This window comes from Burkholderia sp. YHN3-13, assembly GCF_055810675.1.
This window is the reverse complement of sequence record NZ_JBVVNQ010000017.1, coordinates 112028-167401: the sequence shown is the minus strand read 5'-3', so window position 1 is coordinate 167401 and position 55374 is coordinate 112028. Positions and strand designations below refer to the sequence as shown.

Annotated in this window: 57 protein-coding genes, 1 tRNA gene and 1 pseudogene (1 of these 59 running past the window's edge); 22 read left to right on the top strand and 37 right to left on the bottom strand. The window is 65.3% G+C overall.

Annotated elements, in window-relative coordinates; all coding sequences use genetic code 11:
• From AC0KUR_RS29825 to AC0KUR_RS29805, 5 genes and pseudogenes are all read left to right on the top strand, one after another.
• Nucleotides 1-210, top strand: a pseudogene (locus AC0KUR_RS29825) (hypothetical protein); the annotation flags it as partial.
• Nucleotides 211-388: 178 nt separating this feature from the next.
• Nucleotides 389-1606: a DUF2863 family protein gene (locus tag AC0KUR_RS29820; protein ID WP_034190826.1), complete on the top strand. Its 1218-nt coding sequence runs from the start codon at nucleotides 389-391 to the stop codon at nucleotides 1604-1606.
• A gap of 211 nt (nucleotides 1607-1817) precedes the next feature.
• Nucleotides 1818-2654 carry a response regulator transcription factor gene (locus AC0KUR_RS29815; RefSeq protein WP_034190825.1) on the top strand — a complete coding sequence of 279 codons (837 nt, stop codon included), beginning with the start codon at nucleotides 1818-1820 and terminating at the stop codon, nucleotides 2652-2654.
• Nucleotides 2655-2729: 75 nt separating this feature from the next.
• Nucleotides 2730-3404: an energy-coupling factor ABC transporter permease gene (locus AC0KUR_RS29810; RefSeq protein WP_034190824.1), complete on the top strand. Its 675-nt coding sequence runs from the start codon at nucleotides 2730-2732 to the stop codon at nucleotides 3402-3404.
• Nucleotides 3405-3543: 139 nt separating this feature from the next.
• On the top strand, nucleotides 3544-4194 hold the full coding sequence (locus AC0KUR_RS29805; RefSeq protein ID WP_049028785.1) for a BspC domain-containing protein: 651 nt from the start codon (nucleotides 3544-3546) through the stop codon (nucleotides 4192-4194).
• Between the two features lie 82 nt (nucleotides 4195-4276).
• Here the strand turns inward: AC0KUR_RS29805 and AC0KUR_RS29800 are convergent, their stop codons facing one another.
• Complete coding sequence (locus AC0KUR_RS29800) at nucleotides 4277-5431, bottom strand: M14 family metallopeptidase (RefSeq protein ID WP_069705544.1); 1155 nt, start codon at nucleotides 5429-5431, stop codon at nucleotides 4277-4279.
• Between the two features lie 136 nt (nucleotides 5432-5567).
• Complete coding sequence (gene yaaA / locus AC0KUR_RS29795) at nucleotides 5568-6350, bottom strand: peroxide stress protein YaaA (protein ID WP_034190821.1); 783 nt, start codon at nucleotides 6348-6350, stop codon at nucleotides 5568-5570.
• A 57-nt stretch (nucleotides 6351-6407) separates the two neighbouring features.
• On the opposite strand from yaaA, the gene AC0KUR_RS29790 reads away from it, so the two are divergent.
• Both AC0KUR_RS29790 and AC0KUR_RS29785 read left to right on the top strand, forming a co-directional pair.
• Nucleotides 6408-6905 (top strand): putative toxin-antitoxin system toxin component, PIN family, encoded by a 498-nt coding sequence (locus AC0KUR_RS29790; protein WP_034190820.1) that lies wholly within the window; start codon nucleotides 6408-6410, stop codon nucleotides 6903-6905.
• A 33-nt stretch (nucleotides 6906-6938) separates the two neighbouring features.
• Nucleotides 6939-8111, top strand: a complete 1173-nt coding sequence (locus tag AC0KUR_RS29785) for a pyridoxal phosphate-dependent aminotransferase (protein ID WP_034190819.1) — start codon at nucleotides 6939-6941, stop codon at nucleotides 8109-8111.
• 41 nt (nucleotides 8112-8152) lie between these two features.
• Here the strand turns inward: AC0KUR_RS29785 and AC0KUR_RS29780 are convergent, their stop codons facing one another.
• Nucleotides 8153-8809: a glutathione S-transferase family protein gene (locus AC0KUR_RS29780; RefSeq protein ID WP_059558091.1), complete on the bottom strand. Its 657-nt coding sequence runs from the start codon at nucleotides 8807-8809 to the stop codon at nucleotides 8153-8155.
• A 202-nt stretch (nucleotides 8810-9011) separates the two neighbouring features.
• Here AC0KUR_RS29780 and AC0KUR_RS29775 point away from each other — a divergent pair, with 202 nt between their 5' ends.
• Both AC0KUR_RS29775 and AC0KUR_RS29770 read left to right on the top strand, forming a co-directional pair.
• Nucleotides 9012-9803 carry an oxepin-CoA hydrolase, alternative type gene (locus AC0KUR_RS29775; protein ID WP_034190817.1) on the top strand — a complete coding sequence of 264 codons (792 nt, stop codon included), beginning with the start codon at nucleotides 9012-9014 and terminating at the stop codon, nucleotides 9801-9803.
• Between the two features lie 240 nt (nucleotides 9804-10043).
• Nucleotides 10044-10736, top strand: coding sequence for a glutathione binding-like protein (locus AC0KUR_RS29770; protein ID WP_034190816.1), 693 nt, complete (start codon nucleotides 10044-10046; stop codon nucleotides 10734-10736).
• A gap of 46 nt (nucleotides 10737-10782) precedes the next feature.
• On the opposite strand, the gene AC0KUR_RS29765 is transcribed toward AC0KUR_RS29770, so the two are convergent.
• The 28 genes from AC0KUR_RS29765 to AC0KUR_RS29630 all read right to left on the bottom strand — a co-directional run bounded on the left by AC0KUR_RS29765 (nucleotide 10783) and on the right by AC0KUR_RS29630 (nucleotide 37525).
• On the bottom strand, nucleotides 10783-11259 hold the full coding sequence (locus AC0KUR_RS29765; RefSeq protein WP_049028277.1) for a MaoC family dehydratase: 477 nt from the start codon (nucleotides 11257-11259) through the stop codon (nucleotides 10783-10785).
• Nucleotides 11256-11717, bottom strand: a complete 462-nt coding sequence (locus AC0KUR_RS29760; RefSeq protein WP_034190838.1) for a MaoC family dehydratase — start codon at nucleotides 11715-11717, stop codon at nucleotides 11256-11258. Before AC0KUR_RS29760 ends, AC0KUR_RS29765 begins: the two co-directional genes overlap by 4 nt.
• A 38-nt stretch (nucleotides 11718-11755) precedes the next feature.
• Complete coding sequence (locus AC0KUR_RS29755) at nucleotides 11756-12889, bottom strand: acyl-CoA dehydrogenase family protein (RefSeq protein ID WP_473376769.1); 1134 nt, start codon at nucleotides 12887-12889, stop codon at nucleotides 11756-11758.
• A gap of 19 nt (nucleotides 12890-12908) precedes the next feature.
• Nucleotides 12909-14105: an acyl-CoA dehydrogenase family protein gene (locus tag AC0KUR_RS29750; RefSeq protein WP_059558095.1), complete on the bottom strand. Its 1197-nt coding sequence runs from the start codon at nucleotides 14103-14105 to the stop codon at nucleotides 12909-12911.
• 104 nt (nucleotides 14106-14209) lie between these two features.
• Nucleotides 14210-14632: a DUF1178 family protein gene (locus AC0KUR_RS29745; protein ID WP_473376768.1), complete on the bottom strand. Its 423-nt coding sequence runs from the start codon at nucleotides 14630-14632 to the stop codon at nucleotides 14210-14212.
• Nucleotides 14633-14768: 136 nt separating this feature from the next.
• Nucleotides 14769-15359 (bottom strand): NUDIX domain-containing protein, encoded by a 591-nt coding sequence (locus AC0KUR_RS29740; protein ID WP_034190811.1) that lies wholly within the window; start codon nucleotides 15357-15359, stop codon nucleotides 14769-14771.
• A gap of 40 nt (nucleotides 15360-15399) precedes the next feature.
• Nucleotides 15400-15696, bottom strand: coding sequence for a DUF2818 family protein (locus tag AC0KUR_RS29735; RefSeq protein WP_034190810.1), 297 nt, complete (start codon nucleotides 15694-15696; stop codon nucleotides 15400-15402).
• Nucleotides 15696-17150 (bottom strand): NADH-quinone oxidoreductase subunit NuoN, encoded by a 1455-nt coding sequence (gene nuoN, locus AC0KUR_RS29730; RefSeq protein ID WP_175028768.1) that lies wholly within the window; start codon nucleotides 17148-17150, stop codon nucleotides 15696-15698. Before nuoN ends, AC0KUR_RS29735 begins: the two co-directional genes overlap by 1 nt.
• A gap of 36 nt (nucleotides 17151-17186) precedes the next feature.
• Nucleotides 17187-18677, bottom strand: coding sequence for an NADH-quinone oxidoreductase subunit M (locus AC0KUR_RS29725; protein ID WP_021162817.1), 1491 nt, complete (start codon nucleotides 18675-18677; stop codon nucleotides 17187-17189).
• An 18-nt stretch (nucleotides 18678-18695) separates the two neighbouring features.
• The gene (gene nuoL, locus AC0KUR_RS29720; protein ID WP_034190808.1) at nucleotides 18696-20750 is read right to left on the bottom strand and encodes an NADH-quinone oxidoreductase subunit L; all 2055 of its coding nucleotides are present in this window, start codon (nucleotides 20748-20750) and stop codon (nucleotides 18696-18698) included.
• Between the two features lie 17 nt (nucleotides 20751-20767).
• Entirely contained in the window at nucleotides 20768-21073 is a 306-nt protein-coding gene (nuoK, locus tag AC0KUR_RS29715; protein ID WP_006478272.1) for an NADH-quinone oxidoreductase subunit NuoK, read from the bottom strand.
• A gap of 18 nt (nucleotides 21074-21091) precedes the next feature.
• Nucleotides 21092-21742 (bottom strand): NADH-quinone oxidoreductase subunit J, encoded by a 651-nt coding sequence (locus tag AC0KUR_RS29710; protein ID WP_011545812.1) that lies wholly within the window; start codon nucleotides 21740-21742, stop codon nucleotides 21092-21094.
• Nucleotides 21743-21854: 112 nt separating this feature from the next.
• The gene (gene nuoI / locus AC0KUR_RS29705) at nucleotides 21855-22343 is read right to left on the bottom strand and encodes an NADH-quinone oxidoreductase subunit NuoI (RefSeq protein ID WP_009691265.1); all 489 of its coding nucleotides are present in this window, start codon (nucleotides 22341-22343) and stop codon (nucleotides 21855-21857) included.
• Between the two features lie 10 nt (nucleotides 22344-22353).
• The gene (gene nuoH, locus AC0KUR_RS29700; protein ID WP_034190807.1) at nucleotides 22354-23421 is read right to left on the bottom strand and encodes an NADH-quinone oxidoreductase subunit NuoH; all 1068 of its coding nucleotides are present in this window, start codon (nucleotides 23419-23421) and stop codon (nucleotides 22354-22356) included.
• Nucleotides 23422-25752 (bottom strand): NADH-quinone oxidoreductase subunit NuoG, encoded by a 2331-nt coding sequence (gene nuoG / locus AC0KUR_RS29695; protein ID WP_034190806.1) that lies wholly within the window; start codon nucleotides 25750-25752, stop codon nucleotides 23422-23424.
• Between the two features lie 82 nt (nucleotides 25753-25834).
• Complete coding sequence (gene nuoF, locus AC0KUR_RS29690; RefSeq protein WP_006478267.1) at nucleotides 25835-27145, bottom strand: NADH-quinone oxidoreductase subunit NuoF; 1311 nt, start codon at nucleotides 27143-27145, stop codon at nucleotides 25835-25837.
• The gene (nuoE, locus tag AC0KUR_RS29685) at nucleotides 27142-27627 is read right to left on the bottom strand and encodes an NADH-quinone oxidoreductase subunit NuoE (RefSeq protein ID WP_006756903.1); all 486 of its coding nucleotides are present in this window, start codon (nucleotides 27625-27627) and stop codon (nucleotides 27142-27144) included. Before nuoE ends, nuoF begins: the two co-directional genes overlap by 4 nt.
• A 173-nt stretch (nucleotides 27628-27800) precedes the next feature.
• Nucleotides 27801-29054 carry an NADH-quinone oxidoreductase subunit D gene (locus tag AC0KUR_RS29680; protein WP_034190805.1) on the bottom strand — a complete coding sequence of 418 codons (1254 nt, stop codon included), beginning with the start codon at nucleotides 29052-29054 and terminating at the stop codon, nucleotides 27801-27803.
• Between the two features lie 9 nt (nucleotides 29055-29063).
• Complete coding sequence (locus tag AC0KUR_RS29675) at nucleotides 29064-29666, bottom strand: NADH-quinone oxidoreductase subunit C (RefSeq protein ID WP_034190804.1); 603 nt, start codon at nucleotides 29664-29666, stop codon at nucleotides 29064-29066.
• Nucleotides 29667-29687: 21 nt separating this feature from the next.
• Complete coding sequence (locus tag AC0KUR_RS29670) at nucleotides 29688-30167, bottom strand: NuoB/complex I 20 kDa subunit family protein (RefSeq protein WP_006398799.1); 480 nt, start codon at nucleotides 30165-30167, stop codon at nucleotides 29688-29690.
• A 62-nt stretch (nucleotides 30168-30229) separates the two neighbouring features.
• Nucleotides 30230-30589 carry an NADH-quinone oxidoreductase subunit A gene (locus AC0KUR_RS29665; RefSeq protein ID WP_006398798.1) on the bottom strand — a complete coding sequence of 120 codons (360 nt, stop codon included), beginning with the start codon at nucleotides 30587-30589 and terminating at the stop codon, nucleotides 30230-30232.
• Nucleotides 30590-30742: 153 nt separating this feature from the next.
• Nucleotides 30743-30827: transfer RNA gene (locus AC0KUR_RS29660), tRNA-Leu, on the bottom strand.
• Nucleotides 30828-30938: 111 nt separating this feature from the next.
• Complete coding sequence (gene secG / locus AC0KUR_RS29655; RefSeq protein ID WP_034190803.1) at nucleotides 30939-31313, bottom strand: preprotein translocase subunit SecG; 375 nt, start codon at nucleotides 31311-31313, stop codon at nucleotides 30939-30941.
• A gap of 72 nt (nucleotides 31314-31385) precedes the next feature.
• Nucleotides 31386-32141: a triose-phosphate isomerase gene (tpiA, locus tag AC0KUR_RS29650; RefSeq protein WP_473376767.1), complete on the bottom strand. Its 756-nt coding sequence runs from the start codon at nucleotides 32139-32141 to the stop codon at nucleotides 31386-31388.
• A 141-nt stretch (nucleotides 32142-32282) separates the two neighbouring features.
• Nucleotides 32283-33302 carry an NAD(P)H-quinone oxidoreductase gene (locus tag AC0KUR_RS29645; protein WP_473376766.1) on the bottom strand — a complete coding sequence of 340 codons (1020 nt, stop codon included), beginning with the start codon at nucleotides 33300-33302 and terminating at the stop codon, nucleotides 32283-32285.
• Nucleotides 33303-33450: 148 nt separating this feature from the next.
• The gene (pnp, locus tag AC0KUR_RS29640; protein ID WP_059558205.1) at nucleotides 33451-35598 is read right to left on the bottom strand and encodes a polyribonucleotide nucleotidyltransferase; all 2148 of its coding nucleotides are present in this window, start codon (nucleotides 35596-35598) and stop codon (nucleotides 33451-33453) included.
• Nucleotides 35599-35888: 290 nt separating this feature from the next.
• Nucleotides 35889-36158 (bottom strand): 30S ribosomal protein S15, encoded by a 270-nt coding sequence (gene rpsO, locus AC0KUR_RS29635; protein WP_006398792.1) that lies wholly within the window; start codon nucleotides 36156-36158, stop codon nucleotides 35889-35891.
• A gap of 107 nt (nucleotides 36159-36265) precedes the next feature.
• Nucleotides 36266-37525 carry a branched-chain amino acid ABC transporter substrate-binding protein gene (locus AC0KUR_RS29630; protein WP_473376765.1) on the bottom strand — a complete coding sequence of 420 codons (1260 nt, stop codon included), beginning with the start codon at nucleotides 37523-37525 and terminating at the stop codon, nucleotides 36266-36268.
• Nucleotides 37526-37693: 168 nt separating this feature from the next.
• Here AC0KUR_RS29630 and AC0KUR_RS29625 point away from each other — a divergent pair, with 168 nt between their 5' ends.
• The 3 genes from AC0KUR_RS29625 to AC0KUR_RS29615 all read left to right on the top strand — a co-directional run bounded on the left by AC0KUR_RS29625 (nucleotide 37694) and on the right by AC0KUR_RS29615 (nucleotide 40821).
• Entirely contained in the window at nucleotides 37694-38206 is a 513-nt protein-coding gene (locus AC0KUR_RS29625; RefSeq protein WP_034190799.1) for a hypothetical protein, read from the top strand.
• 383 nt (nucleotides 38207-38589) lie between these two features.
• Entirely contained in the window at nucleotides 38590-39231 is a 642-nt protein-coding gene (locus tag AC0KUR_RS29620) for a carbonic anhydrase (protein WP_034190798.1), read from the top strand.
• Nucleotides 39232-39270: 39 nt separating this feature from the next.
• The gene (locus AC0KUR_RS29615) at nucleotides 39271-40821 is read left to right on the top strand and encodes a SulP family inorganic anion transporter (RefSeq protein ID WP_034190797.1); all 1551 of its coding nucleotides are present in this window, start codon (nucleotides 39271-39273) and stop codon (nucleotides 40819-40821) included.
• Nucleotides 40822-40893: 72 nt separating this feature from the next.
• Here AC0KUR_RS29615 and AC0KUR_RS29610 read toward each other — a convergent pair whose 3' ends face one another.
• From AC0KUR_RS29610 to AC0KUR_RS29585, 6 genes are all read right to left on the bottom strand, one after another.
• Complete coding sequence (locus AC0KUR_RS29610) at nucleotides 40894-42438, bottom strand: 2-isopropylmalate synthase (RefSeq protein ID WP_034190796.1); 1545 nt, start codon at nucleotides 42436-42438, stop codon at nucleotides 40894-40896.
• 312 nt (nucleotides 42439-42750) lie between these two features.
• Nucleotides 42751-43623, bottom strand: coding sequence for a CDP-diacylglycerol--serine O-phosphatidyltransferase (gene pssA, locus AC0KUR_RS29605; protein WP_034190795.1), 873 nt, complete (start codon nucleotides 43621-43623; stop codon nucleotides 42751-42753).
• Between the two features lie 15 nt (nucleotides 43624-43638).
• On the bottom strand, nucleotides 43639-44283 hold the full coding sequence (locus tag AC0KUR_RS29600; RefSeq protein WP_031401923.1) for a phosphatidylserine decarboxylase: 645 nt from the start codon (nucleotides 44281-44283) through the stop codon (nucleotides 43639-43641).
• A 127-nt stretch (nucleotides 44284-44410) separates the two neighbouring features.
• Nucleotides 44411-45427, bottom strand: coding sequence for a ketol-acid reductoisomerase (ilvC, locus tag AC0KUR_RS29595; RefSeq protein WP_034190794.1), 1017 nt, complete (start codon nucleotides 45425-45427; stop codon nucleotides 44411-44413).
• Between the two features lie 104 nt (nucleotides 45428-45531).
• Entirely contained in the window at nucleotides 45532-46023 is a 492-nt protein-coding gene (gene ilvN, locus AC0KUR_RS29590; RefSeq protein WP_006750445.1) for an acetolactate synthase small subunit, read from the bottom strand.
• A gap of 111 nt (nucleotides 46024-46134) precedes the next feature.
• Nucleotides 46135-47898, bottom strand: a complete 1764-nt coding sequence (locus AC0KUR_RS29585; RefSeq protein WP_034190793.1) for an acetolactate synthase 3 catalytic subunit — start codon at nucleotides 47896-47898, stop codon at nucleotides 46135-46137.
• 355 nt (nucleotides 47899-48253) lie between these two features.
• On the opposite strand from AC0KUR_RS29585, the gene AC0KUR_RS29580 reads away from it, so the two are divergent.
• The 10 genes from AC0KUR_RS29580 to AC0KUR_RS29535 form a co-directional block, all read left to right on the top strand.
• Nucleotides 48254-48817, top strand: a complete 564-nt coding sequence (locus AC0KUR_RS29580; protein WP_034190792.1) for an RNA polymerase sigma factor — start codon at nucleotides 48254-48256, stop codon at nucleotides 48815-48817.
• A complete protein-coding gene (locus AC0KUR_RS29575; RefSeq protein ID WP_059558108.1) occupies nucleotides 48814-49239 on the top strand; it encodes a DUF3619 family protein in 426 nt (141 codons plus the stop codon). Before AC0KUR_RS29580 ends, AC0KUR_RS29575 begins: the two co-directional genes overlap by 4 nt.
• A 26-nt stretch (nucleotides 49240-49265) precedes the next feature.
• A complete protein-coding gene (locus tag AC0KUR_RS29570; RefSeq protein ID WP_473376764.1) occupies nucleotides 49266-50027 on the top strand; it encodes a DUF3106 domain-containing protein in 762 nt (253 codons plus the stop codon).
• 6 nt (nucleotides 50028-50033) lie between these two features.
• On the top strand, nucleotides 50034-50540 hold the full coding sequence (locus AC0KUR_RS29565) for an RDD family protein (protein ID WP_034190789.1): 507 nt from the start codon (nucleotides 50034-50036) through the stop codon (nucleotides 50538-50540).
• A gap of 223 nt (nucleotides 50541-50763) precedes the next feature.
• A complete protein-coding gene (locus tag AC0KUR_RS29560) occupies nucleotides 50764-51702 on the top strand; it encodes a UDP-2,3-diacylglucosamine diphosphatase (RefSeq protein WP_473376763.1) in 939 nt (312 codons plus the stop codon).
• A 29-nt stretch (nucleotides 51703-51731) separates the two neighbouring features.
• On the top strand, nucleotides 51732-52766 hold the full coding sequence (locus AC0KUR_RS29555; protein WP_034190787.1) for a glycosyltransferase family 4 protein: 1035 nt from the start codon (nucleotides 51732-51734) through the stop codon (nucleotides 52764-52766).
• A complete protein-coding gene (locus tag AC0KUR_RS29550; RefSeq protein WP_069705560.1) occupies nucleotides 52763-53299 on the top strand; it encodes a diacylglycerol kinase in 537 nt (178 codons plus the stop codon). The genes AC0KUR_RS29555 and AC0KUR_RS29550 overlap by 4 nt, the downstream gene beginning before the upstream one ends.
• A 206-nt stretch (nucleotides 53300-53505) precedes the next feature.
• Nucleotides 53506-54264 carry a TetR/AcrR family transcriptional regulator gene (locus AC0KUR_RS29545; RefSeq protein ID WP_034190785.1) on the top strand — a complete coding sequence of 253 codons (759 nt, stop codon included), beginning with the start codon at nucleotides 53506-53508 and terminating at the stop codon, nucleotides 54262-54264.
• Nucleotides 54261-54842: an LOG family protein gene (locus AC0KUR_RS29540; protein WP_049031317.1), complete on the top strand. Its 582-nt coding sequence runs from the start codon at nucleotides 54261-54263 to the stop codon at nucleotides 54840-54842. The genes AC0KUR_RS29545 and AC0KUR_RS29540 overlap by 4 nt, the downstream gene beginning before the upstream one ends.
• Nucleotides 54843-54864: 22 nt before the next feature.
• A protein-coding gene (locus AC0KUR_RS29535) for an SDR family oxidoreductase (protein ID WP_034190783.1) crosses the window boundary here: on the top strand, nucleotides 54865-55374 show its 5' portion. Its footprint extends 252 nt past the window's final position; only the first 510 of its 762 coding nucleotides appear in the window; it begins with the start codon at nucleotides 54865-54867; its stop codon lies off the right edge, out of view.

Here is a 55374-nt window from a genome sequence, read left to right as displayed (position 1 = left end):
AAGAGCAATCTGCGAGGAACATCGTGTTTCCCGGCAGCGCTGCGTTTTCAGCAGCAGAGAAGCGAGATTATGAACCGTGTTTCGCAGCTCGTCAACAACTTTTTGCACTACGTTGTTGCGACCGCGGGGCTCAACTTCCATACCGCCGAGGCCGTTCCTGCCAAGCCTCAACCGCACTGCTTCCCTTCCTCCCGCGCCGCGTTTCCGTGAGCGCGAAAGAGGCGTGATTCTATGCACCCGTCGGCAATCGCGCAAGGGGCTCGACGCAACTTTTTCTACGAAAGCCGCATTTCGGCCCGCCACGCATGTCCCGGCACGAGACCGCTTATGGTGCACAGAACGGACTAGAATGTGAGGTTCTTCGCCTCTTTCTATATACGTCTTTAATATGCGCCAGCGAATCGCCAAACGCCTCCCCCCCGATGCCGACAAACTGGTCGGTCTGTCGCTTGCGCTCTTCGCCTCGGGCAGCCGCATCGAGGATCGCTTCTGGGAAGCGAAGCTCGATGCGCTGCTCGCCAAGATCGTCCGCAACGGCAACCAGACCACGCTCGACGCAGCACTCGATCATCTTCAGCAGAATCACCCCGATGCGTACGGTGCACTGGCCGACATGGCCGAGACGCACAGCGAGTCGATGGTGATCGAGCACGACGGCCAGCCGTACGATGCGCTGCTGGTCGCGGTTCCAGTGCTCGCGTGGACGCGCTACATGATTCCGTCGGGTCCGCTCAAGGGCGACGTTACCGACGCGCTGCGAACGCACCTGCAGGCACACGTCCTCGCGAACGGCACGCTCGTCGGGCTGGCGCCGTTCCTCTACAGCATCGACCAGCTGCCACGGCACCACGTCGAGACCTACCGCCTTGCGCAGCAGCTCGCGCATGCGGCGATCGGCCAGCACACGCCCAAACTGGGCTTCGGCGACCTGCCCGAAACGTCGCCGATCCTCGCCGATCCCCGCTTCCTCCTTGCGGTCGTCGCCGCGCCTGCCGGCGCGCCGCTGTTCCGCTGGCAGGAAGAGGAGAACGGCAGCCGGATCGAACGCGGCCAGTGTCTCGAGCAGTGGACGGCCCAGGGCGGCCCGAACCTGTCGATCGCCCTGCCCGGCTGCGAATTCGAATGCCTGCTTCCGGACGCGTACTACTCGGCCTGCCGCGATGCGGACGAGCGTATCCGTCCGCACACGGTACGAACGGCCATTCGTTATCTGTTTGACACACTTGGTGCGGCGCCGCAGGAGTTGCGCGCGGTGGTCGCCGGCTTCGGCGAACGCCGCATCGACGAGTATCGCGTCGGCTTCACGCGGCGCGCCAGCAACGACGTGATCTACGGCGTCGTCTGGCCGCTGTACGGCCGCGAAAACGGCGACGTGTCGATCGACAACGCGACGCTCGAAGACGAAGCGCCGATGGAAGGACCGCTCGAGGAAATCGTGAGCCTGCTGAAGGAATGCGGCGTAACCGACGTCCGCAGGCACGCGGGCCGCTTCGAACCGGAATACTGCGACGACTGCGGCGTGCCGCTCTACGCGGATCCGCTCGGCGAAATCGTCCATGCGGAAATGCCGGAAGACGCATCGCCCGCCCAGCCGCACTTCCACTGATCCGACGCCGCAGGCCGCCACGGCCTGTCGGTCCGAAGCCGCTCCCGGTTCCCGCCGGAGCGGCTTTTTTCTTGTCCGATCCTTTTCCGCCCGAAATTTCGGACAACTCCTAAGCCTTTCAGCCTAGCAGACATCGTGTAAGGTCTTTGTCATGATCGGAATCAACGCATGCCCGACAGCAATCAATGACTCAACCTAACGGAGATTGAATATGCGGTTCCTGATGCTCAATTCAGACGCCGAGCGGCGTGATGGACTGAAGGCCCTGCTGCGGCAGATCGACCGTCACGCCAGCATCAACGATGCGCCCGACAGTTTCCAGGCGCGCCGCCTGCTGCGTGCCCAGCGCTTCGACCTCGTCGCGATCGACTGGCTCGACGTAGGCCGGCTCGGCGAGCTTCAGGCGATCTGCAGCGCGTGCTCGCCGACACCGGCCGCCGTGCTGGTCGACGAAGCGCCACCCGATGCCGTCCAGCGCTTCTTCAACCATGGTGTCGCGGGCGTGATCCCGCACTCCACGCGGCCGCACCTGATCGTGCGGGCGCTCGAGATCGTGCTGCTGGGCGGGCACTACATTCCGCCGAGCGCGCTAAGTCTGCTGCCCTCCGTGGCCGCGGCACGCCACGATGCCCATTTTCAGACGCTTGCCGGATCGCTTCCCCGCCGCCCGCCCAGCGGCCTCCTGTCGCCGCGGCAAGCGCAGATCATGCGCTTCGTCCACATGGGCAGCACGAACAAGATGATCGCCCGGACGCTCGGCATCAGCGAAGGCACTGTGAAGATCCACCTCGCCAGCATCTTCCAGCAGCTCGGTGCCGCAAACCGCGCCGCCGCGGTCGCGATCTACAACGGCTGGCTCTCGCCGCACCTCGAGGTGCTGCTGGCGAACCGCAACCGCGCACGCAAACCGAACATTGGCGAACGCGGTCCGGTTCCGCTGCGTGCACAACGGAACGACCATCCGTACCCATTGCCGGCCGTGAACGCCGGCACGCAAGACCTGCCACTCGCCGCCGAGCCACCGGCACGGTTCCGGCGCGGGCGCTAGGCAAACAGTCTCGATATTGCGACGGTCGGTATGTGTGGATTCCCACCTTTGATGCTCAACGAGTAATATGAACGCATGGGTTTTCTTTTCACACCGCTTCCGCTCTGGGTTGGCATCGGTGGCTGGATCGCCGCCGCGGCCCTGCTCGCGCTCGCGATCTGGAATCGCCCGTTCGTACGCCTGCAGGATGCCACGCTGCAGCACGTGTGGCTCGCGCTCGTCACCGCAATTTCGGTCCTCTGGGCATCGAATGCCTGGCTCGAAGACGGCATCGTCATGCATCTGCTTGGCGCCACGCTGCTCGTCACACTGTTCGACTGGACACTCGCGCTGATCGCGATGGGCGCCGTCACGGCGGTTGCCGCGATCATCTTCGACGCGCCGTGGCAGGGCATTGGCCTGACCTATCTGATCTACGGGGCGCTCCCTGTCGCCGTGTCGGCGTTGCTGCAGCGCGCCGCGCTCGCGTGGTTGCCGCACAACCTCGCATCGTTCATCACCGGGCAGGGGTTCCTGTCGCCGGCCATCGCGATCGTCGCGGTCGCCGCAGCGGCGGCCGGTGTCCAGCTCGCGCTCGCGGACGGCGTGCCCGTCGTCATTCCGGCCGGCTATCTGCTGAACACCGCGCTGCTCGCGCTCGGCGAGGCGTGGTTCACCGGCATGGCGACGGCACTCATCGCCGTCTACCGCCCTGCGTGGGTCACGACCTTCGACGTCCGGCGCTATCGCCTCGGCGGCCCGCGCGCCTGAATTTCCTCCGGATTCACACACCGTCCACGCATGCCGCACGCCTCTTCCGCGGCGCGGCAGAACAGGCCGTCTACTGCCGCACAACTTTTTTACGCTAAGATTGAACTCCTGTTCTTCATCGGGCATCTATAGGAGCCCGATGTCTCATTCGCTCCTCACCAATAACCAGATGGACAGCTCACCTGCCTCGCTCCGGATTTTCCGGGCGCTCGGCAAGCTGGCAGCCTGTATCGCGGGCCTGTCGCTTGCGCTTCCCACACCGGCATTCGCCGACCTGCTCGACCAGCGCTCCGAACTGATCAACAAATTCGTCAACGAGATGCATGCCGATCCGCTCGCCGCCGATTGTGCGGCGCACGGCAGCTTCATCGCCAGTACCTCGACAGCGTTCGACCGCGTCGACTTCGCGCCGAACGCATTCGACAGCGGCAACGCGACGATCACGCCGTGGAACGACTCGTTCGACCAAGGCAAGCAGCGCGTGAAGGTCGACAACATCGTCACGGTCGACGGGCAAGGCATTCACAGCGACGGCAGCGACCCGACGCCGCTGAAATTCCGTTGCGGTTATGTCGGCCAGCAAATGCTCGCGTTCAGCTGGAACGACCCCGTCCCACCGCTGAAGCCGCGCGTGGAACGCTCGTCGTCGACGAAGAAGTTCAAGGGCAAGTCGCACCGCGGCAAGGCCAAGGCGAAGGCATCGGGCCGCACCGGCAAGAAGGCCGTGACCACGAAGAAATCGAGCGGCCAGAAGAAAGCCGTCAAGAAAAAAACCGCGAAGAAGTCCTGATACGACCGAGCGGCAACGACAGACGCAAAAAAGCCGGGGCATCCTGTGATGCCCCGGCTTTTTTCATATGGCGACGATACGCTTACGCGAACGTGTCGACGTGCACCAGGATCGCGGCCAGCATCGCCGCGCCAAGCGCCGCGCTGCGCTCGCCGTTCCAGCCGACGCGCTCGTCGGGCAGGTTCGCGTTGTCCTTGAACGGCATCTCGAGCGTCAGCGACAGGCAACCGAACTGGTGGCCGATGTATTTCGACGCCAGCTTGAGCGCATCTTCCTTGTACTTGCTTGCCGCATAGCCGTGCTCGGTCTGGAAGTCGGGACTCGCGACCTTGAACGCGTCGATGAACGCGGCCTGTTCCTTGCCCTGCTGCGCGGTAAAGCTCGGCAGCATCTCCGAACCGGCGACGAACACGTACGGCAGATCCTCATCGCCGTGAATGTCGAAGAACATGTCGCAGCCGATCGCATGGATCGCGTCACGCACGGCCAGCACTTCGGGGCTGCGCTCGGCATCCGGCGCCATCCACTCGCGATTCAGGTTCGCGCCTGCCGCATTGGTGCGCAGGTTGCCATGCACGCTGCCGTCCGGGTTCATGTTCGGGACGATGTGGAACGTCACGCGATCGTAGAGCTTGCGCGCGACCGGATCGCCAGCCCAGTCGCCCCATCCCGCCAGCCGCTTGACGAGGCCCTCGACGAACCACTCGGCCATCGACTCGCCCGGATGCTGGCGCGCGATGATCCATACCTTCTTCTTCGGCGCGTCGCCGGTTTCCGGCGTGCCGAGCGTCAGCAGCGACATCGGACGGCCTTCGACCGTACGGCCAAGTTCGACGACGCTCGCCTGCGGCAGCTGCTGGACCGCGCCGAGAAACGCCGCATGACGCTCTTCCGAATACGGCTCGAAATACGCGTAGTAGATGCTGTCGAACTCCGGCGTATGGTCGATGGTCATCGTCTTGCCGTCGAACGTCGTCGGCACGCGAAACCAGTCGACCCGATCGTAGCTCGCCACCGCCTGGTAGTTGCGCCAGCCCGACGGATACGCGCATTCGGCCGCGTTCTCGAACGTCATCACGCACCGCTCGCCGCGCGCGCCCGTCAGCCGGTAGTAAAACCATTGCGCGAATTCCGAGCGATTGTCGCCGCGCACGCGCAGCCGGATCGCGTCGGGGCTGTCGCACGACACGACGTCGATCGCGCCTGCGTCGAAATTGCTGGTGATCGAAAGGGCCATCTGTCTCTCCTTTGTCGATCGGCGTGAGCGCTTTGACGCTCGCACCGGTCCCATGTAAAGCGGGCGGCCGAACGCACGGTATGCCGCGCGCCGGGCCTCATGCATGTGCCGGCCGTCTCGTGAACGGCCGGCCGGGTCACTCGCCGACTCGCCGGCGATATACGTACGTCGAATCGTTCGACGCAGCCGCGTCGAACGCATAGCCTTCCGTCGCAAAATCCTTCAGTGCCTTCGGGTCGGCAATCCGGTTCTCGACGACAAAACGCGCCATCAGCCCGCGCGCGCGCTTCGCATGGAAGCTGATGATCTTGTAGCGGCCGCCCTTCCAGTCCTCGAACACCGGCGTGACGACCGGCGCGGCCAGCAGCTTCGGCTTGACCGACTTGAAGTATTCGGTCGACGCGCAGTTGACCAGCACACGCGCCGCGCCGCTGCGCGTCTCGAGCTGCTCGTTCAGCGCCCGTGTGATGCGGTCGCCCCAGAACGCGTACAGATCCTTGCCGCGCGCGTTCGCGAAGCGCGTGCCCATCTCGAGCCGGTACGGCTGCAGCAGGTCGAGCGGACGCAGCAATCCGTACAGGCCCGACAGCACGCGCACGTGCTGCTGCGCATAGTCGAGATCGGCCGACGACAGCGATTTCGCGTCGAAACCTTCATAGACGTCGCCGTTGAACGCGAGCACGGCCTGCTTCGCATTGGCCGGCGTGAAGGACCGCGACCAGTCGGCATAGCGCTGGAAATTCAGGCGCGCAAGCGGATCGGAGATATCCATCAGCGTCGCGATGTCCTGCGGCGACAGCTTGCGCAGGCCGTCGATCAGCTCGGACGCGTCGTCGACGAATGCAGGCTTCGTGTAAGACTGGACGTGCGCGGGCGTATCGTAGTCGAGGGATTTGGCTGGAGAGAGAACGATTATCATAGAGGCTCGCTGGCACGCCGTGCCTTGCGGTCAGACGAAAACCACCGATTGTAACGAATGACCCGCTCTCTCGCCCCGCACGCCGCGCACCGCGTCGTGCTCGACTCGAACGTCTGGATCGACATCCTCGTATTCGACGACCCCGCTACGCGCCCGATCCGGGCCGCGCTGGAAAGCGGCGCGCTTGCCGCCGTGATCGACGGCCGCTGCCTGACCGAGCTCGAATACGTGCTCGACTATCCGCAGTTCCAGTCGCGCGCGATCGACAAGGCGGCCGCACTCGCGACCGTCGCCCGCCTCGCGAGCCTCGTCGAGCCGCCGCCTGTCGACGCCGACGCGCCGCCGCTGCCGAAGTGCAAGGACCGCGACGACCAGAAGTTTCTCGAACTTGCCCGCGCCGCGCAGGCCGAGTGGCTCGTATCGAAAGACCGCGCGCTGCTGAAACTCGCGAAGCGCACCGCACGCGACTTCGGCTTCCGGATCGCGCAGCCCGCGCCGTTTGCCGAGGCCTGCGCGCTCGACGCCGCACCGGACACGACGACCACGCCGGCCTGACCTGCGCCGCACCACCCGAATCCGACCGTATCGATGAACGCTCCTTCAGACATGCCAACGACTCCCGTTTTCCCCTCGCGCCTGCCGAACGTCGGCACGACGATCTTCACGGTCATGAGCGCGCTTGCCGCCGAAAAAGGCGCGGTAAACCTCGGCCAGGGCTTCCCGGATTTCGATTGCGATCCGCGCATCGTCGATGCGGTCGCGACCGCGATGCGCAACGGGCACAACCAGTATCCGCCGATGGCCGGCGTCGCACCGCTGCGCGACGCGATCGCCGACAAGATCGCGCAGGTCTATGGCCGGCGCTACGATCCGGCCACCGAGATCACGGTGACGGCCGGCGCGACGCAGGCGCTGCTGACGGCGATCCTGTGCGCGGTGCATCCGGGCGATGAAGTGATCGTCGTCGAACCGACCTACGACAGCTACCTGCCGTCGATCGAGCTCGCGGGCGGCAAGCCCGTGTTCGTCACGCTCGAGGCGCCCGATTATGCGATCCCGTTCGACCGCCTCGCGGCCGCGATCACGCCGAAAACGCGAATGATCCTGATCAATACGCCGCACAACCCGACGGGTACCGTGTGGCGCGAGGCGGACATGCGCAAGCTCGCGGACATCGTGCGCGGCACCAACGTGCTGATCCTGTCCGACGAAGTGTACGAGCACATGGTCTACGACGGTGCACGCCACGAAAGCGTTGCGCGCTACCCGGAACTCGCCGCACGCAGCTTCATCGTGTCGAGCTTCGGCAAGACCTATCACGTGACGGGCTGGAAGGTCGGCTACGTCGCGGCGCCTGCCGCGCTGACCGCGGAATTCCGCAAGGTCCACCAGTTCAACGTCTTCACGGTGAACACGCCGATGCAGATCGGGCTCGCCGACTACCTGCGCGACCCGGCACCGTATCTGTCGCTGGCCGGTTTCTACCAGAAGAAGCGCGACTTCTTCCGTGCGGGCCTCGAGCGCACGCGCTTCAAGCTGCTGCCGTGCACGGGCACGTACTTTCAGTGCGTCGATTACTCGGCGATCAGCGACCTGCCCGAGGCGGAATTCTCGAAGTGGCTCACGTCGGAGATCGGCGTGGCCGCCATTCCGGTGTCGGCGTTCTATCACGAGCCGCATGAATCGGGCGTCGTACGCTTCTGCTTCGCGAAGCAGGAAAGCACGCTCGCGTCCGCGCTCGAACGGCTCGCCCGCCTGTAAACCCCGTATGGGCGGCCCCCGCCGCCCTGCCGGAACCGCGCTTACGAGCGCGCGACGCGCGTCGCTTCGATATATGCCTTGCGCTCGGCGGCCACGCGCTGCGCGGCCGGACGCTCGCCGACCTGCTTCGCGTGCGCCTTCCAGTCGATGCCGGCGTCGAGCAGGAAATCGCGCCCGAATATCGCCTTCGTCGCCATCCCGATGACCGGCAGATGAACCCACGCGGCGATGTCCGCGAGGCCGAACGTCTCGCCGAGCACATACGGCGAAAACCGCGTCATCTGCTTGAACGCATCGATCGCACGCGGCAGGCGCTTCTCGACGTGCGCCTTCGTCCCGTCGCTGACCTTGCCGCCGAAAAATGCCTCCGTATAGACCTCGCGCGTCATCCATTCGAGATACAGCTCGAGCGTCTCGACCAGTTCGCGCACCTTCGCGGCCGCGAACGGACTCGCCGGGAAAATGCCTTTTTCGGGATAGCGCGCGGCCAGGTATTCGACGATCGCCTGCGACTCGAACAATGCGCCTTCCTCGGTCTTCAGGAACGGAATCTTGCCGAGCGGCGAATCGACGAGCCGGGCCGGATCGCTGATCGGCAAACCGCACACCGACTCCTCGAACGGAATGTCGTGCTCGAGCAGCACGAACTTCACCTTGTTGTAATAGTTGGACAACGGCATACCGCACAGCTGTAGCATCAGGGTCTCCTTCCTTGCTGAAGCGCGGCCGTAACGGTGCCGGCCGCATCGAGATTCGTCGCGCCGAAAAGCACGTTCGTGCTAGTCTAAAGCAAGTTTTGCGTTCGTCACGACAACATTACATCCGCTGCGGCAGCCATTCCGGCTGTTCGCGCAACATGCGCGGCGCAGCCGCCCCGCCATCCGATGGAGACACGCTCGCATGAGTGCTGAACTGCTGGCCTCGCGTCCGCCCGAGAGCGATTCGACGCTCGTCCTCACGCTGTCCAATCCCGGCGCGCGCAATGCGCTGCATCCCGACATGTACGCGGCCGGCATCGAGGCGATTGCCACCGCCGATCGCGATCCCGCGATTCGAGCAGTCGTCCTGACCGGTGCCGATCGCTTCTTCTGCGCGGGCGGCAACCTGAACCGGCTGCTCGAGAACCGTTCGAAGGATCCGTCCTACCAGGCCGACAGCATCGACCAGCTCGCCGCTTGGGTCACGGCGATCCGCGCGTCGACGAAACCGGTGATCGCAGCCGTCGAAGGCGCCGCGGCCGGCGCGGGTTTCTCGCTCGCGCTCGCGTGCGACCTGATCGTCGCCGCGCACGACGCGAAATTCGTGATGTCGTATGCGCGTGTGGGCCTCACGCCGGACGGCGGCGGTTCGTGGTTCCTCGCGCGCGCACTGCCGCGCGCGATGGCGGCCGAACTTCTGTTCGAAGGCAAGCCGGTCACGGCCGAACGCCTGCATGCGCTCGGCGTCGTCAACCGGCTCGCCGTGCCCGGCGCGGCACTGACCGACGCGCTCGCGTGGGCCGACGCACTCGCCGGCATCTCGCCGAACGCCCTCACACGCATCAAGTCGCTGCTCGACGATGCGACGACGCAATCGCTCGAACCGCATCTCGGTACCGAGCGCGATCATTTCGTCGCGTCGCTGCATCATGCGGACGGGCTCGAAGGCATCACCGCGTTTCTCGAGAAACGCCAGCCGCGTTACAAGCGCTGATCGAGCCAGCCTTCTCCCGTGACGACGCGACGCCGCCCGGTCGTAACGGCGCTCGATACCGCGCAAGAAATGCACTGACGCACGTCGCGCCCGACGTCGGCGGCGCGCTTCACGCCGCCTGCGCACACGCATCGCCAGGCACGTTTCCGTCGCCAGCAGCCCGCGTCGATCCATGCTCTAATGTCCGCCTGTCGCGGCGCCCCCGGCGCCGTTTTCGCGCATGCAACCGAGGAGTTGACGATGATCGACGTCTATAGCTGGGCGACCCCGAACGGCCACAAGGTGCACATCATGCTCGAGGAAACGGGCCTCGCATACCGTGCACATCCGGTCGATATCGGCGCAGGCGACCAGTTCAAGCCCGACTTCCTGAAGATCAGCCCGAACAACAAGATCCCGGCCATCGTCGATCCGGACGGTCCCGGCGGCAAACCGATCTCGCTGTTCGAATCGGGCGCGATCCTGATCTATCTCGCGGAGAAGACCGGCAAGTTCCTGCCGACCGATCCGGCCGCGCGCTATGCAACGCTCGAGTGGCTGATGTTCCAGATGGGCGGCGTCGGCCCGATGCTCGGGCAGGCGCACCACTTCCGCCTGTACGCGCCGGAGAAGATCGAATACGCGGTCAACCGCTACACGAACGAAGCGAAACGCCTGTACAACGTGATGGACAAACGCCTCGGCGAATCCGAATATCTCGCGGGCGACGCGTACACGATCGCAGACATTGCGACGTTCCCGTGGACGCGTTCGTGGCAAAACCAGGGCATCGTGCTCGACGAGTTGCCGAACGTGAAGCGCTGGTACGACGCGATCGCCGCGCGACCCGCCGTGCAGCGCGGCGTCGAGGTGCTCGCGTCGATGCGCAAGGCACTGCAGGACGACAAGGCTCGCGAAGTGCTGTTCGGCGCGACGCAGTACGCGAAGCACTGACACGCAGGGACGGACGGGGCGGCAAGCGTGCCTGCCGCCCCGCGCGTCAGAAGTAGTGCAGCGTGATGAACTCCGCCGCGCACACCAGCAGCGGCGCATCGGGACGCTCGACCTGGATCGACACCGACCACGTCACCTGCACCCCGCCCTGCGCGGCGCCGGCGGTTTCCTTCACCGCGAACAGCGCACGCACGCGTGCACCGACCGGCACCGGCTTCAGGAATCGCACGCGATTCAGCCCGTAGTTCACGCCCATCTTCTGCTCGAAGCACATCGCATCGGTCATCAACGCGGGAATCAGCGACAGCGTCAGGAACCCGTGCGCGATCGGTCCGCCGAACGGCGACTCGCGTCGGGCGCGCTCGGGATCGACGTGAATCCATTGATGATCGCCGGTCGCGTCGGCGAAACCGTCGACGCGATGTTGGTCGATCGCGATCCAGCCGCTCGCGAGCGGCTCCGCGCCGACCCGTGCCTGCAACGCCTCGGCCGACGCGATCAGCGGCAAGGTCACGTCCGTCATGCGCTCGCCCCTCCCGGATGGCGCAGCCCGAAAAGCACCTTCGTATGCACGCTGATCACCGTCTCGCCGGCTTCGTTCACGCCGACCCACTCCGTCGACACGATGCCGCGGTCGGGCTTGCTCTCCGACACGCGCTTGTCGTGAACCTTCTGGTACATCGTGATCGTGTCGCCGGCCCGCACCGGCTTGAGCCAGCGGATCGAGTCGATGCCCGGCGAGCCCATGCTGGTCGAATCCGGCCCGAGCTTCCGGACGAGCAGGCTCATGAACACCGAGCACGTATGCCAGCCGCTCGCGACGAGGCCGCCGAAATGCGATGCCTTCCCGGCCGCCTCGTCGAGATGGAACGGTTGCGGATCGTAGCGCTGCGCGAACGCCTTGATGTCGTCGGGCTCGAACGTGTAGCGGCCCACTTCGGTCGTGCTGCCGACCACCAGGTCTTCGTAACTGATACCCACTTGCAAGTCTCCTTGTCTGGCGCGCTCGCGCGTCGCCGTCATGCCGCGTCGGCCTGCGCGAAATCGGGCAGCGCCGCGATCCGGGCAAGATGATGGTCGGTGTCGCCGAGCGTCGTCTCGATGATCGTCAGCCGCTTGAACAAATGCGCGGCGGCGACCTCGTTGGTCACGCCCATGCCACCATGCAACTGAATGGCCTGCTGGCCGACGAAACGCGCGGCCGCGCCGACACGTGCCTTCGCGGCGGACACGGCCTTGCGCCGCGCATCGGCGTCGCCGCTCACGTAGCGCACCGCCGCCAGATAGGTCAGCGAGCGCGCCTGCTCCGCATGGATCAGCATGTCGACCATCCGGTGCTGCAGTGCCTGAAAACGCGCGATCGGCACGCCGAACTGCTCGCGCGTCTTCGTGTATTCGACCGTCGCGCGATTCAGCTCGTCGAGTGCGCCGACCGCTTCCGCGCACAGCAGGAACGTCGCGTAATCGGCAACCTGCTCGAGCGCCGCCGCGTCGCGCGCACCGCCCGTCAGCAGCCGGGCCGGCGTTGCGTTGAATTCGATCGTCGCGGCACGCTGACCGTCGATCGTCCGGTAGTCGGTCACCTTCGCGTTCGCCGCGTCGCGTTCGACGACGAACAGGCCGATGCCGCCGCCATCGACACGCGCGGGCACGATCCACGCATGCCCCTGTGCGCCGTGCTGAACGACCGACTTGATGCCGGTCAGCCGGTACGTGCCGCCGTGCTCGCGCGCATGCGTGTCGAGCTCGTACAGATCGTAGCGCGCCTGCGGCTCATGGAACGCAACCGCCAGCCGTTTCTGTCCCTGCGCCACCGCCTCCAGCAACGCGGCATCGTCGCCCGCGCCGGAGCCGGCGATGCGCAGTGCCTCGACGCCGACCGCCGTGGCCCAGTACGGCTCGATCACGAGCGCGCGGCCGAGCTCCTGCATCACGACCAGCATGTCGACCGGACCGCCGCCGAAGCCGCCCTGGGCGTCGGGCACCGGCAATGCGGTCAACCCCAGTTCGGTGAATGCGCGCCATTGCGCGTCCGAGACACCCGTGTCGCCGCGCACGATCGCCTGACGCGCGTCGAAGCCGTATTGCTCGCCGAGATACCGGCGCAGCGCATCGGCGAACTGCTGCTGCTCATCGGTAAAGCTGAAATCCATGGTTGTCTCCGTTCCCTGATCACAGCCCCAGAATCATCTGCGCGATGATGTTCTTCTGGATCTCGTTCGAGCCACCGTAGATCGACGTCTTCCGGTAATTGAAGTAGTACGCGGCAAGCGGCGCCGCATCGTCGTCGCCCGCGATGCTGTGCTCGCGCTCGCCGTCGAGGAACGGCACGTCGAACGGCGCGGCGAGCGGGCCGATCGCATCGACCATCAGTTCGGTGAGCGCCTGCTGCACCTCGGTGCCCTTGATCTTCAGCATCGATGCCTCGGGGCCGGGCCCCTTGCCGCTCGTCTCGCGGCTGACGACACGCAGCACCGTCACCTCGAGCGCCATCAGCTCGACTTCGAGCGCCGCGACCTTCGCGGCAAATACCGGATCGGCGAGCAACGGCTTGCCGTTCTTGCGCTGGTTCGACGCCACGCGCTTCAGGAACGCGAGCTCGCGTTTCGACGCGCCGACGCGTGCGATGCCGGTGCGCTCGTGGCCGAGCAGGTATTTCGCGTAGGTCCAGCCGCGGTTCTCGTCGCCGACGAGGTTCTCGACCGGCACCTTCACGTCCTCGAAGAACACTTCGTTGACCTCGTGGTCCTCGTCGAGCATGACGATCGGGCGCACGGTGATGCCGGGCGTCTTCATGTCGATCAGCAGGAACGAGATGCCCTCCTGCTTCTTCGCGGCCGGATCGGTCCGGACGAGGCAGAACATCATGTCGGCGTGCTGGCCGAGCGTCGTCCAGGTCTTCTGGCCGTTGACGACGTAGTGGTCGCCATGGCGCTCGGCGCGCGTGCGCAGCGATGCGAGATCGGATCCCGAACCGGGCTCCGAGTAACCCTGGCACCACCAGTCGGAACCGTCGAGTATGCGCGGCAGATAGTGGCGTTTCTGCGCCTCGCTGCCGTACTTCATCAGCACCGGTGCGACCATCGACACGCCGAACGGCAGCACGGTCGGCGCGCCGATCCGCGCGCACTCCTCATCCCAGATGTGTCGCTGCGTCGCGTTCCAGCCCGGGCCGCCGTATTCGACGGGCCACGCGGGCGCGGACCAGCCGCGCTGGCCGAGAATCCGGTGCCAGCTCGCGAAATCCTCGCGGTCGAGTCGTTTGTGATCGAGTACTTTGGCGCGCAGCGCGTGAGGCAGGTTGGCCTCGAGCCAGGCGCGGACGTCAACGCGGAACGCGTCGTCGGCGGGGGAATAATCCAGATCCATGCGCAGTGTCTCCTGTCGGCCGGAGTGCGCGCTTCAGCGGTTGCTCCGGTCTCATGCAGACGCTCGCCGCGGCCGTCCGCCCCGGCAAGGATCCGCTGCATGCGTCATTGCAGCGGTTCTTTCAGCGCGGCAGGAATCGGCAGCGGCATCACGTCGATGCCTTCTTCGGCCAAGGATTGCGCATCTTCCGGCGTCGTGACGCCACGAATGCTGCGTGCGGGCGCCTCGTTGTAATGGATGCGCCGCGCTTCCTCGGCGAAGCGCTCGCCCACATTCTCGGTTTTCTCCAGCACCTCGCGCAGCGCACGCATCACCTGCGCCTGCAGCGCACGCGGGTCGGCCGGCCGGGCCTGCGTCGCGCCCGACAAGTTCAGGCGCGGCGCCGACGGCAGACGGTTGACCTCGGTCGTTCCGCACACCGGACATTCGACCAGCTTGCGGGACAACTGCGCTTCGAATTCATCGGTGGAAGCAAACCAGCCTTCGAACCGATGACCGTGCGGGCACTGTAAATCGAGGACCTTCATGCTGAATCAGGGCGTGTGACGAGTGTAGCGCAAATTGCGGTTTTGTGAACGATCGTGCTAAATCCCGATCGCGCGGGACGAATGCACCGCGTCACCGGATTGTAACGCGGCGCCCCGCCCGCCGTTGGCGCGACGCTCAGGGCGTCAGGACCGGCCCGAGCGGCCAGGCGCCGGACAGCACCTTGTCGAGCCACATCATGCCGATGATCGTCTTCACGTCGGTGATCTGGCCCGTGCGCACCCACTCCTGCAGGTCGGCCTGCGTCGCGGTGAAGGTCTCGAGGAATTCGCCTTCGTCGAGCTTGCGCTCGCCGGCCGTCAGCCCGCGCGCAAGGTACAGGTCGATGAATTCGGTCGAATAGGAAATGATCGGGTGAATGCGGGCCAGGAACACGTATTCACGCGCCGTGTAGCCCGTTTCCTCGCGCAGTTCGCGCACCGCGCACGCGAGCGCGCCTTCGTCCGGATCGAGCTTGCCGGCCGGGAATTCGGCCATCACCTTGCCGATCGGATAGCGATACTGGCTTTCCATCAGCACGCGGCCGTCGTCGAACAGCGGAATCACCATCACCGCGCCCGGATGCTGGACGTATTCGCGCGTGGCCTTCTTGCCGTCCGGCAGACGGACGGTGTCGCGCTTGAGCTTGAGGAACGCGCCTTCGAAAATCGCCTCGCTCTCGAGGCAGGTTTCGGTCAGTGCGGCGTCGTGATTGGGTAGTTCGGCCATCGGCGGCTCCTGGATGAGCACGACGGACGGCCGGGGGCCGTCAGCGTCGTTTGACGAGATACTGGAACGTGAAGCCGGGGAACGCGAACACGACGAACAGACTGAACGTGATCGCGTAAAACTGCCAGCCCTGTTCAAAGCGGTTGCCGGCACGCGATTCGAGCCAGAAGCCGAGCGCGCCGACGATGAAATACAGCACGATCAGCTCGCCGATCCGCACCCACGCGCTCTTCTTCGCCGCGCCGAACGGCACGACGGCGAAGAGGCGTTGGTTCAGGAACGGGAGGTTGGCGCATACGAGCGCCAACAGCACGATAAACCAGCCGGCTGCCGACATTACAGCGGCAGCGTGTGACGAATTGCCTGCAGGCAGGCCGTCAGCAGCGGGCTCGGAATCAGGCCGAGCACGACGACCGCCAGGCCGTTCAGCACGAGGATCGTGCGCTTGCAGAAATCACCCGTGATCGGCGTCGAATCCTGCGGTGCATCGAAATACATCAGCTTCACGATGCGCAGGTAGTAGAACGCGCCGAACAGCGACGTGATCACGGCCAGCACGGCCAGCCACGTGAGGCCCGCGTTGACGGTCGCCTCGAGCACGGCCAGCTTCGCATAGAAGCCGACGGTCGGCGGGATGCCGGCCAGCGAGAACATCATGACCATCATCACGAACGCGAACACCGGGCTGCGCTTGTTGAGGCCCTTGAAGTCGTCGATCGTTTCCGCTTCGAAATCGCGGCGTGCGAGCAGCATCACCACGCCGAACGAGCCAAGCGTCGTGATCAGGTAGACGATCGCGTAGAACATCGCCGAGCTGTAGGCGTTCGCCGGTGCCGCCGCGTCGCCCTTCACGATGCCCGCGAGCAGGCCGAGCAGCACGAAGCCCATGTTCGAGATCGCCGAGTAGGCGAGCATCCGCTTGATGTTGCGCTGGACGATACCGGTGATGTTGCCGACGATCAGCGACAGCGCGGCGAGGATCACGAGCGCGGTCTGCCAGTTCTGAGCGAGCGGCAGCAGGCCCATCACCAGGAAACGCAGGCCCCACGCGAACGCGGCAACCTTCGGGCCGCCGCCGACGAACAGCGTCATCGCGGTCGGTGCGCCCTGGTAGACGTCCGGCACCCACATGTGGAACGGCACGGCACCCAGCTTGAACGCGATACCGGCGACGATGAAGACCACGCCGAACATCAGCACGGCTGCGTCGGTGTTGCCGCCGACGGCCTTGTACACCTCGCCCAGCTCGAGCGAGCCGGTCGCGCCGTAGAGCATCGAGATGCCGTACAGCACGAAGCCCGACGCGAGCGCGCCCAGCACGTAGTACTTCATCGCGGCTTCGCTCGACTGCGCGGCGTCGCGGCGCAGCGCGATCACGGCATACAGCGACAGCGACATCAGTTCGAGACCGAGGTACAGCGTCAGGAAGTTGTTGCCCGACACCATGACCAGCTGGCCGAGCAGCGAGAACATGCCGAGCAGGAACACGTCGCCGCGGAACATGTCGCGATCTTCGAGGTACTTGCGCGAATAGACCAGCGAGACCGCGAAACCGAACGACACGACGGCCTTCATCGTGCTCGCGAACGAGTCGACGACGACCATCTTCGAGAAGAAGTAGTACTGCTGCGGGTCGAGTGCCTGCACCGCGAACCACACGCCCGCGACGACCGACGAAACGACCGCGATCAGATAGGTCAGGCGGCGGCCGGAAGCACCGGTAAAGGTGTCGTTCAGCCATGCGACGACGATGGCGGCCATCACCAGCGCGTCAGGCAACAGGACATTCATAGGAGCATTCATGATCTTGGTTTCCTCCACTCGCGATTACTGGGCCAGCGGCAGCTTCGACTGCGCGACGTGGGAGAGGAGGTTTTCCACGGAAACGTGCATCACGTCCGTGAAAGGCTTCGGATAAAGACCCATCAGCAGCGTGAACGCGGCGAGCACGGCCAGCATCAGGAATTCGCGACGGCCGATGTCCTTCAGCTTGGCAACGTGATCGTTCGCCACCGCGCCGAAGTACACGCGCTTGTACATCCACAGCGTGTAGGCCGCACCGAGGATCAGCGTGAACGCCGCGCCGAAGGCGATCCAGAAGTTGTACTGGACGGCCGCGAGAATCACCATGAACTCGCCGACGAAACCCGACGTACCCGGCAGGCCGCAGTTGGCCATCGAGAACAGCATCGCGAATGCCGCGAACTTCGGCATCACGTTGACGACGCCGCCGTAATCGGCGATCTGGCGCGAGTGCACGCGGTCGTACAGCACGCCGATGCAGAGGAACATCGCGCCCGACACGAAGCCGTGCGAGATCATCTGGATGATCGCGCCTTCGACGCCGAGCTGGTTGAAGATGAAGAAGCCGAGCGTGACGAAGCCCATGTGCGCGATCGACGAATACGCGACCAGCTTCTTCATGTCGGCCTGCACCATCGCGACGAGGCCGATGTAGATCACCGCGATCAGCGACAGCGTGATCACGACCGGTGCCAGGAAGTGGCTCGCGTCAGGCGTGATCGGCAGCGAGAAGCGCAGGAAACCGTAGGCGCCGAGCTTCAGCATGATCGCGGCCAGCACGACCGAGCCGCCCGTCGGCGCTTCCACGTGCGCGTCCGGCAGCCACGTGTGCACCGGCCACATCGGCACCTTCACCGCGAAGGCGAGGAAGAAGGCGATGAACAACAGGATCTGCGGCGTCATCGCGATCTTCGCGTTCTGCCACGTCGCGAGGTCGAACGAGTGCGTTTCCGTGTACAGGTAGATCAGCGCGACCAGCATCAGCAGCGAGCCGGCCAGCGTGTACAGGAAGAACTTGAACGCCGCGTACACGCGGTTCGGGCCGCCCCACACGCCGATGATGATGTACATCGGGATCAGGGTCGCCTCGAAGAACACGTAGAACAGCAGGCCGTCGGCCGCCGAGAACACGCCGATCATGATCCCGGACAGGATCAGGAACGCCGCGAGGTACTGCGCGACGTTCTCGGTGATCACTTCCCACGCGGCGATCACGACGATCACCGTGATCAGCGCGGTCAGCACGACGAACCACATCGAGATGCCGTCGACGCCGAGGTGATACGCGATGTCGAAGCGTTCGATCCAGGTCGACTTCTCGACGAACTGCAGCGCGGCCGTGCTCGAGTCGAAGCCCGTGATCAGCGGGATCGTGACCGCGAGACCGAGCAGCGAGCCGATCAGCGCGATCCAGCGGGCCGTCCCCGGATTTTTGTCGTTACCTACCGCGAGTACCAGGAGGCCGAAAACGATCGGCAACCAGATCGCGGTACTGAGAATCGGAAAAGCGTGCATTGTTCTTGTCCCCTCGCCTTATTTGCCGCCGAGCGTTACAAACAGGGTCAGGAGCCCCAGCATGCCGATGATCATGGCGAACGCGTAGTGATAGATGTAACCGGATTGGAGGAAGCGGATCACGCCGGCGAACCAGCCGATGAACCGGGCGCTGCCGTTGACGAGGCCGTCGATCACCACGACGTCGCCTTCCTTCCACAGGCCGCGGCCGATCGCCACCGAACCACGGGCGAACACCACTTCGTTGATCTTGTCCAGGTAGTACTTGTTGTCCAGCAGCGTGTAGATCGGGCCGAACGCGCGGCGGATCGACGCCGGCAGTTCCGGACGCTTCAGGTACAGGAACCAGGCGACCACGACGCCGGCGAGCGCGAGCCAAACCGGCAGGCCCGACACCGAGTGCAGGCCCATGCCCACCCAGCCGTGGAACTCTTCGGCCATCTCGGCGAGCGCCGGGTGGTTTTCGCCGATGAAGATCACCTTGTCGAAGGCGACGCCGTGCTGGAAGAAATCGCCGAACAGCATCGGGCTGATCGCGATCGCACCGATGATCACCGACGGGATCGCCAGCAGGACCAGCGGCACCCACACGACCCACGGGGTCTCGTGCGGCTCGTGCGCGTGGTCGTCATGACCGTGGCCATGGCCGTGATCGTCGTGGCCGTGCGCGGCCGCCATGCCCATCGGCGACTCCGGATGCTTCGGCTTGCGGAAGCGCTCTTCGCCGTGGAACACCAGGAAGTACATGCGGAACGAGTACAGCGCCGTGACGAACACGCTCGCGACGACCGCGAAGTACGCGAAGCCCGAACCCGGCAGGTGCGACAGCTTCACCGCGTCGATGATCGAATCCTTCGAGTAGAAGCCCGAGAAGAACGGCGTGCCGATCAGCGCGAGCGAACCGACGAGCGACGTGATCCACGTGATCGGCATGTACTTGCGCAGGCCGCCCATGTTGCGCATGTCCTGGTCGTGGTGCATGCCCATGATGACCGAGCCGGCGCCGAGGAACAGCAGCGCCTTGAAGAACGCGTGCGTCATCAGGTGGAACACGGCGACCGGGTAGGCGGACACGCCGAGCGCGACGGTCATGTAGCCGAGCTGCGACAGCGTCGAGTACGCGACCACGCGCTTGATGTCGTTCTGGACGATGCCGAGGAAGCCCATGAAGAGCGCCGTGATCGCGCCGATCACCGTGATGAACGACAGCGCGGTATCCGACAGCTCGAACAGCGGCGACATGCGCGACACCATGAAGATACCGGCCGTCACCATCGTCGCCGCGTGAATCAGCGCCGAAATCGGCGTCGGGCCTTCCATCGAGTCCGGCAGCCACACGTGCAGCGGGAACTGTGCCGACTTGCCCATCGCGCCGATGAACAGGCAGATACAGGCCACGGTCAGCAGGCCCCAGTCGGTGCCCGGGAAGTGCAGGCTCGCGAGTTCCGCGCGCTTCGCGAACACTTCGCCGTAGTTCATCGAGCCGGCGAACGCGAGCAGCAGGCCGATGCCGAGCAGGAAGCCGAAGTCGCCCACGCGGTTCACGAGGAACGCCTTCATGTTCGCGTAGATCGCGCTCTCACGCGTGAAGTAGAAGCCGATCAGCAGGTACGACACCAGACCCACCGCTTCCCAGCCGAAGAACAGCTGCAGGAAGTTGTTGCTCATCACGAGCATCAGCATCGAGAACGTGAACAGCGAGATGTACGAGAAGAAGCGCTGGTAGCCGTCTTCTTCCGCCATGTAGCCGATCGTGTACACGTGCACCATCAGCGAGACGAAGGTCACGACGACCATCATCATCGCGGTCAGCGAATCGACGAGGAAGCCGACTTCGAGTTTCAGCGAGCCGACGTTCATCCATTCGTAGACGGTCGCGTTGAAGCTTGCGCCGCCCATCACGTCGAGGAAGACTTTCGCCGACAGGAGGAACGCGATCATCACGCCGAGGATCGTGATCCGGTGTGCGCCCTTGCGCCCGACTGCGTTCCCGAACAGCCCCGCAATCAGCGAGCCGGCCAGCGGAGCGAGCGGAATCGCCAGCAGCAGGTTTTCATTGAGTGTCGTTGACATAACAGCGTTGCCTGAAATTAACCTTTGAGCTGATCGAGATCCTCGACATTGATCGTGTCGAGCTTACGGAACAGGGTCACCAGAATCGCAAGACCGATCGCGGCTTCCGCTGCCGCGACGGTCAGCACGAAGAACACGAAGATCTGGCCGTGCACGTCGCCGAGGTAATGCGAGAACGCGACGAAGTTGGTATTCACCGCCAGCAGCATCAGTTCGATCGACATCAGGATGATGATGACGTTGCGGCGGTTCAGGAAGATCCCGACGATCGCGATCGCAAACAGGATCGCGCCGAGCACAAGGTAGTGAGCAAGAGTCAGCATGATTTTCTTTTCCTCCGCTTAGCCGTTGGTGCCCGAACCGGCTTCGCTCTGCGCCGTTTCCGGCTGCGGCTTGTCCGCTTCCATCTTCACGAGGCGCACGCGGTCGTTGCGGCGCACCTTGACCTGATCCGACACGCGCTGGCGCTTGCTGTCCTTGCCCTTGCGCTCGGTCAGCCCGATCGCGGCGATGATCGCGACCAGCAGCACGAGACCGGCGATTTCGAACGCGAAGATGTAGTCGGTGTAGATGACCTTGCCGATCAGGCGCGTGTTCGACCAGTTGGCCATCTCGCCCGTCGCCATCGCATGCACGGTGTGCGTGTCGCCGTAACCGCGCCACAGGATCAGCGCGGTCTCGATCACGATGATCGCGCCGACCACGGTCGCCATCGGCACGAAGCGCTTGAAGTCGCGGCGCAGGTAGTCGATGTTGATATCCAGCATCATCACGACGAACAGGAACAGCACCATCACGGCGCCCACGTAGACCAGCACCAGCAGGATCGCGAGGAACTCCGCTTCCAGCAGCATCCAGATCGCGGCGGCGTTGAAGAACGCCAGCACAAGGAAAAGCGCAGACGCCACCGGGTTGCGCGAAGTGATCACCTTCAGCCCTGATACCACCAGGAGCAGCGCGAAGATGTAGAACAGTACGGTCGTGAATTCCATGATTACCGGTTCATCGTTAGGCCATAGTCAGGCGCGGCTTGCGGGACGCTCTCGCGTGCCGCACCCGTCGCGGCGGCTCGGCCCTGGCTGCGGGCCGGCACTGCAAACACAATCAACGATACGGCGCGTCGGCAGCCTTCGCCGCGGCGATGTCCTTCTCGTAGCGATCGCCCACCGCGAGCAGCATTTCCTTCGTGAAATACAGGTCGCCGCGCTTTTCGCCGTGGTACTCGAGAATCTGCGTCTCGACGATCGAATCGACCGGGCAGCTCTCTTCGCAGAAACCGCAGAAGATGCACTTCGTCAGGTCGATGTCGTAGCGCGTCGTGCGGCGCGTGTTGTCCGCGCGCGTTTCCGATTCGATCGTGATCGCCATCGCGGGGCACACGGCCTCGCACAGCTTGCACGCGATGCAGCGCTCTTCGCCGTTTTCGTAGCGGCGCAGTGCATGCAGCCCGCGGAAACGCGGCGAGATCGGGGTCTTCTCTTCCGGGAACTGCACGGTGAACTTGCGCTTGAACGTGTAACGACCGGTCAGCGCGAGCCCCTTCAGCAGCTCGGTCAGGAAGAAGGTCTTAAAGAAGTGTTGGATAGCCGTCATGATTTCGTCCTTACTTCACCCAGATGTTCAGCGGCGACATCATCCAGCAGCCGACCACGACCACCCAGATCACCGTGACGGGCAGGAACACCTTCCAGCCCAGACGCATGATCTGGTCGTAACGGTAGCGCGGGAACGTCGCGCGGACCCAGATGAACACCGACAGCAGTGCGAATACCTTCAGCACCAGCCAGAAGATGCCCGGGATGAACGACAGGAATTCGAACGGCGCATCCCAGCCGCCGAGGAACAGCGTCGCAGCCAGCGCCGAGATCACGATCATGTTGATGTACTCGGCGAGGAAGAACAGCGCGAACGCCATACCCGAGTAGTCGATCATGTGACCCGCGACGATTTCCGACTCCCCTTCCACCACGTCGAACGGGTGGCGGTTCGTTTCGGCGATGCCCGAGATGAAGTACACGACGAACGCCGGCAGCAGCGGCAGCCAGTTCCACGACAGGAAGTTCACGCCGTGGCCGGCGAAGAAGCCGTGCTGTTGCGAACCGACGATCTCCGACAGGTTCAGGCTGCCGGCCGTCATCAGCACGAGCACCAGCGCGAAGCCCATCGAGATTTCGTACGACACCATCTGTGCCGCGGCGCGCATCGCGCCGAGGAACGCGTACTTCGAGTTCGATGCCCAGCCCGCGAGAATCACCGCGTACACGCCGATCGACGAGATCGCCATCGCGTACAGCAGGCCCGCGTTCACGTTCGCGAGGACCGCTTCGGCCTGGAACGGGATCACGGCCCACACGGCGAATGCCGGCACGACGGTCATCACCGGCGCGATCAGGTACAGCCAGCGGCTGGCGGCGCTCGGCTGAATGACTTCCTTCAGCAGCAGCTTCAGCACGTCGGCGATCGGCTGCAGCAGGCCGCCGGGGCCGACGCGGTTCGGGCCGAGACGCACGTGCATCCAGCCGATCAGCTTGCGTTCCCACAGAATCAGGTACGCGACGCACAGCAGGATGACGACGGAGACGACGAGGATGCGCACGACTGCCCACACCGTCGGCCACGCGAAGCCGAGAAGCTCGGCCCCGCCCGCGTTGATCGTATCGAACAAGCTCATTTACGCCTTCTCCACCACCAGTTCACCGGACAGGCTGCCGAGCGCTGCGCCGGCAGGCGTCGCCGCCGACACGCGAACGACCGTCTCCGCAAGATTCGCGTCGCGCACGGCCGGCAACTGCACCGCACGCTCGCCCTGGCGCACGCGCACGGCGTCGCCTTCCTTCAAGCCCAGCTTGTCGAACAGCGCGGCCGGCAGGGCTGCGGCATTCGCCGCCTTCGCGGCAGCCGTCAGGTGCAGCGCACCCGCGCGGCGCACGAGCGCGTCGGCGTGATAGATCGGCACATCGGCCAGGCGCTCGAAACCGCCGTTCGCGGCATTCGCCGCGGCACGCACCGGCGCGACCGACGTCTGGTTCGACAGACGGCCCGCGACGCCGGCGTCGCCGAGCGCGGCGAGACGCACTTCTTCCGCGGTCTCGTATTCGAAGTTCGGCAGGCCGAGCAGGCTGCCGAGCACGCGCAGCACCTTCCAGCCCGGACGCGTGTCGCCGAGCGGGCGCACGACGCCGTTGAAGCTCTGCACGGTGCCTTCCGCGTTCACGTACGTGCCGGCCGTTTCGGTGAACGGCGCAACCGGCAGCAGCACGTCGGCGTAGTCGAGACCGTGCTTGAACGGCGACATCACGACGACCATTTCCGCCTGGTTCAGCGCGGCCAGCGCCTGGGCCGGATCGGCCGTGTCGAATTCCGGCTCGACGTTCAGCAGCACGTAGCCCTTGCGCGGCTGCGCGAACGCTTCGCGTGCGTTCAGGCCGCCTTCGCCCGGCAATGCGCCGACGACGTGCGCGCCGACCGTGTTCGCCGCTTCCGTCAGGAAGCCGAACGTGGCGCCGGTGTTGTCGGCGATCCACTTGGCGACGGCATGCAGCTTCGCGAATTCGGGGTGGCGGACCGCGACGTTGCCGAGCAGCACCGCGCGGCGTTCGCCGTTCGACAGCGACTGCGCGACAGCCTGCGCGGCCGGCGACGCGGTGACGCCTGCCAGCGCGTCGGGCAGCGCGACGCCGCGCAGTTGCGCGACGGCCGCGGCGATGCCGGCCAGCTCGTCGAGCCACGCGGACGGTGCGGCCACGATGCGTTGCGCGGTCGGGATCAGTGCGTCGTCAGCGGTCGCGTGCAGGAAATGCAGCTTCGCGCCGTTCTTCGCGGCCTGACGCAGGCGCGACGCGAACAGCGGGTGGTCGCGGCGCAGGAACGAACCGACGACGAACGCGGCGTCCACGTTCGACAGGTCGGCGATCGGCATGCCGAGCCACGGCGCGCCCTGGACCGGCGCCGAGAAATCCTGCTGACGCAGACGGAAGTCGACGTTCGGCGTCTTCAGTTCGTTGGCGAGCTGCTTCACGAGGAACAGCTCTTCAGCGGTGCTGTGCGCGCTCGCGAGCATCGCCAGCGCGTTCGCGCCGTGATCCGCGGCGATGCCCTTCAGGCCCTTCGCGACGTATTCGAGCGCGGTCTGCCAGTCGGTTTCGATCCACTGGCCGCCCTGCTTCAGCATCGGCTTCGTCAGGCGCTCTTCGCTGTTGAGGCCTTCATACGAGAAGCGGTCCTTGTCCGAGATCCAGCATTCGTTGATCGCTTCGTTCTCGAACGGCAGCACGCGCATCACGCGGTTGTTCTTCACCTGCACGACGAGGTTCGCGCCGACGGAATCGTGCGGGCTCACCGACTTGCGGCGCGACAGCTCCCACGTACGGGCGCTGTAGCGGAACGGCTTGCTGGTCAGCGCACCGACCGGGCACAGGTCGATCATGTTGCCCGACATTTCGGAATCGACCGTCTTGCCGACGAACGTCGTGATTTCCGAGTGCTCGCCGCGGCCCAGCATGCCGAACTCCATCACGCCGGCGATTTCCTGGCCGAAGCGGACGCAGCGCGTGCAGTGGATGCAGCGCGACATTTCTTCCATCGAGATCAGCGGGCCCACGTTCTTGTGGAACACCACGCGCTTTTCTTCCGAGTAGCGCGACGACGACTTGCCGTAGCCGACCGCCAGATCCTGCAGCTGGCATTCGCCGCCCTGATCGCAGATCGGGCAATCGAGCGGGTGATTGATGAGGAGGAATTCCATCACCGACTGCTGCGCCTTCACGGCCTTGTCGGACTGCGTGTGGACGATCATGCCGGCCGACACGGGGGTCGCGCAGGCAGGCACGGCCTTCGGCATCTTCTCGACTTCGACGAGACACATCCGGCAGTTGGCCGCAACCGACAGTTTCTTGTGATAGCAGAAGTGAGGAATGTACGTATCCGCCTTGTGCGCAGCCTGGATCACCATGCTGCCTTCGGGCACCTCGACCTTCTTGCCGTCTATTTCAAGTTCAACCATGATGGTGAATGGTCCTTAACCTATTTCCGCCCGTTCGCGCCTTGGCCCGACCGTGCGCTCAAATTCCGCAACCGGGTTCGCTTCAGGCCGCCGCCGCGTGCGCGTGGCCGCCGACCATGCAGTGCTTGTGCTCGACGTGGTACGCGAATTCGTCCCAGTAGTGCTTGAGCATCCCGCGTACCGGCATCGCCGCCGCATCGCCGAGCGCACAGATCGTGCGGCCCATGATGTTCTCGGCCACCGAGTTCAGCAGGTCCAGATCTTCCTGGCGGCCTTCGCCGTGCTCGATACGGTTCACGACGCGATACAGCCAGCCGGTGCCTTCACGGCACGGCGTGCACTGGCCGCACGATTCCTCGTAGTAGAAGTACGACAGGCGCAGCAGCGAGCGCACCATGCAGCGCGTCTCGTCCATCACGATCACCGCGCCGGAACCGAGCATCGAGCCCGCCTTCGCGATCGAATCGTAGTCGAGATCCGTCTGCATCATGATGTCGCCCGGGATCACCGGCGCCGACGAGCCGCCCGGAATCACGGCCTTGATCTTCTTGCCGCCGCGCATCCCGCCGGCGAGCTCCATCAGCGTCGCGAACGGCGTGCCGAGCGGCACTTCGTAGTTGCCCGGACGCTCGACGTCGCCCGACACCGAGAAGATCTTCGTGCCGCCGTTGTTCGGCTTGCCGATCTCGAGGTAGTTCTGCGGCCCGATGGACAGCAGGAACGGCACCGCGGCGAACGTCTCGGTGTTGTTGATCGTGGTCGGCTTGCCGTACACGCCGAAGCTCGCCGGGAACGGCGGCTTGAAGCGAGGCTGGCCCTTCTTGCCTTCGAGCGATTCGAGCAGCGCCGTTTCCTCGCCGCAGATGTACGCGCCGTAACCGTGGTGCGCGTGCAGCTGGAACGAGAATTCCGAGCCCATGATGTTGTCGCCGAGGAACCCGGCCGCGCGCGCTTCGTCGAGCGCGGCTTCGAAGCGTCGATACACTTCGAAGATTTCGCCGTGGATGTAGTTGTAGCCGACGGTGATGCCCATCGCGTACGCGCCGATGGCCATGCCTTCGATCAGCGCGTGCGGGTTCCAGCGCAGGATGTCGCGATCCTTGAACGTGCCCGGCTCGCCTTCGTCCGAGTTGCAGACGAGGTACTTCTGCCCCGGGAACTGGCGCGGCATGAAGCTCCACTTCAGGCCGGTCGGGAAGCCCGCACCGCCGCGGCCGCGCAGGCCCGACGCCTTCACGTCGGCGATCACCTGCTCGGGCGGAATCTTTTCTTCGAGAATGCGGCGCAGCTGCTTGTAGCCGCCGCGCGCGACGTAATCTTCGAGATGCCAGTTCTCGCCGTTCAGACCAGCGAGGATCAGCGGTTTGATGTGACGGTCGTGGAGGGACGTCATTTCGAGAGCTCCTCAAGCAGCTGGTCGATCTTCTCGCGGCTCATGAAGCTGCACATTCTGTGATTGTTCACCAGTAGCACCGGCGCATCGCCGCACGAGCCCATGCATTCGCCTTCCTTCAGCGTGAACTTGCCGTCGGGCGTCGTCTCGCCGAAGCCGATGCCGAGCTTCTGTTTCAGGTAGTCGGCAGTCGCTTCCGCGCCGCCGTGCGGGCCGAGCTGGCACGGCAGGTTCGTACAGAGCGTGATCTTGTGCTTGCCGACCGGGTTGAGCTCGTACATCGTGTAGAACGTCGCGACTTCCTGCACGGCAACGGCCGGCATGCCGAGATAGTCCGCGACGAACTGCATCAGTTCGGGCGACAGCCAGCCGTGCTCTTCCTGAGCAACGGCCAACGCCGACATCACGGCGGACTGTTTCTGATCGGCGGGATACTTCGTCAACGCTCGATCGATTTCCTTCAGGCCTTCAGCTGAGATCATTTTCAGACACGACTCTTTCAATTCCTACCGAACGAACAACCTGCCGCACACTGGGGTGCATGGACGGCAGACCTGGCGCTCACTCTGTTGACAGCTTGCGAAGCCGCGCCGGTTCAGCGCGCATCGCGTGTGACTTACTGCTTCGCCGCCCGCTCGCGCGGGCGGCGCAACCATTAGCGATCGATCTCGCCGAACACGATGTCCTGCGTACCGATGATCGTGACGGCGTCGGCGATCATGTGACCGCGCGCCATTTCGTCAAGCGACGCCAGGTGCGCGAAACCCGGCGCGCGAATCTTGAGGCGATACGGCTTGTTGGCGCCGTCCGACACGAGGTAGATGCCGAATTCACCCTTCGGATGCTCGACCGCCGCGTACGCTTCGCCTTCCGGCACATGGAAACCCTCGGTGAAGAGCTTGAAGTGGTGAATCAAGTCTTCCATGTTGGTCTTCATGCCGACGCGCGACGGCGGGGCAACCTTGTGATTGTCCGTCATCACCGGGCCCGGATTCTTGCGGAGCCACTCAATACACTGTTTCGCGATGCGGATCGACTGGCGCATTTCCTCGACGCGCACCAGATAGCGGTCGTAGCAATCGCCGTTCACACCGACCGGCACGTCGAAATCCATGCGATCGTACACTTCGTACGGCTGCTTCTTGCGCAGATCCCAGGCGATACCCGAGCCGCGCAACATCGGGCCCGTCAGGCCCATCTGCAGCGCACGTTCCGGGCTGACCACGCCGATCCCGACCAGACGCTGCTTCCAGATCCGGTTGTCGGTGAGCAGCGTTTCGTATTCGTCGACGCACTTCGGGAAGCGCGTGAAGAAGTCGTCGATGAAGTCGAGCACCGAGCCGCTGCGCGCTTCGTTCATCTTCGCGAGCGCCTTCTCGTTGCGAATCTTCGACGCCTTGTATTGCGGCATCACGTCAGGCAGGTCGCGGTAGACGCCGCCCGGACGGTAGTACGCCGCGTGCATCCGGGCGCCGGACACCGCTTCGTACACGTCCATCAGGTCTTCGCGTTCGCGGAAGGCGTACAGGAACACGGCCATCGCGCCGACGTCGAGCGCATGCGCGCCGATCCACATCAGGTGGTTCAGCACGCGCGTGATCTCGTCGAACAGCACGCGGATGTACTGCGCGCGCTCCGGCACTTCAATGCCGAGCAGCTTCTCGATCGCGAGCACGTAGCCGTGCTCGTTGACCATCATCGACACGTAGTCGAGACGGTCCATGTACGGCACGGACTGGATGAAGGTCTTGGATTCCGCGAGCTTTTCCGTCGCGCGGTGCAGCAGGCCGATGTGCGGATCGGCACGCTGGATGACTTCGCCGTCGAGCTCGAGCACGAGGCGCAGCACGCCGTGCGCTGCCGGGTGCTGCGGGCCGAAGTTGAGCGTGTAGTTCTTGATTTCTGCCATGACGCCCCCTTAATGTTTCAGACCGCCATAGCGATCCTCGCGGATCACGCGCGGCGTGATTTCGCGCGGCTCGATCGTCACCGGCTGGTACACGACCCGCTTCTCTTCCGGGTCGTAACGCATTTCGACATAGCCCGACACCGGGAAGTCCTTGCGGAACGGGTGGCCGATGAAGCCGTAGTCGGTGAGGATGCGGCGCAGGTCGGGGTGGCCTTCGAACACGATGCCGTACAGGTCGAACGCTTCGCGCTCGTACCAGTTCGCGGAGGTCCAGGTGTCGACCAGCGATGCCACGATCGGCAGGTCGTCGTCCGGCGCGAATACGCGCAGGCGCAGGCGCCAGTTGTTCGTGACCGACAGCAGATGCGACACGGCCGCGAAGCGCGGGCCGTCGTAGGCACCGTCGCCGAAGGTCTGGTAATCGACACCGCAGAGGTCGAGCAACTGCTCGAATCGGAGCTTCGGATCGTCGCGCAGCGTCTTTGCGACTTCGAGGTAATCGCTCGCCTTCACGACGAGCGTCAGTTCACCGATCGCTTCGGTGAGGCTCACCACGCGCGCGCCGAGCGCGGCTTCGAGGTTTGCCTTGAGGGTCTCGATTTTGCTTGCCATATTGAGGGGACGCTCGGGGCTTTATTGACGGGCAATGGTGTTGGTGCGACGGATCTTCGCCTGAAGCTGGATCACGCCGTAGACCAACGCCTCGGCCGTGGGCGGACAGCCCGGCACGTAGACGTCGACCGGCACGATCCGGTCGCAGCCGCGAACCACCGAATACGAGTAGTGGTAATAACCACCGCCGTTCGCGCACGACCCCATCGAGATCACCCAGCGCGGCTCGGCCATCTGGTCGTACACGCGACGCAGCGCGGGCGCCATCTTGTTGCAGAGCGTGCCGGCGACGATCATCACGTCCGACTGACGCGGACTCGGACGGAACACGACGCCGAACCGGTCCAGGTCATAACGGGCCGCGCCCGCATGCATCATCTCGACGGCGCAACACGCGAGCCCGAACGTCATCGGCCACAGCGAGCCGGTACGCGTCCAGTTGATCAGCTTGTCAGCCGTCGTGGTGACAAACCCTTCCTTCAAGACCCCTTCGATACTCATTTGCTTTCCACTCCAGACGAGCGACCGAGCGTGGCCGCCCATGCAAACCGGCGATTAACCCATCACTCCCAGTCGAGCCCGCCTTTCTTCCAGATATAGGCAAAGCCCAGCAGGAATTCGAGCAGAAAAATCATCATTGCGATGAAACCCGGCCAGCCGATGTCCCGGAGCGCGACGCCCCACGGGAACAGGAATGCGGTTTCGAGATCGAAGATGATGAACAGGATGGCGACGAGGTAATACCGGACGTCGAATTTCATCCGGGCGTCTTCAAAGGCTTCGAAGCCGCACTCGTATGGTGCGTTCTTCTCGACGTCCGGCTTGTTGGGACCCAGGAGCTTGCCGATGCTGACCAGCGCTATACCTAAACCAGTGCCCACGAGAAGGAACAACAAGACGGGGTAATAGGCTGCGAGGTTCAAGGCAATCCTCTATCGGTTGGTTCTGAGCGTCCGGAGAATACCACTTCCGGCGGAAGGAATCATTTCGGAGTGCAGGCGATCGCAAGACAACCGCAAGCACACCCCAGAAATGAAAAATGCCAGCCACTAGAAGCGGCTGGCATTGAGTAACTTTGGTGCCGACGGCGAGACTCGAACTCGCACAGCTTTCGCCACTACCCCCTCAAGATAGCGTGTCTACCAATTTCACCACGTCGGCACTGCATGCAACTCGGGTTGTGCTGCTTGTTTCCCGCGAATCGCTTCAAGAATTAAATTCTAACCCGAGTTCCAGATTTGTTCAACGCACAACCGCAAAAAAATTAACTTTTTATTTCGGGACATCCTGGCCCGGCGCGCTTGCCGCCGAGCCCGCGACGGCCGCGGATGCCGCGACGGCCGGCGTCGATGCTGCAGGTGCCGGCGCGGTCGCTGCCGAGCCGAGCACGCCGGCCGACGGCGTCGATTTGTACGAACCGAGATACGTCAGCGCGAGCGTCGCGACGAAGAAAATCGTCGCGAGGATGCCCGTCGTGCGCGACAGGAAGTTCGCCGAGCCCGTCGCACCGAACAGGCTGCCCGACGCACCGCTGCCGAACGCGGCGCCCATGTCGGCACCCTTGCCGTGCTGCAGCAGCACGAGACCAATCACACCGAGTGCAGACAGTACCTGCACCACAATAATCAGCGTCTTGAATAACAGCATCACACCCACCCGATTGGATCGGGCGACCGGACCGTCCGGCCGCCGTCATGGTTCAATTCGATCTCGGACCGCTTATCGCGCGACCCGGCAGATCGCCAGGAAATCTTCCGCCTTCAGCGACGCGCCGCCGATCAGGCCGCCGTCGATGTCCGGCTGCGCGAACAGCTCTTCCGCGTTGTCCGGCTTCACGCTGCCGCCGTACAGCACGGAGACGTCCTCCGCCCCCTTCGCCGCGAGACGCGCGCGCAGGAACGCGTGCACGTCCTGCGCCTGCGCCGACGTCGCGCTCCTGCCCGTGCCGATCGCCCAGACCGGTTCGTACGCGACGACGATGCGTGCGGCCTCGTCAGCCGTCAGCACGGCCAGCACCGCGTCGAGCTGCGCACCGACGACCTGCTCGGTCGCGCCCGATTCGCGCTCGTCGAGCGTCTCGCCGACGCACACGACCGGCGTGAGCCCGGCTGCGAGCGCGCGCTGCGTCTTCGCCGCGACCGTCTCGTTGCTTTCGCCGTGATACGCGCGACGCTCCGAGTGACCGACGATCGCATAACGCGCGCCGAACTCGGCGACCATCGCGGCCGCCACTTCGCCGGTGAACGCGCCCTGTTCGTGCGCGGACACGTCCTGCGCGCCGAAGACGACACGACCGTCACCCAGCTGCGCCTGAACCTGCGCGAGATACGGGAACGGCACGCACACGCCGACCGACGTATCGGCCGCCACCGCGCCCGCGCCCTGCACCACTTCGTTCAGCAACGCCTGGTTGCCGGCCAGCCGGCCGTGCATCTTCCAGTTGCCGATCACCCGCTTCGTTCTCTGTTTCGACATCGTGTCTGTCTCGTCACCGGTATGTCATTGACGCGCCGGAAACCGGCCGTCAGGTTTGATCTGGCGAAGCAAACCCGCAATTTTACTGCGCACGGCTTGAACCGGTCAAACCGCGCATGTCAAGTCCGGCCACGCGGGCCGTCAGGCATTCGTACCCCAATCGAGCACGATCTTGCCGGTGTGCTCGCTGCTTTCCATCAGCGCATGCGCCTGCGCGGCGTCCGCGGCCGGCAACACGCGGTAGATCACCGGCTTGATGCGCCCGTCGGCGATCAGCGGCCACACGCGCGCCTTCAGTTGCGCGGCGATGCGCGCCTTGAACTCGACCGGACGCGGGCGCAGCGTCGAACCCGTGACGGTCAACCGGCGGCGCAGGATCTCGCTCAGGTTGACGTCGGCCTTCGCGCCGCCGAGCAGCGCGATCAGCACGAGACGGCCGCCGTCCGCGAGCGCGGACAGCTCGCGCGGCACGTACGAGCCCGCCACCATGTCGAGGATCACGTCGACGCCACGATCGTGCGTCAGCGACTTCACGACCTCGACGAAATCCTCGGTCTTGTAGTTGATCGCGCGTTCGGCGCCGAGCGCCTCGCACGCGCGGCACTTGTCGGCGGTGCCAGCCGTCGCGAACACGCGAAAGCCGAGCGCGTGCGCGATCTGGATCGCCGTCACGCCGATGCCGCTCGAGCCGCCCTGCACGAGCAGCGTCTCCTGCTCGCCGCCCTCGCCCGCGCCGAGCCGCGCACGGTCGAACACGTTGCTCCACACGGTGAAGAACGTCTCGGGCAGCGACGCGGCCTCGATATCGGTGAGCCCGTCAGGCACCGGCAGGCACTGCGGCAGCGGCGCGACCGCGTATTCGGCATAACCACCGCCCGCGAGCAACGCGCACACGCGATCGCCCAGCTTCAGGCCGAACGGGTTCAGCGCGGCATCGGACAGGTCGCCGCCGACGATCTCGCCCGCCACCTCGAGGCCCGGCAGATCCGACGCCCCCGGCGGCGGCGCATAGCCGCCCTTGCGCTGGAACACGTCGGGCCGGTTCACGCCGGAAGCCGCCACCTTGATCAGCACCTCGCCGCGCTTCGGTTCGGGGCGCGGGCGCTCCTCGAGCTTCAGCACGTCGGGGGCGCCGAATTCGGTGATTTCGATGGCTTTCATGGTGAAGGAGGCTCCAGGATCGGAATCGGATGGCCCGCCCGCGCACGCGGCACGGACGCCTTGCCGGCGCTGCTGCGCCGCACAACGATGCTACAGAAAAAACGGCCGGCACGCTTTCGCACTGCCGGCCGCTGGTCCGCCCGTCCGCTTACTGCTGCGGCGGCGTATCCGACTGCGCTGCCGCGGCGGCTTCGTTCAGCAGCGCCTTGGCCGACAGGCGCACACGGCCCTTCTCGTCCGTCTGAATGACCTTGACCTTGACCTGCTGACCTTCCTTCAGGTAGTCGTTGATGTCCTTCACACGCTCGTTGACGATTTCCGAGATGTGCAGCAGGCCGTCCTTGCCCGGCAGCAGGTTCACGATCGCGCCGAAATCGAGCAGCTTGAGCACCGTGCCTTCGTACACCTGGCCGACTTCGATCTCGGCCGTGATTTGCTCGATGCGCTTCTTCGCTTCGGCCATGCCTTCGCTGCTGGTGCTCGCGATCGTCACGACGCCGTCATCCGAGATGTCGATGGTCGTGCCCGTTTCTTCCGTCAGCGCACGGATCACCGAACCGCCCTTGCCGATCACGTCGCGGATCTTTTCCGGGTTGATCTTGATCGTGATCATGCGCGGCGCGAATTCCGACAGCTGCGTGTTCGCACCCGAGACCGCCGAGGTCATCTTGCCGAGGATGTGCATGCGGCCTTCCTTCGCCTGCGCGAGCGCGACCTGCATGATTTCCTTCGTGATGCCCTGGATCTTGATGTCCATCTGCAGCGCCGTCACGCCTTGTTCCGTGCCGGCCACCTTGAAGTCCATGTCGCCGAGGTGATCTTCGTCGCCGAGGATGTCGGTCAGCACCGCGAACTTGTTGCCTTCGAGGATCAGGCCCATCGCGATACCCGCGACGTGCGCCTTCATCGGCACGCCGGCGTCCATCAGCGCGAGGCAGCCGCCGCACACCGACGCCATCGACGACGAACCGTTCGACTCGGTGATTTCCGACACGACGCGGATCGAGTAGCCGAATTCGTCGGCGCTCGGCAGGCACTTGACCAGCGCGCGCTTCGCGAGGCGGCCGTGGCCGATTTCGCGGCGCTTCGGCGAGCCGACGCGGCCCGTTTCGCCGGTGGCGAACGGGGGCATGTTGTAGTGGAGCATGAAGCGCTCGCGGTATTCGCCTTCGAGCGCGTCGATGATCTGCTCGTCACCCTTCGTGCCGAGCGTCGCGACGACCAGCGCCTGCGTCTCGCCGCGGGTGAACAGCGCGGAGCCGTGGGTGCGCGGCAGCACGCCGGTGCGGATTTCGATCGGGCGCACGGTGCGCGTGTCGCGGCCGTCGATACGCGGCTCGCCGTTCAGGATCTGCGAACGGACGATCTTTGCCTCGATGTCGAACAGCACGTTGCCGACGGTGGCCTTGTCGGCCGCAGCCGTACCGGCCGCCAGCGCTTCTTCCTCGAGCTTCGCCGAGGTGGCCGAGTAGACTTCCTTCAGCTTCGCCGAACGCGCTTGCTTGTCGCGGAGCTGGTAGGCGGCGAGCAGGTCGTTCTGCGCCAGTTCGGTCACGCGGGCGATCAGCGCCTCGTTCTTCGGCGCCGGCTGCCAGTCCCACTCGGGCTTGCCGCCTTCGCGCACCAGTTCGTGGATCGCGTCGATCGCGACCTGCATCTGCTCGTGACCGAACACGACCGCGCCCAGCATCACTTCTTCCGACAGCTGGTCGGCTTCCGATTCGACCATCAGCACGGCGCGCTCGGTACCCGCGACGACGAGGTCGAGGCTCGATGCCTTGATCTGGTCACGCGTCGGGTTCAGCACGTACGCATTGTCGATGTACGCCACGCGTGCGGCACCGACCGGGCCGTTGAACGGCAGGCCCGACACGGCGAGCGCGGCCGATGCGCCGATCAGCGCGGGGATGTCCGCCGGGATTTCCGGGTTCACGGACAGCACGTGGATCACGACCTGGACTTCGTTGTAGAAGCCTTCCGGGAACAGCGGGCGCAGCGGGCGGTCGATCAGGCGCGACGTCAGCGTCTCATGCTCCGACGGACGGCCTTCGCGGCGGAAGAAGCCGCCCGGGATCTTGCCGGCCGAGTAGGTCTTCTCGAGGTAATCGACGGTCAGCGGGAAGAAATCCTGACCCGGCTTCGCCGACTTCGCGCCGACGACGGTTGCCAGCACGACGGTGTCTTCGACGTCGACGATCACCGCACCGCTCGCCTGGCGAGCGACTTCACCGGTTTCGAGGCGCACCTTGTGCTGGCCCCACTGGAATTCCTTCACGACCTTGTTGAACATGGACATGGTTGCTCCTTTGTATTCATGCATTTCATTCGCCGCGCCGGCCATCCGGCACGGCGGCGTCTCGACCGAATCACCCGGAGCAAGGTGTGTTTTTTATGCCATTCCAGCGCGGCGCTCGTGCAGCAGCGCGCTGGAATGACACAAATCCTGCCCCGGAATCAGTCGTTGCGGCGGCCCCGCACGAACGTGCCGGACAGCCTGCGATGCGCGTGACGCTACGCACCGCGCAAAAACAAAATGCCTGTATCAGCGGACTGACACAGGCATCTTGCTGGCGGCAATCGCCTCGATTACTTACGCAGACCCAGCTTCTCGATCAGTGCGCGGTAACGGTCGGCATCCTTGCCCTTGAGGTAGTCGAGCAGCTTGCGGCGGCGGCTCACCATGCGCAGCAGGCCGCGGCGGCTGTGGTGATCCTTCGCGTGGGTCTTGAAGTGACCCGTCAGTTCGACGATACGTGCGGTCAGCAGTGCGACCTGGACTTCGGGCGACCCCGTGTCGTTGGTACCGCGGGCGAACTGAGCAACAACTTCCGACTTCTTGATATCTGCAACAGACATGTGATTTCCTTTCTAACTGAACAGGCGGACACGGAAGAATGGCCGTGCCGTGACTTACAACCGGCGGGCATTGTAGCACAACTCCCCGCCGTTCTTACCGCCTCCTGTCACGGACGCGTCATCGAGCACGCCGACGGCATCTCCGTGCGCTGCGCCGGCACCGCCAGCACCGTCCGGAAGCCATAACCCGACCCCTCGTTGTCGAAGCGCACGCCCGGCGCGCCGGCCTTGTCCATCTCCATCACGTAAAGGGGTTGGATCAGCTGGTGATCCTGCGCGCGCATCCGCGACGCATGGAAACCGTCGTCGAACGACAGGCCCTCGAGCGACCGCGCGACCGCGACGGGGTCGGCCGACCCCGCCCGGTTCATCGCCGCGGCCAGCATCTCGATCATCAGGCTCATGCGCCGCACCGGATAGTCGTCCTGCGCGGCCGGGAAACGGGTCCGGAACGCGCGGTAGAACGCGTCGGATTTCGCGCCGCCCGCATTCGGGTGCCAGTCGGCCACGGCCACGACGCGCCCGACGCCGGCATCGCCAAGGGCGGCCGGCGCACCGAGGCTGTTGCCGTAGAACGTATAGAACTTCGCGTTCAGCCCCTGCTCGCGCGCCGCCTTCACGAGCAGCGTGAGGTCGTTGCCCCAGTTGCCGGTCACGACGGCATCCGCGCCGCTCGCGCGGATTTTCGCGATGTACGGCGAGAAATCCTTGATCCGGCCGATCGGGTGGAATTCGTCGCCGGCGATCGTCACGTCCGGGCGCCGCGCGGCCAGCGCCTGCCGCGCGAGCGTGCTGACGTCGTGACCGAAGCTGTAGTCCTGGTTCAGCAGGTAGACCTTGCGCAGCGCGCGGTCGCGCGCCATCACGTCCGCGAGCGCGGCCATCCGCATCCCCGCGTGCGCGTCGAAGCGGAAATGCCAGAAGCTGCAGCGCGCGCCGGTGAGCGCCGGATCGTCGGCCGAATAGTTCAGGAACAGCATCCGGTTGTCGGGGTCGCGCGCGTTCAGCTTGTCGAGCGCCGCGACCAGCGCAGCCGCGACGGCCGAGCTGTTGCCCTGCGCAACGAAGCCGATATGGCGGTCCGCGGCCGCGCGCAGTTGCACGAGCGCCTCCTCCGGGCTGCCCTTGCTGTCGAGCACGACGAGTTCGAGCGGGTGTGCGCCGTCGCGCAACTTCACGCCGCCCGCCGCGTTGACCTGCTCGACGCCGAAGCGCAGGTTGCGCTCGACCGCCGCGCCCGCGTTCGCGAACGGGCCCGACATCCCTTCGATCAGCGCGATCCGCACCGGCCCGCCGCCGGCGAACGCGGACGCAGCCAGCACCCATCCTGCGCTCAACGCGAGCGCGTACCGCTTCCACCCCTGCATCGGCCACCTGCCCTTCGATTTGCCCGAGAAGCGCGGATCATAGGCCGGCGCGCCCGCCGCCCGCAAGCCTCGCCGCGCCGCCGATCCGCACCGATTTTTTCCGCGCGATGCACCGGCACGCGCCGTCCGTGATACAACGGGGCCTGTTTCCGTGTTCTGGAGGATCCCATGCGCATTCGCATTCCCGCGCGCCTGCCGGTGCTGGTCGCCGGCGCCGCGGCACTGCTGGCCGGTTGCGCGCAACCGTGGCAGCAATACCAGGCCGGCCAGGACGAATCGGCGATCGTCGCGCGCATGGGCCCGCCGCGCGAGATCTACGACCTGCCCGGCGGCGGCAAGCGGCTGATGTGGCCGACCCAGCCGATGGGCGAAATCACGATCGCGGCCGACGTCGACGCGGCCCACAAGATCGTCAACGTGCGCCAGGTGCTGCAGCCGAGCGAGTTCTATCGCGCGGAGATCGGCAAGTGGACGAAGACCGACGTGCTCGTCAATTTCGGACGCCCGGTCGAGACGTCCTACTTCCCGCTGATGAAGCGCGAGGTATGGACGTACCGGTATCTCGAGGACAACGTCTGGTACATGATGTACAGCTTCTATTTCGATCCGCAGGGCATCCTGCGCATCACGCAGAAAACACCGGACCCGATGCACGATCCCGATCGTCGCAACCTGTTCTGACCGATTACGCATTTACGCGCAATTTTCACCATGGCCATTCACGAATTATTGCGTGAATGGCCATTTCGTTTTTTCCGATCCGCTATTTAATTCACGAAATATGACGGAAAACTTTTCCGGTCGATGACATCCCGATGGCAATCCGCTGAACGCCCCGTCATGCGGTCGTCTGCGCGGATACTGTCATGCCCGATGCCTGTCGTGCGTCGGGTTGGTGCAAGCAATGCACTGCTCCAAATCAATTTGAAACAATTTGTTTCAATGCCCCCGGAATGCTAGGGCATACCCCTAATATCAGTCGAAATCCAACCTTTCAATTTAGAAAGAATGGGGTTGCGTCATTTCGATCGATATTGATTTGCCTTTATTACAAAGGAGTCCTCATGAATCGCCCCAAGAGCATGCTGGTTGCCAACATTGCCTGGGCCCGCGAGACGCGTGAACACACGCCCGGTTTCTTCGACGCGCTCGCGCGCGGCCAGAACCCGCGCGTGCTGTGGATCGGCTGCGCCGACAGCCGCGTGCCGGCCGAAACCATCACGCACTGCGCGCCCGGCGAACTGTTCGTCCATCGCAACATCGCGAACCTGTTCCACCCCGACGACGACAACTCCGCCAGCGTGCTCGAGTACGCGGTGCGGGTGCTGAAGGTCGACCACGTGATCGTGTGCGGGCACTACGGCTGCGGCGGCGTGCGCGCATCGCTGCTGCCGCCGCCGGCCGACCTGCCGCACGTCGCGCGCCGCATCGCGCCGCTCTGCGCGCTCGCGCGGCGCCATCGCGACACGCTCGACGGCCTCGACGACACGGCCGCCGCCGACCGCCTCGCCGAACTGAACGTCCTCGAACAGGTGCGGCTGCTGCGCGCATCGCCGATCGTGCGCGGCCGCGAACGGCCGCCGCTCGTGCATGGCTGGATCTTCTCGCTCGCCGACGGTCGCCTGCTGGAGCTCGATTCCGGCTACGCGGCCCCGCCCGTCGACGTCGAACCCGCGCTGGCCACGACCGCCGCCGCGCTCGGCTGATTCATCCCCCGCCCCAACGCCCACGAAAACGCCCCAACCATGAAACTGAACGAGCGCCTCTCCACCCTGCCGCGCGACATCGTCGCCGGCATCGTCGTTTTCCTCGTCGCGCTGCCGCTCTGTCTCGGCATCGCCAACGCCTCCGGCGTCGAGCCGTTCGCCGGGCTCGTGTCCGGCATCGTCGGCGGCATCGTCGTCGCGCTGCTGAGCGGCTCGTCGCTGTCCGTCAGCGGGCCGGCCGCCGGCCTCGTCGTGATCGTCGTCGAAGGGATCGCGCAACTCGGCAGCTTCTCCGCGTTCCTGCTCGCGGTGCTGCTGTCCGGCGTGCTGCAGTTCGGGTTCGGCATGCTGCGCGCCGGCCGCTTCGCCGCCTACGTGCCGTCGCCCGTCATCAAGGGCATGCTCGCCGCAATCGGCCTGCTGCTGATCGTGAAGCAGATGCCGTTCGCGTTCGGCATCGGCGGCTCGGCCGCGCAATCGTTTGCGAACTGGCCGGACCTGCCGGTCGCATGGGCCGCCACGGCCATCGCGCTCGCGTCGCTCGCGCTGCTGATCGCCTGGGACACGCCCGCGCTGCGCCGCTTCGCGCTGGTGCGCGCGGTGCCCGCGCCGCTCGCGGTCGTCGTGCTCGGGATCGGCGCGACGCTCGTGCTGGGCTTCGTCGCGCCGGCCGTGGCGCCGGGCGCGGCCCATCGCGTGACGCTGCCCGAGCTCGGATCGTTCGCGGCGTTCGCGGCCTCGCTCAAGCACGCGGAGCTCGGCCCGAACTTCGCGCAGCTCGTCAATCCGGACGTGTGGCGCGTCGCGATCACGCTCGCGGTCGTCGCGAGCCTCGAGACGCTGCTGAGCCTCGAAGCGGTCGAGCAGATCGACCCGAAGCGCCGGCCGACCCAGCCCGATCGCGAGCTGAAGGCGCAGGGCGTCGGCAATCTCGTCGCGGGCGCGGTCGGCGGACTGCCGATCACGTCGGTGATCGTGCGCAGCTCGGTGAACGTCAACGCGGGCGCGCAAAGCCGGATGTCGGCCATCGTCCACGGGATGCTGCTGCTCGCGAGCGTGTTCGCGCTCACCGGCCTCATCAACCTGATCCCGCTCGCGAGCCTGGCCGCGATCCTGATCCATACGGGCTTCAAGCTCGCGAAGCCGGCGCTGTTCCGTTCGGTGATGAAGCAAGGGCCGGCCGCCTTCGTGCCGTTCGCGGCGACGATCGTCGGCGTGCTCGCGGTCGACCTGCTGTTCGGCATCGCGCTCGGCCTCGCGTGCAGCGTGCTCGCCGTCGCGGTCGCGAACCTGAAGAGCCCCGTCACGCTCGCGCAGCACGACGACCACTTCCTGCTGTCGTTCCGCAAGGACGTGTCGTTCCTCGGCAAGGTGCAGGTCAAACACCACCTGCGGCACATTCCGGATCGCGCGGCCGTGATCATCGACGCGACGCGCGCCGACTACATCGATCACGACGTGCTCGAACTGCTCGACGCGTTCGTCGCCGACGCGCCGCGGCGCGGGATCGCGGTCGAGTTCCGCCGGCGCAGCCCGGCGCCGCGCCCCGCCGCGCGCCGCTGGCTGTTCCGCGCCCCCGCGGCCGAATGAGCGGCCGATGAAAAAACGCCCCGGCGGCACACGGCCGTGCGGGGCGTTTCGGTGGCGCGCTGCGCGCGGTGCTTACGCGCGCTGCGGGTTGAGCTTGTCGTCCTTCGAGTGCAGCTTGTTCAGCGCGGAAATGTACGCCTTCGCCGATGCGGCGACGATGTCCGGATCGGTGCCGACGCCGTTGACGATCCGCCCGCTCTTCGACAGCCGGACGGTCACTTCGCCCTGCGCCTGCGTGCCGGTCGTGATCGCGTTCACCGAGTACAGCAGCAGCTCGGAACCGCTGCCGACTTCACCCTCGATCGCATTGAACGTTGCGTCGACCGGGCCGTTGCCGCGTGCCTCGCCCGTCACTTCCCGGCCTTCGACCGCGAACACGACCTTCGCCTGCGGCTGCTCGCCGGTTTCCGAGCGCTGCGCCAGCGACACGAACTTGTAGTGCTCCTGCTCGTGCGCGAGTGCCGACTCCTCGGAGACGATCGCGATGATGTCCTCGTCGAAGATCTCGGCCTTGCGGTCGGCCAGGTCCTTGAAGCGCATGAATGCGGCATTCAGTTCGGCTTCGCTGTCGAGCGACACGCCGAGCTCCTGCAGGCGCTGCTTGAACGCGTTACGGCCCGACAGCTTGCCGAGCACGATCTTGTTCGCGGTCCAGCCCACGTCTTCCGCGCGCATGATCTCGTAGGTGTCGCGCGCCTTCAGCACGCCATCCTGGTGAATGCCCGACGCGTGCGCGAACGCGTTCGCGCCGACCACCGCCTTGTTCGGCTGCACGACGAAGCCGGTGATCTGCGACACGAGCTTCGACGTCGGCACGATCTGCGACGTGTCGATGCCGACGTCGAGACCGAAGTAGTCCTTGCGCGTCTTCACGGCCATCACGATTTCTTCGAGCGACGTGTTGCCCGCGCGCTCGCCGAGACCGTTGATCGTGCACTCGACCTGACGCGCGCCGCCGATCTTCACGCCGGCGAGCGAGTTCGCGACGGCCATGCCGAGGTCGTTGTGGCAGTGCACCGAGAAGATCGCCTTGTCCGAGTTCGGAATGCGCTCGCGCAGCGTCTTCACGAGGTTGCCGTAGAGCTCGGGCACGCCGTAGCCGACCGTGTCGGCGATGTTGATCGTCGTCGCGCCTTCGGCGATCACGGCTTCCAGCACGCGGCACAGGAAATCCATGTCGGAGCGGCTGCCGTCTTCCGGCGAGAACTCGACGTTGTCAGTGAACTTGCGCGCGAAACGCACCGCGAGGCGCGCCTGCTCGAACACCTGGTCGGGCGTCATCCGCAGCTTCTTCTCCATGTGCAGCGGCGACGTCGCGATGAACGTGTGGATCCGGAAGCTGTTGGCCGGCTTCAGCGCGTCGGCCGCGCGCTGGATGTCCTTGTCGTTGGCCCGCGCCAGCGAGCAGATCGTGCTGTCCTTCACCAGACCGGCGATCGTGTGGATCGCGTCGAAGTCGCCGTTCGAGCTGGCCGCGAAGCCGGCCTCGATCACGTCGACCTTCATCCGCTCGAGATTCTTCGCGATGCGGATTTTCTCTTCCTTCGTCATCGACGCGCCGGGCGATTGTTCGCCGTCACGCAACGTCGTATCGAAAATGATCAGCTTGTCTGTCATGGGGGGCTCCAGGGCTCTTTATACGGAAGTCAAACGTAATGAGATCGCGCCACCGCTGGCGACGCTCAACAACAGACGAGGCTTGACGGAGGGCGAGAACGGTCAGCGCGGCAGGCGCGCCAAAGCTAGCGCGCGTAGCGGCGCACCGGCTAGAAGGAGGGAGAGGCGGGAAAATGCAGTCATGCCGAAGACTATAGCGGCATTCCGCTGGCCGCGCAATCGGACGCCGCCCGGGGATTCCGGCCGCCCGGCGCGGAAAAGGGGCAAATGAAAACGGCGGCCTTGAGGCCGCCGTTTCCGGTCGATCGCACGTCAGTGATCGCGCTGCGACGAGCGCGCCGGATTCGCGCGCCCGCGGACGGCCATGTAGGCCCAGAACACGTAGCCGGACAGCCCGTACAGCACGAACAGGCAGAACAGCATCAGCGGCGGATCGGACGACACGAGCACGAACGCGACGACGACCAGCAGGATCGCCGCGAACGGCACGCGGTGCCGCACGTCGAGCGCCTTGCCGCTGTAGAACGGCGCGTTCGACACCATCGTCACGCCGGCGTAGATCGTCAGCACGAACGCGACCCACGGCAGCCAGCCGAGCTTCATCGGCACGCGGTTGTCGGTCGCGAGCCACACGAAGCCCGCGATCAGCGCGGCGGCGGCCGGGCTCGGCAGCCCCTGGAAGAAGCGCTTGTCGACCACGCCGATGTTCGTGTTGAAGCGCGCGAGGCGCAGCGCGGCACCCGAGCAGTAGACGAACGCGGCCAGCCAGCCCCAGCGGCCGAGATCCTTCAGCACCCACTCGTACATCACGAGCGCGGGCGCGACGCCGAACGACACCATGTCCGACAGGCTGTCGAACTGCTCGCCGAACGCGCTCTGCGTGTGCGTCATGCGCGCGACGCGCCCGTCCATCCCGTCGAGCACCATCGCGACGAAAATCGCGATCGCGGCAATTTCGAAGCGCACGTTCATCGCCTGCACGACCGCGAAAAAGCCGCAGAACAGCGCGGCGGTCGTGAATGCGTTCGGCAGCAGGTAGATGCCGCGCGTCTTCAGGAACCGCTGGCGCGCGGCGCGACGGCTCTCGAGCGGCGCCGGATCGGGCGCCATCCCCTTGTTGCGGCGGAACGGTCGTGGCGTCTGGCCGGAGCCGTTACGCGGCCGACGCGGTTTGAATGCGGCCATCGTGCGCCCCGCCGCTTACTGCTCGAGCTCGGCGAGGATCGTCGACGACGCGTAGACCTTCTCGCCGATCGACACCTTCGCGCGGCTGCCGAGCGGCAGGTACACGTCGACGCGCGAGCCGAAGCGGATGAAACCGTAGCGCTGCCCGCGCGACAGCGGCTCGCCGGCACGCACGTAACAGAGAATCCGGCGGGCGACGAGGCCCGCGATCTGCACGGCGGTGACGGTCTTGCCGCTCGCCGTCTGGATCACGACCGCATTGCGCTCGTTCTCGGTCGAGGCCTTGTCGATCGCCGCGTTCAGGAACGCGCCCGGGAAGTACTCGACCTTGGTGATCGCGCCGTCGACCGGCGAACGCTGCGAATGGACATTGAATACGTTCATGAACACGCTGATCTTCAGCGCTTCACGGTTCGCGTACGGGTCTTGTGCGGTCTCGACCGCGACGATGCGGCCGTCTGCCGGGCACAGCACCGCGTTCGGCTGCGCGGGGATCGGGCGCTGCGGATCGCGGAAGAACTGGACGACGAAGACGAGCAGCAGCCAGAACGGCCACGCGAAGCCGAAGCCCCCGACGGCGTGGATCAACAGCGCGATGACGGCAGCAATCGCGATGAACGGCCAGCCTTCGCGCGCGATGATCGGATGAGGATAGTTCATGGATTCGTTCTGTGTTCGGTGAATTGCAAAGCCCGTAGGATAGCAAAAGCCGCCCGGGGCACTGCTGCCTTCGGACGGCTTTTTGAAACCGACCCTCCACTCGAAGGGCCGGAACAGCTCGCGGAGCTTAGTTCTTCGTCTGGTCGACGAGCTTGTTCTTCGCGATCCACGGCATCATCGCACGCAGCTTCGCACCGACCTGTTCGATCTGGTGCTCGGCCGTCAGGCGACGGCGCGACTGCAGCGTCGGGGCGCCTGCCTTGTTCTCGAGAATGAAGCTCTTCGCGTACTCGCCGGTCTGGATGTCGGTCAGGCACTGCTTCATCGCCTTCTTCGTCTCTTCCGTGACGACGCGCGGGCCCGTCACGTACTCGCCGTACTCGGCGTTGTTCGAGATCGAGTAGTTCATGTTCGCGATGCCGCCTTCGTAGATCAGGTCGACGATCAGCTTCAGTTCGTGCAGGCACTCGAAGTACGCCATTTCCGGCGCGTAGCCTGCTTCGACCAGCGTCTCGAAGCCCGCCTTGATCAGCTCGACGGTACCGCCGCACAGCACGGCCTGCTCGCCGAACAGGTCGGTTTCGGTCTCTTCACGGAAGTTCGTCTCGATGATGCCGGCACGGCCGCCGCCGTTCGCCGCCGCGTACGACAGCGCGATGTCGCGTGCCGCGCCCGACTTGTTCTGCGCAACCGCGATCAGGTGCGGCACGCCGCCGCCTTGCGAGTACGTGCCGCGCACGGTGTGGCCCGGTGCCTTCGGCGCGATCATGATCACGTCGAGATCGGCGCGCGGGATCACCTGGCCGTAGTGGACGTTGAAGCCGTGCGCGAATGCCAGCGCCGCGCCTTGCTTGATGTTCGCGTGCACTTCCTTCGCGTACACGTCGGCGATCTGCTCGTCCGGCAGCAGCATCATGACGACGTCCGCGCCCTTCACCGCTTCCGCGACTTCCTTGACCGACAGGCCGGCGTTTTCGGCCTTGCTCCACGACGCGCCGTCCTTGCGCAGGCCGACCGTCACGTTCACGCCGCTTTCCTTCAGGTTCAGCGCGTGCGCATGGCCTTGCGAGCCGTAGCCGATGATCGTGACTTGCTTGCCCTTGATGAGGGAGAGGTCGGCGTCTTTGTCGTAGAAAACGTTCATGATGGTTCCTTCGCTAATTCAAAAATTCAACAATTCGTTCGGATGGAGTACTGCGGGCCGGGACATGACGGCGCACCCGGCGTGCCTGTCTGGCAAATTCGGCATCACACCTTCAGGATGCGCTCGCCGCGTCCGATGCCGGAGCTGCCGGTGCGCACGGTCTCTAGGATCGCGCTCGCGTCCAGCCCCTGGATGAATGCGTCGAGCTTGTCGCTCGCGCCCGTCAATTCGATCGTGTAGGTCTTCTCGGTCACGTCGATGATGCGGCCGCGGAAAATATCCGACATCCGCTTCATTTCTTCGCGCTCCTTGCCCACTGCACGTACCTTGATCAGCATCAGCTCGCGTTCGATGTGTGCACCGTCGGTCAGGTCCACCACTTTCACCACCTCGATCAGGCGGTTTAGATGCTTCGTGATCTGTTCGATCACGTCGTCGGAGCCAATGGAAACGATGGTGAGCCGCGACAGCGATTGGTCTTCGGTCGGCGCCACCGTCAAGGTTTCGATGTTGTAGCCGCGTGCGGAAAACAGACCGACCACGCGCGACAGCGCGCCCGGTTCGTTCTCCAGCAGGACGGAAATGATGTGTCTCATGTTCGCTTCTTCCAGAATGTGTCCGTGTCGATTCACTCGCGCCGCGCGCCGCCGCGTGCCGCACCGCCCTTCGTGAAGGCGGCCGCCCCGGGCCAGGCGCGCGTCGCGCCGTTACAGATCTTCCGATCCGAGCAGCATCTCGGTGATGCCCTTGCCGGCCTGTACCATCGGCCAGACGTTTTCGGTCGGATCGGTCTGGAAGTCGAGAAACACGGTGCGGTCCTTCAGGCGCAGCGCTTCCTTCAGCGCCGGCTCCACATCCGAGGTCTTTTCGATCCGCAAGCCGACATGGCCGTACGCTTCGGCGAGCTTCACGAAATCGGGCAGCGCATCCATGTACGAATGCGAATAGCGCTTGCTGTATTCGATCTGCTGCCACTGGCGGACCATGCCGAGGTAGCGGTTGTTCAGCGAAATGATCTTCACGGGCGTGTCGTACTGCAGGCAGGTCGACAACTCCTGGATGCACATCTGGATCGAGCCTTCGCCCGTGATGCACAGCACGTCGTCGTCCGGGTGCGCCATCTTGACGCCCATCGCCGCCGGCAGGCCGAAGCCCATCGTGCCGAGGCCGCCGGAGTTGATCCAGCGACGCGGCTTGTTGAAACGGTAGAACTGCGCGGCCCACATCTGGTGCTGGCCGACGTCCGAGCACACGAACGCATTGCCGTCCGTCAGCTCCCACGCCTTCTCCACCACGTACTGCGGCTTGATGATCTCGCTTTCGCGGTCGTACTTCAGGCAGTCCTTCGCGCGCCAGCCCTCGATGTCCTTCCACCATTGCGCGAGCGCCTCGGTGTCGGGGCCGTGCTCGGCCGTCTGCAGCTGCTCGATCAGTTCCTTCAGCACTTCCTTCACGTCGCCGACGATCGGGATGTCGACCTTCACGCGCTTCGAGATCGACGACGGGTCGATGTCGATGTGGATGATCTTGCGCGGACGCGACGCGAAGTGCGCCGGGTCGCCGATCACGCGGTCGTCGAAGCGGGCACCGATCGCGATCAGCACGTCGCAGTGCTGCATCGCCATGTTCGCTTCGTAGGTGCCGTGCATGCCGAGCATGCCGAGGAATTTCTTGTCCGACGCGCGATAGCCGCCGAGGCCCATCAGCGTGTTCGTGACCGGGTAGCCGAGCAGGTCCGCGAACTGGTTCAGTTCACGCGACGCGTCGGCGAGGATGATGCCGCCACCCGTGTAGATGTAAGGACGCTTCGCCGTCAGCAGCAGCGACACGGCCTTGCGGATCTGGCCCGAATGGCCCTTCGTGACGGGGTTGTACGAACGCAGCGACACGCTCTTGACGGGCTCGTACTGGCACGGCGTCTTCGAGATGTCCTTCGGGATGTCGATCAGCACCGGGCCCGGACGGCCGGTGCGGGCGATGTAGAACGCCTTCTTGACGGTTTCCGCGAGGTCGCGCACGTCCTTCACGAGGAAGTTGTGCTTCACGCACGGACGCGTGATGCCGACGGTGTCGCACTCCTGGAAAGCGTCCTGGCCGATCGCGGCAGTCGGCACCTGGCCGCTGATCACGACCATCGGGATCGAATCCATGTAGGCCGTTGCGATGCCGGTCACCGCGTTGGTGACACCGGGGCCCGACGTCACGAGGCAGACGCCGACATTGCCGGTGGAACGCGCATACGCATCGGCTGCGTGCACGGCCGCCTGTTCGTGGCGCACCAGCACGTGCTGAATCTTGTCCTGCTTGTACAGCTCGTCGTAGATATAGAGAACCGAGCCGCCGGGATAGCCCCAGATGAATTCGACGTTTTCGTCGGCGAGTGCCTTCATCAGCACGGTGCCGCCGATGGAGTCGCTATCGGGAGGGGAAAGGGGTTCCGACGTGGAGAATTCCGCGCTGGGCATGTTCATTTTGACCTTTCGAATTTTCGGCAAAAAATTGATCGGGTGCTCTCTGCCGGGCTTGTGGCTCGGGTTCAAGCGGCGCGTCCAGTTTGAAGGGCGGGCTTCTTGGGCCAGCCTCAAATGAGACCATCACTTCATGTTGCGAATCGTTGACGATAGCGGGTCGTGGTTGGGTCGTCAAGCAAAATATCCCGCACCGCATCATGCGCGCCGCCCGGCGCCCCGCCGCCGCGGCTCGCGCGCAACGTGCGGCGCCCGACCCGGTGCCAAGCGGCACGAAAATTTGATAGCATCCGCGGGTTTTACGAAATTTTTCGACCTTTTACACCACGCAGCGGCCCGCAGCGCATACCTTCACGGAATGGCATCAGACAAGGAACTCGCCGACTTTCTGGCGGGCGTCGAAAGGCGCGCGTTCAAGCAGGCTGCGTACGCCGTGCGTGACGACGATGCGTCGCTCGACATCGTGCAGGACGCGATGATCAAGCTTGCGGAAAAGTACGGCGACCGGCCGGCGGCCGAATTGCCGCTGCTTTTTCAGCGGATCCTGCAGAATACGGTCCACGACTGGTTTCGCCGGCAGAAGGTCCGCAACACGTGGGTCACGCTCTTCTCGTCGCTGAACAATACCGACGACGAAGACTTCGACCCGCTCGAAACACTCGAATCCGCGGACGACAACGCGGGCGTCGAGAGCAGCGAGCACCGCCTCGAAAGAGAGCAGGTTCTGGCCCTGATCGACGAAGAAATCCAGAAGCTTCCGGCGCGTCAACGGGAAGCGTTCCTGATGCGTTATTGGGAAGATATGGATGTCGCCGAGACTGCCGCCGCAATGGGGTGCTCCGAGGGCAGCGTGAAGACGCACTGCTCGCGGGCCACCCATACCCTGGCGCAAGCGCTCAAGGCCAAAGGAATCACGCTATGAGCTCCGCTCCCGCAAACCGAGAACACGAATTCGCGCTGAAGGTGCGCCGCGCGCTTGACGAGCGTGCGGCCGCGCTGCCTGCCGCGACCACCGATCGTCTGGCCGTCGCCCGCCGGGCCGCGCTCGCGCGCAAGAAGCCCGAAGCCGCGACCGCGCCGGTGTTCGTGCCGGCCTTCGCCGGCGCGGCCGGCGCCTACGGACCGGCGCCCGTGAACCGCCCGAAAGCGTCGTTCGCGCGCCGCCTGCTGCGCGCGTGGCCGCTTGCGCTGCTGCTCGCGGGGCTCGTCGGCATCGCCTACTGGGAAGACATGCAGCGCACCGCCGAACTCGCCGACATCGACGCGGCGATGCTCAGCGACGATCTGCCGCTCAACGCGTATCTCGATCACGGGTTCAACGCGTATCTTTCGCGCGCTCACTAACAGACAATAACGAGGGGATCGCACGGGTGAGTCAGAAGCGCGGCCTGGCCGTATTTTTCGGATGCGTGATCGCGATCGCCGTTTCCTACGTCGCCACCTATTCCCGATTTCACCCGGCCCCCGCGACGACCACCGTCGCGGCCGTCAGCCCCGCCGCGCCTGCCTCGGCCGCGACCGGGCTGGCCACCGAACTCCCGCCGCTGCCCCTGCCGCTGCCGGCCGCCACCGGCCCGCTGTCGTGGGCGCGCCTCACGTCGGCGCAGCACGCGGCACTCGCGCCGTTCGCCGATCAGTGGGATGGCTTCAGCGACGCCCGCAAGCGAAAATGGCTGAAGATCGCGTCGCGTTTCGCGAAGTTGTCGCCCGATGACCAGAAGCGCCTGCAGGACCGGATGGCCGAATGGGCCAAGATGACGCCCGAGCAGCGCCGCGTCGCGCGCGAAAACTACCAGAGCGCGAAAGAGCTGTCCGCGCAGGCGCGCGAGCGCGCGTGGAAGGCCTACCAGCAACTCCCCGAGGAGCAGAAGGAACGTCTCGCGGCCGCCGAGCGCCGCCGCAGGCCGAGCGTCGTCAGCGCACCGCCGACCGTCGCCGACCGTGACGTCCGCCGCCTCGTCAATTCGCACGAACATCCGGCAAGCGGCGCCGCAGCCGCACCGGCGCCTGCCTCGGGCGGCGCCGCCGCGCAGCCGGTGCCCGCGTCGTCGACGGCCGGCACCGCGTCCGCGCCGGCCGCCGTGGCGCCGGTGTCGCCCGCCGACGCACCGTCGCTGTTCAAGGGCTCCTGAGCGGCCGTGGCAGACGCCCGCGCCCCCGAGATCCCGGCCGCCGCGCCCTCCGTGCGGCGGCGCCTCGCCGCGCTACTCTACGAAGGCGTGCTGCTGTTCGGTGTCGTGTTCTTCGCCGGGCTCGCATTCGGCCTCGCGACGCAGCAACGCAACGGCCTCGTCCATCACAACCTCCTCGCCGCGTGGATCGCGCTCGTCGTCGGCGCGTACTTCGTCTGGTTCTGGACCCACGGCGGCCAGACGCTGCCGATGAAGACCTGGCGGCTGCGCCTCGAATCGTCGAACGGCCGGCCGCTGAGCGCCGGCCACGCGCTCGTCCGCTATGCGCTCGGCTGGCTGTGGTTCCTGCCTCCGCTCGCGCTGCATCCGCTCCTCGGCCTGTCGGTGCCCGTCACGCTCGCGCTCACGGCCGCGTGGATCGTCATCTGGGCCGGCGCGGCCCGGCTGCATGCCGGCCGCCAATTTCCGCACGACCGGATCGCGCGCACCCGCGTCGTCGCGATACCGCGCTGACGCGCCGCACTCCTCAGACGAAAACCGCTCGTCCCGCCTTCCGTCATCCGCCAGACGGCGCTGCCGGACAACCGCCGGCCGTTCCGTGCGGCAGGTCACGCAAGGGCCGTGATTCACTGCTAAACACCCGGCAGCGGTCGTAATAAGAACGTCTCGTGACTGTCACGGCACAGTCACGCCCGCATGGCGGAATGCCGGTAATGTCAACCGGCGCGAGTCATGCATGGGCCAGAAAACGTCCGCGACCTCCCTGTTCCGTCACCCTATCGGCGCCCGCGCCGCCACCGCCTTCCTGTCCGGCTCGGCTGCAACCGATGACCTGGCGTCGCAAGAACCGCCTGTCACGCATCCCGCGCGGCACGACGATCCCGACCCGTCCGCCCATCGCTACCGCACCATCTGGCTGTCCGACATCCACCTCGGCTCGAGCGGCTGCCAGGCGCCGTACCTGCTCGACTTCCTGCGCCACAACGATTCGGAATACCTGTATCTCGTCGGCGACATCATCGACGGCTGGCAGTTGAAGAAAGGCTGGTACTGGCCGCAGGCGCACAACGACGTCGTGCAGAAGATCCTGCGCAAGGCGCGCAAGGGCACGCAGGTCGTCTACATCCCCGGCAATCACGACGAGGGCGCTCGGCAGTTCTGCGATCTCGCGTTCGGCGACATCCAGGTGCGCGGCGAGGCCTTCCACACGACGATTGCGGGCAAACGTTTGTGGATCGTGCACGGCGACCTGTTCGACGGCGTGATCCAGCACGCGAAATGGCTCGCGTATCTCGGCGACACGCTGTACACGCTGATCCTCGTGCTGAACCGCTGGTTCAACCGGATCCGCAGCCGGCTCGGCTTCCAGTACTGGTCGCTGTCGCAGTACCTGAAGCACCAGGTCAAGAACGCGGTCAACTTCATTTCGCAGTTCGAGACCGTGATGACCGACGAGGCGCGCCGCCGCGGCTGCGACGGCGTGGTATGCGGCCACATCCACAAGGCGGAGATCCGCGACATCGACGGCGTGCTGTACTGCAACGACGGCGACTGGGTCGAAAGCCTGTCCGCGCTCGTCGAAACGATGGAAGGCGAACTGAAGATCGTCTACTGGACGGTGATGCGCTCCGCACCGTCGGAGATCACGTCGCGCAAGGCCAAGGCCACTGCCTGACACAACCCTACTTACAGGACAAAGCCGCGATGAAGATCATGATCGTCACCGACGCGTGGGAACCGCAGGTCAACGGTGTCGTGCGCACGCTGAAAAGCACGTCGCGCGAGCTCACCGCGCTCGGCCACCGCGTCGAACTGCTGACGCCGCTGGAATTCCGCACGGTGCCCTGCCCGACCTACCCCGAGATCCGCCTGTCGATCCTGCCGTACCGCAAGCTGCGCGCGCGGATCGATGCGTTCGCGCCCGACGCGCTGCACATCGCGACCGAAGGCCCGCTCGGCCTCGCCGCACGGCGTTATGCGCGCGCGCGCAAGCTGCCGTACACGACCGCGTACCACACGCGCTTTCCGGAATACGTGCAGGCGCGTTTCGGCATCCCGCTGGCCGCGACCTACCGCTTCCTGCACTGGTTCCACGGCCCGTCGCTCGCGGTGATGGCGCCGACGCCGGTCGTCAAGCAGGACCTCGAGAAATTCGGCTTCACGAACGTCGTGCTGTGGACCCGCGGCGTCGACCTCGAGATCTTCCGCCCGATGGAGTCGAAGGTGCTCAACACCGCGCGGCCGATCTTCCTGTACGTCGGCCGCGTCGCGATCGAAAAGAACGTCGAGGCGTTCCTGCGCCTCGACCTGCCCGGCTCGAAGTGGGTCGCGGGCGAAGGCCCCGCGCTCGCGGAACTGAAGTCGCGCTATCCGGAGGCGAACTATCTCGGCGTGCTGTCACAGGCCGAGCTTGCAAAGGTGTATGCTGCGGCCGACGTGTTCGTGTTCCCGAGTCGCACCGACACGTTCGGCCTCGTGCTCCTCGAGGCGCTCGCCTGCGGCACGCCGGTGGCCGCGTATCCCGTCACGGGCCCGATCGACGTGCTCGGCGAAGGCGACGCGGGCGCGATGCACGAGGACCTGCAGGAAGCCTGCCTCGAAGCGCTGAAGATCGAACGCACGACCGCGCGCGCGTGGGCCGAACGCTTCTCGTGGCGCGCGGCATCCGAGCAGTTCGCGTCGCATCTGAAGCCGCTGCCGAAGACCGCGTACTCGCCAGCCGAAGGTGCCGCCGTTTGAAACGAGACCTGAACGACAAGATCCCGCCTCCCGCCTCCACGCCGCAACGGCACCGTCCGTTCGACGAGGACGAGCCGCATGCCGAAGCGGACGTGCACGCGCACGAGCCGCTCGGCCCCGACGACCCATTGTCGCCGCTGCCGCCGAACCCGTACAAGCGCCACCGCGGCATCACGCGCGCGTGGTATGCCCTCAAGCATTCGCTGAACGGCTTTCGCGTCGCGATCCGCGAGGAGAGCGCGTTTCGCCAGGAACTCACGCTCGCCGCGCTGATGCTCCCGATCGGCGCATTCGCGCCGGTGCCGGCCGCGTCGCGCGCGCTGCTGATCGGCTCGGTGCTGCTCGTGCTGATCGTCGAGCTGCTGAACTCGAGCGTCGAGGCCGCGATCGACCGCATCTCGCTCGAGCGTCACGAACTCTCCAAGCGTGCGAAGGATCTCGGCAGCGCGGCCGTGACGGTCGCGCTGTTCGCGTGCGTGACGACGTGGGGCTTCGTACTCGGCCCCGTCGTCGCACGCTGGCTCGGCTTCTAGACGGGGACCGGGCGCGCGCGCCGCGGGCCGCCCGCGTGCGGCGCTGCACCATGCGCCGCGCGGGGGCGCGATCACGAAATGCCCCCGATGTGGCGAAACCCCGGTTTATAATCGTCCGCTAGACATAGAACAGCAACCCGCGCCGGACGAATCACGCAGCATCGATTGCAGCGCCCGCCAGTCCGGCACACACAGGGCCGGACGACATGGAAGCGAAACCTCCCCGCCGCACCCGCGAACGGATTCTCGAGTTGTCGTTGAAACTCTTCAACGAGATCGGCGAGCCGAACGTCACGACCACGACGATCGCCGAGGAAATGGAAATCAGTCCAGGCAACCTGTACTACCATTTCCGCAACAAGGACGACATCATCAACAGCATCTTCGCGCAGTTCGAGCAGCAGATCGAACGGCGGCTGCGCTTCCCCGAAGATCATCGTCCGACGATCGACGAAACCTGGTCGTACCTGCAGTACATGGCCGATTTCATGTGGACCTACCGGTTCCTGTACCGCGACCTCAACGACCTGCTCGCCCGCAACCGCACGCTCGAGACGCACTTCAAGCAGATCATCAGCCACAAGGTGCGCTTCGCGCGCGAGATGTGCGAGCTGCTCGTGTCCGACGCCGAAATGGTCGCGACGCCCGCCGAGATCGAAGTCATCGCGACCAACATGGCCGTGATCTCGACCTACTGGCTGTCGTATCAGTACGTGATGCATCCGCGCAAATACAACGACCAGGACGCGATTCGCGAAGAACTGCACCAGGTCAGCATGCACGTGATCTCCGTGATGGCGCCGTACCTGCGCGGCCGTTCGCGCCAGTTGTTCGACGATCTGGTCTCGGGCAAGCTGCCCAAGCGCCAGTTCACCGACTACCTGCCGCCGCGCGACGGCTCGCCGCGCCCGGCCGACAGCCCCGTCACCCTCGGGCAGGCCTCCGCCAAGGATTCCAAGCAATGAAGGCAGTCTGCGTTTATTGCGGCTCGTCGCCCGGCGTGCGGCCCGTCTATGCCGACGCCGCGCGCGCGTTCGGCCGCGCGCTCGTCGAGGCGGGCCTCACGCTCGTCTACGGCGGCGGCCGCGTCGGCCTGATGGGCGTGATCGCCGACGAGGTGATGGCAGCCGGCGGCCACGCGGTCGGCGTGATCCCCGAGCTGCTCGTCGACAAGGAAGTCGGTCACACGGGGCTATCGGAACTGCACGTCGTGCCCGACATGCATCACCGCAAGAAAATGATGGCCGACCTCTCCGACGCGTTCGTCGCGATGCCCGGCGGCGCCGGGACGCTCGAAGAGCTCTTCGAGGTCTACACGTGGGCGCAGCTCGGCTATCACCGCAAGCCCGTCGCGGTCTACAACATCGATTCGTTCTACGATCCGTTGATCGCGCTGTTGCGCCATACGGTCGACGAAGGCTTCATGCGTCCGGCCTATTTCGACGCGCTGTGCGTCGAATCCGAACCCGTCGAACTGATCGAGCGGCTGCGCCGCTACCAGCCGCCCGCCCGCGACAAGTGGGCGCCCGACGCAGCGAAGTAACCGTCACCGGAAACCGCACGCCATGGCCGCACCGTCCGATCGCAAGGCCGTCCTCATCACCGGCGCGAGCCGGGGCATCGGCCGCGCGACCGCCGTGCTCGCGGCCGAACGCGGCTGGGACGTCGGCATCAACTACGCGCGCGACGCGGCGGCGGCCGAGCTCACCGCGCAGGCTGTCCGCGACGCGGGCGGCCGCGCGTGCATCGTCGCGGGCGATGTCGCGAACGAGGCGGACGTCATCGCGATGTTCGACACCGTGACGGCCGCGTTCGGACGGCTCGACGCGCTCGTCAACAACGCGGGCATCGTCGCGCCGTCGATGCCGCTCGCCGACATGACGGCCGACCGGCTGCGGCGGATGTTCGATACCAACGTGCTCGGCGCGTATCTGTGCGCGCGCGAAGCCGCGCGCCGGCTGTCCACCGACCGGGGCGGCCGCGGCGGCGCGATCGTCAACGTGTCGTCGATCGCATCGCGGCTCGGTTCGCCGAACGAATACGTCGATTATGCGGGGTCGAAAGGCGCGGTCGAC

What these genes read in the sequence shown, in the direction of transcription:
- AC0KUR_RS29710 (WP_011545812.1), bottom strand. Translation starts at nt 21,742, where the DNA reads ATGGAATTCACGACCGTACTGTTCTACATCTTCGCGCTGCTCCTGGTG.
- AC0KUR_RS29675 (WP_034190804.1), bottom strand. Translation starts at nt 29,666, where the DNA reads ATGGCAAGCAAAATCGAGACCCTCAAGGCAAACCTCGAAGCCGCGCTC.
- AC0KUR_RS29725 (WP_021162817.1), bottom strand. Translation starts at nt 18,677, where the DNA reads ATGCACGCTTTTCCGATTCTCAGTACCGCGATCTGGTTGCCGATCGTT.
- AC0KUR_RS29755 (WP_473376769.1), bottom strand. Translation starts at nt 12,889, where the DNA reads ATGGATTTCAGCTTTACCGATGAGCAGCAGCAGTTCGCCGATGCGCTG.
- AC0KUR_RS29625 (WP_034190799.1), top strand. Translation starts at nt 37,694, where the DNA reads ATGCGCATTCGCATTCCCGCGCGCCTGCCGGTGCTGGTCGCCGGCGCC.
- nuoL (WP_034190808.1), bottom strand. Translation starts at nt 20,750, where the DNA reads ATGTCAACGACACTCAATGAAAACCTGCTGCTGGCGATTCCGCTCGCT.
- AC0KUR_RS29800 (WP_069705544.1), bottom strand. Translation starts at nt 5,431, where the DNA reads ATGGCCCTTTCGATCACCAGCAATTTCGACGCAGGCGCGATCGACGTC.
- AC0KUR_RS29790 (WP_034190820.1), top strand. Translation starts at nt 6,408, where the DNA reads ATGACCCGCTCTCTCGCCCCGCACGCCGCGCACCGCGTCGTGCTCGAC.
- AC0KUR_RS29680 (WP_034190805.1), bottom strand. Translation starts at nt 29,054, where the DNA reads ATGGCAGAAATCAAGAACTACACGCTCAACTTCGGCCCGCAGCACCCG.
- AC0KUR_RS29575 (WP_059558108.1), top strand. Translation starts at nt 48,814, where the DNA reads ATGAGCTCCGCTCCCGCAAACCGAGAACACGAATTCGCGCTGAAGGTG.
- AC0KUR_RS29740 (WP_034190811.1), bottom strand. Translation starts at nt 15,359, where the DNA reads ATGGCCGAACTACCCAATCACGACGCCGCACTGACCGAAACCTGCCTC.
- AC0KUR_RS29805 (WP_049028785.1), top strand. Translation starts at nt 3,544, where the DNA reads ATGTCTCATTCGCTCCTCACCAATAACCAGATGGACAGCTCACCTGCC.
- AC0KUR_RS29785 (WP_034190819.1), top strand. Translation starts at nt 6,939, where the DNA reads ATGAACGCTCCTTCAGACATGCCAACGACTCCCGTTTTCCCCTCGCGC.
- AC0KUR_RS29620 (WP_034190798.1), top strand. Translation starts at nt 38,590, where the DNA reads ATGAATCGCCCCAAGAGCATGCTGGTTGCCAACATTGCCTGGGCCCGC.
- AC0KUR_RS29560 (WP_473376763.1), top strand. Translation starts at nt 50,764, where the DNA reads ATGGGCCAGAAAACGTCCGCGACCTCCCTGTTCCGTCACCCTATCGGC.
- pssA (WP_034190795.1), bottom strand. Translation starts at nt 43,623, where the DNA reads ATGGCCGCATTCAAACCGCGTCGGCCGCGTAACGGCTCCGGCCAGACG.
- secG (WP_034190803.1), bottom strand. Translation starts at nt 31,313, where the DNA reads ATGCTGTTATTCAAGACGCTGATTATTGTGGTGCAGGTACTGTCTGCA.
- yaaA (WP_034190821.1), bottom strand. Translation starts at nt 6,350, where the DNA reads ATGATAATCGTTCTCTCTCCAGCCAAATCCCTCGACTACGATACGCCC.
- AC0KUR_RS29580 (WP_034190792.1), top strand. Translation starts at nt 48,254, where the DNA reads ATGGCATCAGACAAGGAACTCGCCGACTTTCTGGCGGGCGTCGAAAGG.
- AC0KUR_RS29810 (WP_034190824.1), top strand. Translation starts at nt 2,730, where the DNA reads ATGGGTTTTCTTTTCACACCGCTTCCGCTCTGGGTTGGCATCGGTGGC.
- AC0KUR_RS29585 (WP_034190793.1), bottom strand. Translation starts at nt 47,898, where the DNA reads ATGAACATGCCCAGCGCGGAATTCTCCACGTCGGAACCCCTTTCCCCT.
- nuoF (WP_006478267.1), bottom strand. Translation starts at nt 27,145, where the DNA reads ATGACGTCCCTCCACGACCGTCACATCAAACCGCTGATCCTCGCTGGT.
- ilvC (WP_034190794.1), bottom strand. Translation starts at nt 45,427, where the DNA reads ATGAACGTTTTCTACGACAAAGACGCCGACCTCTCCCTCATCAAGGGC.
- AC0KUR_RS29610 (WP_034190796.1), bottom strand. Translation starts at nt 42,438, where the DNA reads ATGACAGACAAGCTGATCATTTTCGATACGACGTTGCGTGACGGCGAA.
- AC0KUR_RS29735 (WP_034190810.1), bottom strand. Translation starts at nt 15,696, where the DNA reads ATGTCGGCAGCCGGCTGGTTTATCGTGCTGTTGGCGCTCGTATGCGCC.
- nuoN (WP_175028768.1), bottom strand. Translation starts at nt 17,150, where the DNA reads ATGAATGTCCTGTTGCCTGACGCGCTGGTGATGGCCGCCATCGTCGTC.
- nuoI (WP_009691265.1), bottom strand. Translation starts at nt 22,343, where the DNA reads ATGACGGCTATCCAACACTTCTTTAAGACCTTCTTCCTGACCGAGCTG.
- AC0KUR_RS29765 (WP_049028277.1), bottom strand. Translation starts at nt 11,259, where the DNA reads ATGACGGACGTGACCTTGCCGCTGATCGCGTCGGCCGAGGCGTTGCAG.
- nuoH (WP_034190807.1), bottom strand. Translation starts at nt 23,421, where the DNA reads ATGAGCTTGTTCGATACGATCAACGCGGGCGGGGCCGAGCTTCTCGGC.
- AC0KUR_RS29540 (WP_049031317.1), top strand. Translation starts at nt 54,261, where the DNA reads ATGAAGGCAGTCTGCGTTTATTGCGGCTCGTCGCCCGGCGTGCGGCCC.
- AC0KUR_RS29780 (WP_059558091.1), bottom strand. Translation starts at nt 8,809, where the DNA reads ATGCTACAGCTGTGCGGTATGCCGTTGTCCAACTATTACAACAAGGTG.
- AC0KUR_RS29770 (WP_034190816.1), top strand. Translation starts at nt 10,044, where the DNA reads ATGATCGACGTCTATAGCTGGGCGACCCCGAACGGCCACAAGGTGCAC.
- nuoE (WP_006756903.1), bottom strand. Translation starts at nt 27,627, where the DNA reads ATGATCTCAGCTGAAGGCCTGAAGGAAATCGATCGAGCGTTGACGAAG.
- nuoK (WP_006478272.1), bottom strand. Translation starts at nt 21,073, where the DNA reads ATGCTGACTCTTGCTCACTACCTTGTGCTCGGCGCGATCCTGTTTGCG.
- AC0KUR_RS29750 (WP_059558095.1), bottom strand. Translation starts at nt 14,105, where the DNA reads ATGGATCTGGATTATTCCCCCGCCGACGACGCGTTCCGCGTTGACGTC.
- AC0KUR_RS29775 (WP_034190817.1), top strand. Translation starts at nt 9,012, where the DNA reads ATGAGTGCTGAACTGCTGGCCTCGCGTCCGCCCGAGAGCGATTCGACG.
- AC0KUR_RS29815 (WP_034190825.1), top strand. Translation starts at nt 1,818, where the DNA reads ATGCGGTTCCTGATGCTCAATTCAGACGCCGAGCGGCGTGATGGACTG.
- AC0KUR_RS29745 (WP_473376768.1), bottom strand. Translation starts at nt 14,632, where the DNA reads ATGAAGGTCCTCGATTTACAGTGCCCGCACGGTCATCGGTTCGAAGGC.
- tpiA (WP_473376767.1), bottom strand. Translation starts at nt 32,141, where the DNA reads ATGTCGAAACAGAGAACGAAGCGGGTGATCGGCAACTGGAAGATGCAC.
- AC0KUR_RS29600 (WP_031401923.1), bottom strand. Translation starts at nt 44,283, where the DNA reads ATGAACTATCCTCATCCGATCATCGCGCGCGAAGGCTGGCCGTTCATC.
- AC0KUR_RS29820 (WP_034190826.1), top strand. Translation starts at nt 389, where the DNA reads ATGCGCCAGCGAATCGCCAAACGCCTCCCCCCCGATGCCGACAAACTG.
- AC0KUR_RS29615 (WP_034190797.1), top strand. Translation starts at nt 39,271, where the DNA reads ATGAAACTGAACGAGCGCCTCTCCACCCTGCCGCGCGACATCGTCGCC.
- AC0KUR_RS29645 (WP_473376766.1), bottom strand. Translation starts at nt 33,302, where the DNA reads ATGAAAGCCATCGAAATCACCGAATTCGGCGCCCCCGACGTGCTGAAG.
- ilvN (WP_006750445.1), bottom strand. Translation starts at nt 46,023, where the DNA reads ATGAGACACATCATTTCCGTCCTGCTGGAGAACGAACCGGGCGCGCTG.
- AC0KUR_RS29555 (WP_034190787.1), top strand. Translation starts at nt 51,732, where the DNA reads ATGAAGATCATGATCGTCACCGACGCGTGGGAACCGCAGGTCAACGGT.
- AC0KUR_RS29545 (WP_034190785.1), top strand. Translation starts at nt 53,506, where the DNA reads ATGGAAGCGAAACCTCCCCGCCGCACCCGCGAACGGATTCTCGAGTTG.
- AC0KUR_RS29670 (WP_006398799.1), bottom strand. Translation starts at nt 30,167, where the DNA reads ATGAGTATCGAAGGGGTCTTGAAGGAAGGGTTTGTCACCACGACGGCT.
- rpsO (WP_006398792.1), bottom strand. Translation starts at nt 36,158, where the DNA reads ATGTCTGTTGCAGATATCAAGAAGTCGGAAGTTGTTGCTCAGTTCGCC.
- nuoG (WP_034190806.1), bottom strand. Translation starts at nt 25,752, where the DNA reads ATGGTTGAACTTGAAATAGACGGCAAGAAGGTCGAGGTGCCCGAAGGC.
- AC0KUR_RS29630 (WP_473376765.1), bottom strand. Translation starts at nt 37,525, where the DNA reads ATGCAGGGGTGGAAGCGGTACGCGCTCGCGTTGAGCGCAGGATGGGTG.
- pnp (WP_059558205.1), bottom strand. Translation starts at nt 35,598, where the DNA reads ATGTCCATGTTCAACAAGGTCGTGAAGGAATTCCAGTGGGGCCAGCAC.